The organism is Flavobacterium saliperosum, from assembly GCF_900100625.1.
Lineage (GTDB): Bacteria > Bacteroidota > Bacteroidia > Flavobacteriales > Flavobacteriaceae > Flavobacterium > Flavobacterium saliperosum.
The window spans coordinates 57,672-114,944 of the sequence record NZ_FMTY01000002.1 but is presented as its reverse complement, the minus strand read 5'-3'; the positions used below and the strand labels follow the sequence as shown (position 1 = coordinate 114,944).

62 protein-coding genes and 1 other RNA gene (2 of these 63 running past the window's edge) are annotated in these 57,273 nt (G+C 38.2%); 23 read left to right on the top strand and 40 right to left on the bottom strand.

Going from position 1 to position 57,273, the window contains the following annotated elements; genetic code table 11:
* The 4 genes from BLQ05_RS03970 to BLQ05_RS03955 all read right to left on the bottom strand — a co-directional run.
* Nucleotides 1-601: the 5' portion of an outer membrane protein assembly factor BamD gene (locus BLQ05_RS03970; protein WP_023576408.1), read on the bottom strand. 194 nt of this gene lie to the left of the window's left edge; the window shows 601 of its 795 coding nt (coding positions 1-601); its start codon is at nt 599-601; its stop codon lies off the left edge, out of view.
* A gap of 162 nt (nt 602-763) precedes the next feature.
* Nucleotides 764-1,276 (bottom strand): ferritin, encoded by a 513-nt coding sequence (locus BLQ05_RS03965; RefSeq protein WP_023576407.1) that lies wholly within the window; start codon nt 1,274-1,276, stop codon nt 764-766.
* A 25-nt stretch (nt 1,277-1,301) separates the two neighbouring features.
* Nucleotides 1,302-2,183 (bottom strand): 4-hydroxy-tetrahydrodipicolinate synthase, encoded by an 882-nt coding sequence (gene dapA, locus BLQ05_RS03960; protein ID WP_023576406.1) that lies wholly within the window; start codon nt 2,181-2,183, stop codon nt 1,302-1,304.
* A gap of 1 nt (nt 2,184) precedes the next feature.
* Entirely contained in the window at nt 2,185-2,703 is a 519-nt protein-coding gene (locus tag BLQ05_RS03955; protein ID WP_023576405.1) for a DUF6913 domain-containing protein, read from the bottom strand.
* Nucleotides 2,704-2,751: 48 nt separating this feature from the next.
* On the opposite strand from BLQ05_RS03955, the gene BLQ05_RS03950 reads away from it, so the two are divergent.
* The gene (locus BLQ05_RS03950) at nt 2,752-3,534 is read left to right on the top strand and encodes a 5'-nucleotidase C-terminal domain-containing protein (protein ID WP_023576404.1); all 783 of its coding nucleotides are present in this window, start codon (nt 2,752-2,754) and stop codon (nt 3,532-3,534) included.
* A gap of 1 nt (nt 3,535) precedes the next feature.
* Nucleotides 3,536-4,465 carry a bifunctional metallophosphatase/5'-nucleotidase gene (locus tag BLQ05_RS03945; protein WP_023576403.1) on the top strand — a complete coding sequence of 310 codons (930 nt, stop codon included), beginning with the start codon at nt 3,536-3,538 and terminating at the stop codon, nt 4,463-4,465.
* Here the strand turns inward: BLQ05_RS03945 and BLQ05_RS03940 are convergent.
* The 9 genes from BLQ05_RS03940 to rpsF form a co-directional block, all read right to left on the bottom strand.
* The gene (locus BLQ05_RS03940; RefSeq protein WP_023576402.1) at nt 4,455-5,156 is read right to left on the bottom strand and encodes a lysoplasmalogenase family protein; all 702 of its coding nucleotides are present in this window, start codon (nt 5,154-5,156) and stop codon (nt 4,455-4,457) included. The two genes, BLQ05_RS03945 and BLQ05_RS03940, sit on opposite strands and share 11 nt — an antisense overlap.
* A 16-nt stretch (nt 5,157-5,172) precedes the next feature.
* Nucleotides 5,173-5,871, bottom strand: a complete 699-nt coding sequence (locus tag BLQ05_RS03935) for a lysoplasmalogenase family protein (RefSeq protein WP_023576401.1) — start codon at nt 5,869-5,871, stop codon at nt 5,173-5,175.
* Nucleotides 5,861-6,544, bottom strand: a complete 684-nt coding sequence (locus BLQ05_RS03930) for a lysoplasmalogenase family protein (protein WP_035654488.1) — start codon at nt 6,542-6,544, stop codon at nt 5,861-5,863. The genes BLQ05_RS03935 and BLQ05_RS03930 overlap by 11 nt, the downstream gene beginning before the upstream one ends.
* Nucleotides 6,541-7,242: a hypothetical protein gene (locus tag BLQ05_RS03925; RefSeq protein ID WP_035654486.1), complete on the bottom strand. Its 702-nt coding sequence runs from the start codon at nt 7,240-7,242 to the stop codon at nt 6,541-6,543. Before BLQ05_RS03925 ends, BLQ05_RS03930 begins: the two co-directional genes overlap by 4 nt.
* A complete protein-coding gene (gene ligA, locus BLQ05_RS03920; RefSeq protein ID WP_023576400.1) occupies nt 7,235-9,235 on the bottom strand; it encodes an NAD-dependent DNA ligase LigA in 2,001 nt (666 codons plus the stop codon). The genes BLQ05_RS03925 and ligA overlap by 8 nt, the downstream gene beginning before the upstream one ends.
* 79 nt (nt 9,236-9,314) lie before the next feature.
* Nucleotides 9,315-9,788: a DUF6495 family protein gene (locus BLQ05_RS03915; protein ID WP_023576399.1), complete on the bottom strand. Its 474-nt coding sequence runs from the start codon at nt 9,786-9,788 to the stop codon at nt 9,315-9,317.
* Nucleotides 9,789-9,878: 90 nt separating this feature from the next.
* Nucleotides 9,879-10,322, bottom strand: a complete 444-nt coding sequence (rplI, locus tag BLQ05_RS03910; RefSeq protein ID WP_023576398.1) for a 50S ribosomal protein L9 — start codon at nt 10,320-10,322, stop codon at nt 9,879-9,881.
* Nucleotides 10,323-10,388: 66 nt separating this feature from the next.
* Entirely contained in the window at nt 10,389-10,685 is a 297-nt protein-coding gene (gene rpsR / locus BLQ05_RS03905) for a 30S ribosomal protein S18 (RefSeq protein ID WP_007138295.1), read from the bottom strand.
* A gap of 5 nt (nt 10,686-10,690) precedes the next feature.
* A complete protein-coding gene (gene rpsF, locus BLQ05_RS03900) occupies nt 10,691-11,032 on the bottom strand; it encodes a 30S ribosomal protein S6 (protein WP_035654485.1) in 342 nt (113 codons plus the stop codon).
* Nucleotides 11,033-11,201: 169 nt separating this feature from the next.
* Here rpsF and BLQ05_RS03895 point away from each other — a divergent pair, with 169 nt between their 5' ends.
* Entirely contained in the window at nt 11,202-11,900 is a 699-nt protein-coding gene (locus BLQ05_RS03895) for a LytR/AlgR family response regulator transcription factor (protein WP_035654484.1), read from the top strand.
* On the opposite strand, the gene priA is transcribed toward BLQ05_RS03895, so the two are convergent.
* The 4 genes from priA to nadC form a co-directional block, all read right to left on the bottom strand.
* On the bottom strand, nt 11,897-14,347 hold the full coding sequence (gene priA / locus BLQ05_RS03890; RefSeq protein WP_023576394.1) for a replication restart helicase PriA: 2,451 nt from the start codon (nt 14,345-14,347) through the stop codon (nt 11,897-11,899). The genes BLQ05_RS03895 and priA overlap by 4 nt on opposite strands.
* A gap of 429 nt (nt 14,348-14,776) precedes the next feature.
* Nucleotides 14,777-15,346, bottom strand: coding sequence for a chalcone isomerase family protein (locus BLQ05_RS03880; protein WP_023576393.1), 570 nt, complete (start codon nt 15,344-15,346; stop codon nt 14,777-14,779).
* 70 nt (nt 15,347-15,416) lie between these two features.
* Nucleotides 15,417-16,370, bottom strand: a complete 954-nt coding sequence (locus BLQ05_RS03875) for a YihY/virulence factor BrkB family protein (RefSeq protein WP_023576392.1) — start codon at nt 16,368-16,370, stop codon at nt 15,417-15,419.
* Between the two features lie 105 nt (nt 16,371-16,475).
* The gene (gene nadC, locus BLQ05_RS03870) at nt 16,476-17,333 is read right to left on the bottom strand and encodes a carboxylating nicotinate-nucleotide diphosphorylase (protein WP_023576391.1); all 858 of its coding nucleotides are present in this window, start codon (nt 17,331-17,333) and stop codon (nt 16,476-16,478) included.
* 198 nt (nt 17,334-17,531) lie between these two features.
* Between nadC and BLQ05_RS03865 the strand changes: the two genes are divergently transcribed.
* The 3 genes from BLQ05_RS03865 to BLQ05_RS03855 all read left to right on the top strand — a co-directional run bounded on the left by BLQ05_RS03865 (nt 17,532) and on the right by BLQ05_RS03855 (nt 19,063).
* The gene (locus BLQ05_RS03865) at nt 17,532-17,948 is read left to right on the top strand and encodes a DUF3788 family protein (RefSeq protein ID WP_162147781.1); all 417 of its coding nucleotides are present in this window, start codon (nt 17,532-17,534) and stop codon (nt 17,946-17,948) included.
* An 80-nt stretch (nt 17,949-18,028) separates the two neighbouring features.
* Nucleotides 18,029-18,700 carry an FAD-binding oxidoreductase gene (locus tag BLQ05_RS03860; protein ID WP_023576389.1) on the top strand — a complete coding sequence of 224 codons (672 nt, stop codon included), beginning with the start codon at nt 18,029-18,031 and terminating at the stop codon, nt 18,698-18,700.
* A gap of 81 nt (nt 18,701-18,781) precedes the next feature.
* Nucleotides 18,782-19,063, top strand: a complete 282-nt coding sequence (locus tag BLQ05_RS03855) for a hypothetical protein (protein ID WP_023576388.1) — start codon at nt 18,782-18,784, stop codon at nt 19,061-19,063.
* Nucleotides 19,064-19,158: 95 nt separating this feature from the next.
* Here the strand turns inward: BLQ05_RS03855 and BLQ05_RS03850 are convergent, their stop codons facing one another.
* The 7 genes from BLQ05_RS03850 to BLQ05_RS03820 form a co-directional block, all read right to left on the bottom strand.
* Nucleotides 19,159-22,554: an HYR domain-containing protein gene (locus BLQ05_RS03850; RefSeq protein ID WP_074460088.1), complete on the bottom strand. Its 3,396-nt coding sequence runs from the start codon at nt 22,552-22,554 to the stop codon at nt 19,159-19,161.
* 341 nt (nt 22,555-22,895) lie between these two features.
* A complete protein-coding gene (locus tag BLQ05_RS03845) occupies nt 22,896-23,942 on the bottom strand; it encodes an o-succinylbenzoate synthase (protein WP_035654501.1) in 1,047 nt (348 codons plus the stop codon).
* A 162-nt stretch (nt 23,943-24,104) separates the two neighbouring features.
* Nucleotides 24,105-24,782, bottom strand: a complete 678-nt coding sequence (locus BLQ05_RS03840; protein WP_023576385.1) for a metal-dependent hydrolase — start codon at nt 24,780-24,782, stop codon at nt 24,105-24,107.
* A gap of 17 nt (nt 24,783-24,799) precedes the next feature.
* Entirely contained in the window at nt 24,800-25,693 is an 894-nt protein-coding gene (menA, locus tag BLQ05_RS03835; protein ID WP_023576384.1) for a 1,4-dihydroxy-2-naphthoate octaprenyltransferase, read from the bottom strand.
* Between the two features lie 93 nt (nt 25,694-25,786).
* Nucleotides 25,787-27,304: a PH domain-containing protein gene (locus BLQ05_RS03830; RefSeq protein ID WP_051365746.1), complete on the bottom strand. Its 1,518-nt coding sequence runs from the start codon at nt 27,302-27,304 to the stop codon at nt 25,787-25,789.
* Entirely contained in the window at nt 27,297-27,833 is a 537-nt protein-coding gene (locus BLQ05_RS03825) for a PH domain-containing protein (protein ID WP_023576382.1), read from the bottom strand. Before BLQ05_RS03825 ends, BLQ05_RS03830 begins: the two co-directional genes overlap by 8 nt.
* A gap of 120 nt (nt 27,834-27,953) precedes the next feature.
* On the bottom strand, nt 27,954-28,793 hold the full coding sequence (locus BLQ05_RS03820) for a 1,4-dihydroxy-2-naphthoyl-CoA synthase (RefSeq protein WP_023576381.1): 840 nt from the start codon (nt 28,791-28,793) through the stop codon (nt 27,954-27,956).
* Between the two features lie 205 nt (nt 28,794-28,998).
* On the opposite strand from BLQ05_RS03820, the gene BLQ05_RS03815 reads away from it, so the two are divergent.
* From BLQ05_RS03815 to BLQ05_RS03805, 3 genes are all read left to right on the top strand, one after another.
* Nucleotides 28,999-29,196: a hypothetical protein gene (locus BLQ05_RS03815; protein ID WP_023576380.1), complete on the top strand. Its 198-nt coding sequence runs from the start codon at nt 28,999-29,001 to the stop codon at nt 29,194-29,196.
* 317 nt (nt 29,197-29,513) lie between these two features.
* On the top strand, nt 29,514-30,704 hold the full coding sequence (locus tag BLQ05_RS03810) for a serine hydrolase domain-containing protein (RefSeq protein WP_035654480.1): 1,191 nt from the start codon (nt 29,514-29,516) through the stop codon (nt 30,702-30,704).
* Nucleotides 30,705-30,714: 10 nt separating this feature from the next.
* Nucleotides 30,715-31,146, top strand: a complete 432-nt coding sequence (locus tag BLQ05_RS03805) for a PH domain-containing protein (RefSeq protein WP_035654479.1) — start codon at nt 30,715-30,717, stop codon at nt 31,144-31,146.
* A 74-nt stretch (nt 31,147-31,220) separates the two neighbouring features.
* Here the strand turns inward: BLQ05_RS03805 and ygiD are convergent, their stop codons facing one another.
* Both ygiD and BLQ05_RS03795 read right to left on the bottom strand, forming a co-directional pair.
* Nucleotides 31,221-32,054 carry a 4,5-DOPA-extradiol-dioxygenase gene (gene ygiD / locus BLQ05_RS03800; RefSeq protein ID WP_081711848.1) on the bottom strand — a complete coding sequence of 278 codons (834 nt, stop codon included), beginning with the start codon at nt 32,052-32,054 and terminating at the stop codon, nt 31,221-31,223.
* Nucleotides 32,055-32,185: 131 nt separating this feature from the next.
* Complete coding sequence (locus BLQ05_RS03795) at nt 32,186-33,031, bottom strand: CvfB family protein (RefSeq protein WP_023576376.1); 846 nt, start codon at nt 33,029-33,031, stop codon at nt 32,186-32,188.
* A gap of 139 nt (nt 33,032-33,170) precedes the next feature.
* On the opposite strand from BLQ05_RS03795, the gene BLQ05_RS03790 reads away from it, so the two are divergent.
* Nucleotides 33,171-34,673: a hypothetical protein gene (locus BLQ05_RS03790; protein WP_143000907.1), complete on the top strand. Its 1,503-nt coding sequence runs from the start codon at nt 33,171-33,173 to the stop codon at nt 34,671-34,673.
* A 39-nt stretch (nt 34,674-34,712) separates the two neighbouring features.
* On the opposite strand, the gene BLQ05_RS03785 is transcribed toward BLQ05_RS03790, so the two are convergent.
* The 4 genes from BLQ05_RS03785 to BLQ05_RS03770 form a co-directional block, all read right to left on the bottom strand.
* Nucleotides 34,713-35,054, bottom strand: a complete 342-nt coding sequence (locus BLQ05_RS03785) for a DUF2853 family protein (RefSeq protein WP_023576374.1) — start codon at nt 35,052-35,054, stop codon at nt 34,713-34,715.
* A 98-nt stretch (nt 35,055-35,152) separates the two neighbouring features.
* Complete coding sequence (gene menD / locus BLQ05_RS03780; protein ID WP_023576373.1) at nt 35,153-36,805, bottom strand: 2-succinyl-5-enolpyruvyl-6-hydroxy-3-cyclohexene-1-carboxylic-acid synthase; 1,653 nt, start codon at nt 36,803-36,805, stop codon at nt 35,153-35,155.
* A gap of 69 nt (nt 36,806-36,874) precedes the next feature.
* Nucleotides 36,875-37,555 carry a hypothetical protein gene (locus BLQ05_RS03775; RefSeq protein ID WP_035654478.1) on the bottom strand — a complete coding sequence of 227 codons (681 nt, stop codon included), beginning with the start codon at nt 37,553-37,555 and terminating at the stop codon, nt 36,875-36,877.
* A 75-nt stretch (nt 37,556-37,630) separates the two neighbouring features.
* Entirely contained in the window at nt 37,631-38,299 is a 669-nt protein-coding gene (locus BLQ05_RS03770) for a hypothetical protein (protein WP_035654477.1), read from the bottom strand.
* Between the two features lie 64 nt (nt 38,300-38,363).
* Here BLQ05_RS03770 and BLQ05_RS03765 point away from each other — a divergent pair, with 64 nt between their 5' ends.
* Nucleotides 38,364-38,861, top strand: coding sequence for a GNAT family N-acetyltransferase (locus BLQ05_RS03765; protein ID WP_023576370.1), 498 nt, complete (start codon nt 38,364-38,366; stop codon nt 38,859-38,861).
* A gap of 162 nt (nt 38,862-39,023) precedes the next feature.
* On the opposite strand, the gene BLQ05_RS03760 is transcribed toward BLQ05_RS03765, so the two are convergent.
* Complete coding sequence (locus BLQ05_RS03760) at nt 39,024-39,614, bottom strand: glutathione peroxidase (RefSeq protein ID WP_035654475.1); 591 nt, start codon at nt 39,612-39,614, stop codon at nt 39,024-39,026.
* 108 nt (nt 39,615-39,722) lie between these two features.
* On the bottom strand, nt 39,723-42,869 hold the full coding sequence (locus BLQ05_RS03755; protein ID WP_023576367.1) for a cytochrome c biogenesis protein CcsA: 3,147 nt from the start codon (nt 42,867-42,869) through the stop codon (nt 39,723-39,725).
* 488 nt (nt 42,870-43,357) lie between these two features.
* Here BLQ05_RS03755 and prmA point away from each other — a divergent pair, with 488 nt between their 5' ends.
* Both prmA and BLQ05_RS03740 read left to right on the top strand, forming a co-directional pair.
* The gene (gene prmA / locus BLQ05_RS03745) at nt 43,358-44,194 is read left to right on the top strand and encodes a 50S ribosomal protein L11 methyltransferase (protein ID WP_023576366.1); all 837 of its coding nucleotides are present in this window, start codon (nt 43,358-43,360) and stop codon (nt 44,192-44,194) included.
* A 27-nt stretch (nt 44,195-44,221) separates the two neighbouring features.
* Nucleotides 44,222-44,497 carry an ATP-dependent Clp protease adaptor ClpS gene (locus BLQ05_RS03740; RefSeq protein ID WP_023576365.1) on the top strand — a complete coding sequence of 92 codons (276 nt, stop codon included), beginning with the start codon at nt 44,222-44,224 and terminating at the stop codon, nt 44,495-44,497.
* Nucleotides 44,498-44,543: 46 nt separating this feature from the next.
* Here the strand turns inward: BLQ05_RS03740 and BLQ05_RS03735 are convergent, their stop codons facing one another.
* The 3 genes from BLQ05_RS03735 to BLQ05_RS03725 form a co-directional block, all read right to left on the bottom strand.
* The gene (locus BLQ05_RS03735; protein ID WP_023576364.1) at nt 44,544-44,972 is read right to left on the bottom strand and encodes a lipocalin family protein; all 429 of its coding nucleotides are present in this window, start codon (nt 44,970-44,972) and stop codon (nt 44,544-44,546) included.
* A gap of 118 nt (nt 44,973-45,090) precedes the next feature.
* Entirely contained in the window at nt 45,091-45,513 is a 423-nt protein-coding gene (locus BLQ05_RS03730; RefSeq protein ID WP_023576363.1) for a DUF6691 family protein, read from the bottom strand.
* Between the two features lie 9 nt (nt 45,514-45,522).
* Entirely contained in the window at nt 45,523-46,080 is a 558-nt protein-coding gene (locus tag BLQ05_RS03725) for a YeeE/YedE family protein (RefSeq protein WP_023576362.1), read from the bottom strand.
* A gap of 201 nt (nt 46,081-46,281) precedes the next feature.
* Here BLQ05_RS03725 and BLQ05_RS03720 point away from each other — a divergent pair, with 201 nt between their 5' ends.
* From BLQ05_RS03720 to creD, 6 genes are all read left to right on the top strand, one after another.
* Entirely contained in the window at nt 46,282-46,758 is a 477-nt protein-coding gene (locus tag BLQ05_RS03720; protein WP_023576361.1) for a DUF4199 domain-containing protein, read from the top strand.
* Nucleotides 46,759-46,761: 3 nt separating this feature from the next.
* Entirely contained in the window at nt 46,762-47,214 is a 453-nt protein-coding gene (locus tag BLQ05_RS03715; RefSeq protein ID WP_023576360.1) for a D-alanine--D-alanine ligase, read from the top strand.
* A gap of 104 nt (nt 47,215-47,318) precedes the next feature.
* Nucleotides 47,319-48,137: a 3-deoxy-8-phosphooctulonate synthase gene (gene kdsA, locus BLQ05_RS03710; protein WP_023576359.1), complete on the top strand. Its 819-nt coding sequence runs from the start codon at nt 47,319-47,321 to the stop codon at nt 48,135-48,137.
* A gap of 172 nt (nt 48,138-48,309) precedes the next feature.
* On the top strand, nt 48,310-48,918 hold the full coding sequence (locus BLQ05_RS03705) for a hypothetical protein (protein WP_023576358.1): 609 nt from the start codon (nt 48,310-48,312) through the stop codon (nt 48,916-48,918).
* Nucleotides 48,919-48,921: 3 nt separating this feature from the next.
* Nucleotides 48,922-49,218: a winged helix-turn-helix domain-containing protein gene (locus tag BLQ05_RS03700; protein WP_023576357.1), complete on the top strand. Its 297-nt coding sequence runs from the start codon at nt 48,922-48,924 to the stop codon at nt 49,216-49,218.
* A gap of 87 nt (nt 49,219-49,305) precedes the next feature.
* Nucleotides 49,306-50,685, top strand: coding sequence for a cell envelope integrity protein CreD (creD, locus tag BLQ05_RS03695; protein ID WP_074460096.1), 1,380 nt, complete (start codon nt 49,306-49,308; stop codon nt 50,683-50,685).
* 32 nt (nt 50,686-50,717) lie between these two features.
* Here the strand turns inward: creD and BLQ05_RS03690 are convergent, their stop codons facing one another.
* Nucleotides 50,718-50,981 carry a hypothetical protein gene (locus BLQ05_RS03690; RefSeq protein WP_023576355.1) on the bottom strand — a complete coding sequence of 88 codons (264 nt, stop codon included), beginning with the start codon at nt 50,979-50,981 and terminating at the stop codon, nt 50,718-50,720.
* A gap of 3 nt (nt 50,982-50,984) precedes the next feature.
* Complete coding sequence (locus BLQ05_RS03685) at nt 50,985-52,187, bottom strand: NAD(P)-dependent oxidoreductase (RefSeq protein WP_023576354.1); 1,203 nt, start codon at nt 52,185-52,187, stop codon at nt 50,985-50,987.
* 202 nt (nt 52,188-52,389) lie between these two features.
* On the opposite strand from BLQ05_RS03685, the gene ssrA reads away from it, so the two are divergent.
* The 4 genes from ssrA to BLQ05_RS03665 all read left to right on the top strand — a co-directional run bounded on the left by ssrA (nt 52,390) and on the right by BLQ05_RS03665 (nt 55,572).
* Nucleotides 52,390-52,786, top strand: a transfer-messenger RNA (tmRNA) gene (ssrA, locus tag BLQ05_RS03680).
* Between the two features lie 133 nt (nt 52,787-52,919).
* Nucleotides 52,920-53,465: a DUF4468 domain-containing protein gene (locus tag BLQ05_RS03675; RefSeq protein ID WP_023576353.1), complete on the top strand. Its 546-nt coding sequence runs from the start codon at nt 52,920-52,922 to the stop codon at nt 53,463-53,465.
* A 130-nt stretch (nt 53,466-53,595) separates the two neighbouring features.
* The gene (gene pepT / locus BLQ05_RS03670; protein WP_023576352.1) at nt 53,596-54,843 is read left to right on the top strand and encodes a peptidase T; all 1,248 of its coding nucleotides are present in this window, start codon (nt 53,596-53,598) and stop codon (nt 54,841-54,843) included.
* Nucleotides 54,844-54,987: 144 nt separating this feature from the next.
* Complete coding sequence (locus BLQ05_RS03665) at nt 54,988-55,572, top strand: YdeI/OmpD-associated family protein (RefSeq protein WP_023576351.1); 585 nt, start codon at nt 54,988-54,990, stop codon at nt 55,570-55,572.
* Nucleotides 55,573-55,626: 54 nt separating this feature from the next.
* Here BLQ05_RS03665 and yajC read toward each other — a convergent pair whose 3' ends face one another.
* The 3 genes in view from yajC to nusB are tightly spaced (at most 17 nt apart) and all read right to left on the bottom strand, a layout consistent with a single transcriptional unit that may run on beyond the window.
* Nucleotides 55,627-55,902 carry a preprotein translocase subunit YajC gene (yajC, locus tag BLQ05_RS03660; RefSeq protein ID WP_023576350.1) on the bottom strand — a complete coding sequence of 92 codons (276 nt, stop codon included), beginning with the start codon at nt 55,900-55,902 and terminating at the stop codon, nt 55,627-55,629.
* A gap of 12 nt (nt 55,903-55,914) precedes the next feature.
* A complete protein-coding gene (locus BLQ05_RS03655; protein WP_023576349.1) occupies nt 55,915-56,394 on the bottom strand; it encodes a DUF1573 domain-containing protein in 480 nt (159 codons plus the stop codon).
* 17 nt (nt 56,395-56,411) lie between these two features.
* Nucleotides 56,412-57,273 carry the 3' portion of a transcription antitermination factor NusB gene (nusB, locus tag BLQ05_RS03650; protein WP_023576348.1) on the bottom strand. 83 nt of this gene lie beyond the right edge of the window, so 862 of the gene's 945 nt are visible here — the last part of the coding sequence; the start codon falls outside the window, past its right edge — the gene reads right to left on this strand; the stop codon is at nt 56,412-56,414.

Here is a 57,273-nt window from a genome sequence, read left to right as displayed (position 1 = left end):
CATCCTCTTTGTATTTTGTTCCCGGATAATCAGAGATAAAATTATCTAAGGATTTCACTGCCGACTTGTAATCCGAAATAGTATTATACTGTTTCGCGATTTCAAATGCTTTTTTCTCTAATTTATCTCTTAACGCAGCAATAATCTTGTTTGCCTCATCGAAATTAGGCGAATTCGGATAGGTGTTAATATAATTCTGCAATTTATCAATCGCCTTATCGGTATCCGTCTGATCTAAAGAATACACGGGAGATAAAAAAGAATAACATTTTGCTCCTAAAAAAGAGGCCTCTTCCCTGTGCTCGCTTTTGGGATATGTCGCCGCAAACGATTCAAATTGATAGGCCGCCAAAACATATTGTTCTGTTTTATAATACGACTGTGAAAACATGTAAAACAACTTCTCTGCCTGAGGCTTTCCTCTGTTTGGGCCTGCAATCTGTTCAAACAATCGGATTGCCTTGGTATATTTTTCTTTTTCGTATTTCTGAGTTGCCACTTCATATTTAAAAGCCAAATCCTCTGATTTTAAAGCCTTTTGGTACGGACTGCATGAAACAAAGAGTACTGAAAAAAGTAAAAAATATAAAAATTTATTCATGTTTTTGTTTAAGTTATAATGCTTTTCACTCAGTTCCGGACTGATTTAAAAGCAACTGCAAAGTTAATTATTAATTATAGATTACAAAATCTTTTTTTTATGTCACAAAAAAGTAAAAGATGCCATAAAAAGACATCTTTCCTTAACTCGTTTAATTGCAATTTATTTTACGGCATTGGGCTGATTTCCCGAAAAGCTCTTCATATCATTATCAAACAGATACAAACCTCCCTTGTCATCCCCAATTAAATTAATTTTATCTAAAATTGTTCTGGCCGTCGCCTCTTCTTCAATTTGTTCCGAAACGTACCATTGTAAAAAGTTATGTGTCGCATAATCCTGTTCCTGCAATGTAATATGAACCAATTCGTTAATGCTTTGGGAAACCATCACTTCGTGCTCAAACAATTGTGTAAACAATGCTTTGAAAGAGGAGCAATCCAAAACAGGTTCAATCACATTCGGAATTTTCGCATCGCCGCCACGCTGATTGGCATATTTTACCAATTTAAGCATGTGCATACGCTCCTCATCCGATTGCTTGTACATGAAAGCAGAAATACCTTCAAAACCCTGAACCTCAGCCCAAGATGCCATTGCCAAATAAATTTGAGAAGAATCCGCTTCTACTTTAATCTGTTTATTAATTGCTTGCTGAATAGTGTTAGACAACATAACTTTTCGGTTTTTTAATGATTTGCTAATTTACAATTTTCTTTACAAAAGCATTCAGGCGATTTGCTAAATCTTCGTTAACATTTACCAACGGTAAACGAACCGTATTTTCAGACAATCCCAATGATTTGAAGACTTCTTTTATTCCGCCCGGATTTCCCTGTTCGAAAATCATATCAATACTGTCGGCCAATAAATAGTGTAATTTGTAAGCCTCATCCACTTTTCGCTGTAAGCCCAAACGCACCATTTCGGAGAATTCTTTTGGAAAACCTTCACCGATTACCGAGATTACCCCTGCTCCACCGGCCAAAACCATGGGAAGCGTAATCATGTCGTCGCCGGAAATCACAAGGAAATCTTTTGGTTTGTACTGAAGTAATTTCATGGCCTGAACGATATCACCGGCCGCTTCTTTTATAGCGATTACATTTTTGAAGTCATTCGCTAATCTTAAAACCGTAGACGGCAACATGTTACTTGCGGTTCTTCCGGGAACATTGTAAAGAATTACAGGTAGCGGAGAATTTTCGGCAACCATTTTAAAATGCTGGTAAATTCCTTCCTGAGTCGGTTTGTTATAATAAGGGGAAACCGAAAGGATTGCTGAAAAACCGGAAAAATCTCTTGTTTTCAATTCTTCTACCACTTTCATCGTGTTGTTTCCGCCCACACCCAAAACCAAAGGCAATCGTCCGTTATTCGCTTCTTTTACAGTAGCGATAACCAATTCTTTCTCCTCTGCCGTAAGTGTTGCGGATTCTGCCGTGGTTCCTAATACAACCAGGTACTCCACGCCACCGTCAATCACATAATTCACAATGCGTTTCAGTGCTTCCACATCAACGGAAAAATCTTTTTTAAAAGGTGTTACCAACGCCACTCCGGTTCCAATAAATGCCTGCATTTTATATTTTGTTTAAAATTTTTAAATATTTGAATAATTCGGATACAAATTCCTGATGCTTTTCGGCCACAGTTGTAATCATGAAACTGTTCAAGCGCTTGTCAATGGTGGAAAAGCCAACTTTAAATCTGGCTTTCGACTGTAAAGTAACCAAAGTCAACGGCGGCTTCTCAACATCGTAATAACTGATTAACATGTCAAACGGCTTTTCAATAAAGTCCTTCACTTCCGGCTTCTTAAAATCCGGGTTGAGAGTAATGTCTGCTCTGCTGAAAAAATGGTGTTGAAAAGTGTCTTTCTTTTTTATCTTATCCCTGTAAATCAAAACTTCGATATCCTTTTGCTGAATTCCGGCGGAAACGATTTCCGAAACCAATTCGCTTTCCTTTGAAAAATAACTTTCATCAATCAGCAGGCCTACCGTTTGTATCTTGTCTTCAATAATTGCCGGCTTATAATTTGACAAGGATTTTTTAACTAATTTTTTAATTAGAAAATCCTTTATTAGTTTTAAAAACATAGTAATTTTACTTGAAATACAAATTTAACGAAATAAGGCTTATTACGAATGGTAAAGTTAAGAAAGTATAACCGTTTTTTCATACAAATTATTGCAGCATTTTCGGTTTTTTTATTGGTTTCCTGTGTTGGAAACAAATATTACAATTCGAAAATTGAAGGAAAGCAGATCGGGATTACCGGGCAATCGGGCGAAGTAAAATCGATTGATGCTTTTGTGGCGCCTTACCGGGAACACATTAATAAAGACCTTGACAACATATTAGCCTATTCCCCGGAAACACTTGATAAAAGTAAGGGCGAATGGCAAACCTCCATCGGCAATCTAATGGCCGACATGACCGTGGAAATGGGAAATCCGGTATTCTTGTCCCGTGAAAAGAAAAACATCGACATCTGCATTTTGAATCATGGTGGCATCCGTTCCATTTTACCCAAAGGAAATGTGACTACCCGAACTGCTTTTGAAATCATGCCTTTTGAAAACAGTCTGATTGTGGTGGAACTGAAAGGAACCGAAATCCGGGAAATGGCTAATTATATTCTGAAAGAAAAAAAACCTCATCCGTTAAACGGTTTGCAGATAATCATCGATAAAAACACATTGACTGTAAAATCCTTATCCGTTAACGGAAAACCGTTGGAAGATTCTAAAAGTTATTACGTAGCCACCTCGGATTATTTATCCAACGGAGGCGACAATATGGTTTTCTTCCGAAAAGCCGTTGCGTCCTATGATATGAATTACAAACTTCGAAACCTGATGATTGATTACTTCAAAAAAGTAGATACCATCCCTGTAATTATAAACCAAAGAATAATTCTGGAATAAGATGAAAAGAAGAGATTTTTTAAAAAACACGGCAGCAAGTTCCGCTTTATTGACTTTGGGTGGGTTGTCATTAAGCAGTTTCGATAACCTGGAAGACACTACAGAAGTTAAGAAAATAACCATTCTCCATACTAACGACGTACACAGTCATATTGATCCGTTTCCGGCAGATCATCCCAAGAATCCAAACATGGGCGGAGTTGCCCGAAGAGCGGCTTTAGTGGAACAAATCAGAAAAGAGGAAAAAAACGTTTTACTTTTGGATGCCGGTGATATATTTCAGGGAACGCCTTATTTTAATTACTACGGCGGTGAATTGGAATTCAAATTGATGAGTATGTTGCAATACGATTTGGCTACGATGGGAAATCACGATTTCGACAACGGAATTGAAGGTTTTTACGCACAATTGCCGCATGCTGAATTCGATTTCGTTTCGGCAAACTACGACTTTAAAAACACTATCCTTGACGGGATTGTGAAACCTTATAAAATCATACGTAAAGACGGAATTAAAATCGGAATTTTTGGTCTAGGCGTAGAACTTCAGGGATTGGTGAGTCCGCAACTTTATAAAGAGACCGTTTACAATAATCCGGTGGAAGTAGCTCAGGAAATGACCCGAATCCTGAAACAGGAAAATAAATGTGATTTGGTTATCTGCCTTTCGCATTTAGGGTTTAAATATTCGAATGATCCGGAAAAAATATGCGATGTCAATTTGGCGAAAAAGACAAAAGATATCGATTTAATTATTGGCGGTCACACTCATACTTTTCTGGACAAACCAGTAATTGAGAAAAACAGTGACGGTAAAGAGGTACTTATTAATCAGGTGGGCTGTTATGGCATAAACTTAGGTCGGATTGATTTTTATTTTGACAAAAAAAACAAGGCTGCTTCAGGCAACGGAAGAAGTATTATGGTTTGATTTTTTCTGTTTGCGCCTGATTCATTGCTATCACAGCCATGTAAAGAATGTATTGTGCCGCAGAAAATATCACAATCGCTATGGGTCTGAATATTTGAACGGAAAGATAATAATGATCGATTGCGACGATAAATCGCATAAAAACAAACATAATGATACTGATTAAAATGTAGGTGTTAATCTTGCTTGGCGACATAATATAATTTGCCAGTGAGATTCCCCCCAATAAAATTACAAGGACACCATTAAGCACCACAAAATAAAAAGCATCTCCCAAGCTATTGTTCAGCAGCTCCAAAACAGTAATGAAGATTATTGCAAATGGAAAAGTTCCTATTAAAAAAGGGAGTGGCTTAGGACATTTACAGCATTTTAAAATCAAAATCAATACAAATAGTCTACTGATAAAAGTAGTTAAGATACCCAAAAGAAATATTTCTTTCTCTGTACTGATAAAACAAATGTTGGCTATCCACATAAAAAAAAGGGCGATCACAAAATACAGATTCATTCCTTTCCTATCCGTACTCACAAAATACAAAAAGAATAAAGTAGGCATTAAAAGTGGTTTCACAACGTAGAGAAAATCCGCATCCTTTAAATATTCCGCATAAATTAGAATCAAACTTAAAAACAGATAGAATAGTTTGAGAGGTCTTAAAAAAAATGCCTTTTCGATTTTAAAATCCATCTGTCTCTTTTTTGAATTAATTCTGAATTTTGTTTCTGTCAAAGTTCATTTTATCAAACGAAAGAAATGTTTTCAGCAAAAAAAACTGCGCAGTAACAAAGAGCAGCATAGCCATTGGTCTGAAAAGTTTCATGGAAACATAATACAAATCGATCGACACTAAAAACTGGATAAATGTAAACATCAAAACACTAATTAAAAGATACGTGTTGGGTTTGTTGGAGTCAATAAAATAATTTGCCAGAGAATATCCTCCCAAAAAAATCATGAGTGTGCCGTTCAGAAAAAACAAATAGACGCCCTGTTCGATGTTTTCATAAACCAATTGAAAAACACAACAATACACAAACGAAAAAGGGACAATCGCTATTAGAAAAGAAAAACGGTTTGGAAACGGCGTATTCACTAAAACAAGAAAGGTGATGAATATCCAAAACACCAAATAACTGGCCGCTCCCCTGAATATAAATTCCTGGGTTTGCGTGATAAATAAAATATTGGCAACCCAAACAAAAACCAGAGCAAGAACATACATCCAATTGATTTTCTTGGTCAAGGTAAGATACAACACCACCAATGCCGGAATTAAAAAAGGCTTGGTGAGACTTATTAATCGGATATCTTTTTCGTATTCTCCAAAAATCACAAACAGTGAAAGCATGATGTAGGCTATCCCCGAAAGTGTCGTTATATTTTTTCTGAATTCAGATTTCATTTTTCGAATCTTTAAGGAGATAATACTTCGTTAGGTAATAATATGAAACTATTTGTGTGAAATTATTCAGATAGTTTAATATTTCAATTTCTAAAAAATCTTTCTTAAGTATGTAAAAGACATCCGAAATCACAAATGACAAACTTGCAAAAATCATAAAAGTGGTATATCGGGATGGCTTTATGATATAATTCATGGATGCAATCGTTCCAATGGCTACCAAAATTATCCCGTAAAGCACCATCAGGCACATATTCTCCGTTTTAGCCTCTATTAAGACATCCATTATACTTATCAGTAAATAAATCAAAAAGAAAACACATAGCAACAGTGCAAACAAATGCGTTCTGTTGATACCGCCCAAACGAATGGCTACCAAATCATCGACAAGTCCTTTCAAAAAGAAAAGATATGCTATCAGGAAAACCGAAACGATTAACACAAAAAAATCGGGTAAATCAATCAGCACAGTCATATCGCCAATGAAAAACAGCATGATAATTACAACATAACTCCAATTGATTCTTCTCTTTTCCTGTAAATAGTAAAAGAAAATTGCCGGAACAATAATAGGTTTTGTAACCAACATAAGTTCACTGTTGTTTAACATGACAGCCAACATGAAAACAGTACAGGCTACAAAATATAATAATAACGCCGGTTTGTTTTTCATGAGTTTTCAAGAGTATTTTGGTGTGATCTGTATAAAAAATATTTTATGACAAAATAAAGCGAAAGAACCTGACAAAAAACATTAATGTTTACAAACACATTAAATTGAGCATAGTGATTATAAAGTACGTAAAACAAATCACTAATCACAAGGCTGAAAATGGTTAATAAAATGAAAAAGCTTGCCTCATCATTTTTTAAAATGTAATAGGTCACGGCTTCAATACCCAACAATACCAAAGTCACCCCGTAAACAATCAGCAAACCATAATTTGAATCGGTAGATCGGAATACAATCGACAAACCGAGATATAATAAACTTAACAAAAAGACAATAATCAAACAGATTATCAGAAAAGTATAACTTGAAATTTTAGGATTGTTTATTTTCAGTAAATCCTTGGTTAAATAAGACCCTAAGAACATGTAAGCGATGAGATTTAAGATCATTAAGGAAACCAACAGGTTTTCATATTCAATAAGAATCATCATATCGCCAATATAAAAAAGCAGCAAAACCAATGAAGGTATCAGGAGTATTTTCCCTTTACTTTCCTGCCAATAATAAAAAAAAATAGCCGGAGCAATCATCGGCTTAAACAAAAAAGTGATTACTGTATCTAATTCTAAAACAATAGACAGCACATACACCAATGATGCAGCAAAATATAAAATTAAAGCCGGGGTGCTTTTATCCATTTATCATCTCTATAAAATCATTTTCACTGATAATCGGAATATTCAACTGTTTCGCTTTTTCCAGTTTGGCGGGCCCCATATTGTCACCGGCAACCACAAAATGGGTTTTTGCCGAAATGGAACTGCCAACTTTTCCCCCATTATCTTCAATCGCTTTTTTCAAATCATCGCGGGAAAATTTTTCAAAAACACCGGAAACCACAAAAGTTTTCCCGGAAAGTGTATCAGAAACCGCTGTATCGTTTGAAGCGGAAACTTCAAGCTGAACTCCGTGTTGTTTTAATCTTTCAATGATAAGCCTATTTTCCTGATTATCAAAAAATTCAATGACACTTTGGGCGATTTTTTCACCTATTTCGTCGACTAAAATCAAATCCATCAACGAAGCGGAAGCAATAGCATCTATCGATTTATAGTGTTTCGCCAGTTTCTTTGCTACGGTTTCGCCCACATAACGGATACCTAACGCATACAAAACCCTTTCAAACGGAATTTCTTTTGACTTCTGAATCCCTTTTATCATGTTATCTGCCGATTTTTCCGCCATGCGTTCCAACGGAATAATCTGTTCTTTTTTCAGTTCATACAAATCGGCAAAATTGGTAACCAATCCGTTATTGAAAAGCAAAGCTACCGTTTCTCCTCCCAATCCTTCAATATCCATCGCTTTACGCGTAATAAAATGCTGAATTCTTCCGATAATCTGCGGCGGACAACCATAGAAATTCGGACAATAATGATTCGCTTCACCTTCTTTCCGTTCCAGTTCTGTCTGACATTCCGGACAATGCGTAATGTATTTTGTTGGTTCTGAATGCGACGGACGTTTGCTGAAATCAACCCCGATAATCTTCGGAATGATTTCGCCTCCTTTTTCCACAAAGACCTCATCGCCAATGCGAATGTCTAACTTTTCAATCTGATCGGCATTGTGTAACGAAGCTCTTTTTACCACCGTTCCTGCTAATTGTACCGGCATCAGATTGGCAACCGGAGTAATGGCTCCCGTTCTTCCCACCTGATAGGATATCGAATTCAGTTTGGTGGAAACCTGTTCGGCTTTAAATTTATAAGCAATGGCCCAACGCGGTGATTTAGCGGTATAACCTAATTCATCCTGCAGATGCAAATTATTAATTTTTACAACCACACCATCTGTTTCATAGGGCATTTCATGACGGTGCTTGTCCCAATAGTCGATAAAATCCAAAACCTCATTCATGTTTTTGGCCAAATGCGACTGTTTCGGAACTTTAAATCCCCATTGACGAGCTTTTTCCAAACCTTCAAAATGAGATGTAATGTGTAAATTGTTTCCGATAAGAGAATACAGCAAACAATCTAACGGACGTTTGGCCACTTCGGCGCTGTCCTGTAATTTCAAACTGCCGGAAGCGGTATTTCTAGGATTCGCATATGGTGTTTCTCCTATTTCAATCAGTTCCTGGTTCATTTTTTCAAAACCGGCAAAAGGCAAGATGATTTCGCCACGAATATCAAACTTCTCGGGAAAATCGCCTTTTAACTTAATCGGAACCGCTTTGATGGTTTTGATATTATTGGTCACATCATCCCCCTGAAACCCATCGCCCCTTGTTACGGCTCTTTTCAGTTTCCCGTTTTCATAGGAAATGCTGATGGAAGCGCCGTCGTATTTTAATTCGCAGGTATATTCCAACGGCACATCGCCTAAAATTTTCTGGGCCCGTCTTTCCCAATCCAGTAAATCTTCTTTGGAATAGGAATTGTCCAACGAGTACATTCTGTATTCGTGCTTAACCGTTTCAAAGTTCTTGGTTATGGTGCCTCCTACCCGCTGGGTTGGCGAGTTTTCATCGAAATACTCGGGATGTTGGGCTTCAAGATCCTGAAGTTCTTTGAGTTTTAAGTCAAATTCGTAATCGGAAATCGTGGGATTATCCAATACGTAATAATTATAATTGTGTAGATTGAGTTCGTCTCTTAGGGCTTGTATCTTTGGCAAAACATCCATAAAAAAGAAAAATTGGCTAGATTAGTTTGATGCAACTAATTTAACCAATTTTTAATAATATCCTTTTAAATCAATAAAACTATTGCTCTAAAATACCGCTCATTTGCTGGAATAAATCACCATCGGTAAAAATGGCGCCCTGCTGGATCAATTTGAATATTTCCATGTTTCTGTCATCCGCGAAAACCTTTTGACCGCGTTGCACTTCTACGTTATCGGTAAAGAGATTATCGCTAAGCCACTGCAAGCCCTCTTTGTGCAGTAAATCCACTTCGGTAACCAATGCGCGAATAATGATAGTCATCATGTGCACTTCGGTACAATGAAAAAGGAAAATGAAATTTTTCGAATAGTGTTCCAGGTATTTGGCATTTCCTAAAACACCTTCCCAGATCAAATCGGAAAAAATATCGATTTCCTGCTCGGCTGCCTCTGGGTTTTGCGCTTTAATAGTATCCCATTCGTTTTTATCAATAGACTGAGAAGCCAAAAAATTAATAAACTCCGGGTGCAGTTCTTCGAGCTGTTCTTTTGTAAGTCGTGTGTATTTCATGTCATTGTGAGGAACGAACCAATCTCATTCCAATTTAGTTAAAAAAAAAGCCTCCTCATACGAGAAGGCTTTTCTATAATGAATTAGAAATTAAGCTTGTTCAGCGATAATCTCGTATGCTAATTCAACGATTACATCACGGTGTAAACGCACTGAAGCAGTGTATTTACCGGTACGTTTAACGATACCTGAAGTGATGAATTTTTTGTCAATTGTTTGACCGTTTTTCTCTAAAATCTGAGCGATGTCAGCGTTTGTAACTGAACCGAATAATTTCTCACCACCCGCTTTAGCAGAGATTTTAATATCCAAAGCTTTTAAAGTTTCTCCTAATGCTTTTGCATCAGCAACGATTTTAGCTTCTTTGTGTGCTTTTTGTTTCAAGTTTTCAGCTAAAACTTTTTTAGCAGAAGGCGTTGCTAAAGTAGCAAAACCCTGAGGAATTAAGAAGTTACGACCGTAACCCGGTTTTACAGATACTACGTCATCTTTAAATCCTAAATTCTGAACGTCTTGTTTTAAAATAAGTTCCATGTTGTTGTCCTTATATTTGAGAAGTTAGGTTCCATCTGACCGGAAACCAACAACTGTAATTTTTAATTATTTTAATAAATCAGCCACATATGGCATTAAAGCTAAATGTCTTGCTCTTTTAACAGCTACAGACACTTTTCTTTGGTATTTCAATGAAGTTCCAGTTAAACGACGAGGAAGAATTTTCCCTTGCTCGTTAACGAATTTCAATAAGAAATCAGCATCTTTATAATCGATATATTTGATACCGGATTTTTTGAAACGACAATACTTTTTAGTTTTGTTAGTTTCTATGTTTAAAGGCGTTAGATATCTGATATCTCCGTCTTTTTTTCCTGAAGCGGATTGTTGTAAAGTTGCCATAATAATTATGCTTTAGCTGCTTTTAATTTTGCTCTTCTTCTTTCTGCCCAAGCTACCGCGTGTTTGTCTAAACTTACCGTTAAGAAACGCATAACTCTTTCGTCACGTCTGAATTCAGTTTCGAAAGCGATTAAAGCTTCTCCTGATACTTTGAATTCAAATAAATGGTAAAAACCACTTTTCTTGTGTTGGATTTCGTAAGCCATTTTTTTTAAGCCCCAATCCTCTTTGGATACCATCTCTGCTCCTTTAGAAGTAAGAAAATCTTCAAACTTGCTAACTGTTTCCTTTACCTGTTGCTCAGATAAAACGGGATTCAAGATGAAAACAGTTTCATAATGATTCATAATAAAAAATTTATTTGTTATAAAATTGGGTGCAAAAATAGTGATTTATATTTAACCTGCAATACCATTTTCGGTATTTTAGATGAAATGCAATATTTTCACATAAATCCTTTGGATATTAAAACTATTTAGTTATTTTTATTTCGATATTAACTCTCACCAGAAGCTTATGAAAATAAATTGTATAGTTGTAGATGATAGTAGCATCCAAAGATTGACCATTACTAAACTAGTAAATGATAACCCAAATCTGGAGCTCGTAGGCGAATTTTCTAATGCTGTGGAAGCAAAAAACTGTATCACGAACAAAAACGTTGATTTGGTTTTTCTGGACATTGAAATGCCCGTAATTAATGGTTTCGACCTTTTGGACGGCTTAAAAGTAAAACCGCAGGTAATTTTCATTACCTCTAAGGCGGAGTATGCTGTAAAGGCTTTTGACTATGCCGCAACAGACTACCTTCATAAACCCATTACCCGCGAACGATTCAACCAGGCTGTTAAAAAAGCCATAAGCATGATCTCGCTCAGTAAAGAAAACGGTGGTGAAGAAGAGAGTCCGCACATTTTTATCAAGAGTAACCTTAAAAAACTTAAAATTTACATTTCCCGAATCAAATGGATTGAAGCCTATGGCGATTACGTAAAAGTGATTACTGAAGAAGACAATCATTTGGTACTGTCGACAATGAAAGCTTTTGAAAACGAATTGCCAAAAGAAAAATTCATTCGTGTTCACAAATCATTTATCGTGAATATCGATAAAATCGAAAAATTCAACAGCAAATTCGCTGAAATCGGTCCGCACAAAATTCCGCTAAGCCGAAACAAAAAAGAAGATTTGGTAAAAGCGATTGAAAGCGCTTAATAATTATCGACGTTTATCGTAACCTTTATAGCCCTGTATTGGGCTACTGCCTCAAAACTATTCAGTACTCTCTGGATAGTTTTTTTGGTTTGACCCAAATGATTCTGATTCGGAATCTTGATTAAAATCGTTCGGATAAACTCATTACGAATCCGACTGATGGCAGGTTCTTCCGGACCTAAAACCGGAATTTGCAATTGCTGTACCAAAACGTTGTACATCCATAACGACCCTTCTTTCAACTTGTCAAAATCCCTGTGTTTTAACGTGAGTTTCACCAAACGGTAATATGGCGGATATTTGAAATTATGGCGTTCATACACCTGCTCGTTATACATTCCGTTATAATCGTTGTTCGTAACCTGTTGGATAATATTGTGGTACGGATTGTAGGTCTGAATCATCACTTTTCCGCGTTTTTCACTCCTGCCCGCTCGTCCCGAAACCTGCATGATCATCTGATAGGCGCGCTCGTGCGAACGAAAATCGGGTTGGTTTAACATGTTATCGGCATTCATGACTCCAACCAACGTTACATTATCAAAATGCAATCCTTTGGCGAGCATTTGCGTGCCCACCAAAACATCAATTTCCTGATTCTTGAAGGCGTCGATAATTTTTTCGTATCCGAATTTCCCTCTGGTGGTATCCTGATCCATTCTTCCGATGGTTTTCTCCGGAAAAAGCGCTTTCAGTTCGATTTCAATCTGCTCCGTACCGAAACCTTTCGTGGATAAATCTACCGACTGACAGGCGTGACAATGCGTAGGATTCGCAATCGAATGCCCGCAGTAATGACAACGCAACTGGTTTTTGAATTTGTAATACGTCAGACTCACATCGCAACTTGGGCATTGCGGCACGTGTCCGCACGTCATACATTCCACGAATGGCGAATACCCGCGGCGGTTCTGAAACAAAATTACCTGTTCGCCTTTGGATAAGGTTTCCGTTATTGCTTCGAGCAAATCGTCACTGAAATGCCCGTTCATCTTCTTTCGTTTGTACTTGTCTTTCAAATCGACCAGATAGATCTCCGGTAACACCACATTCCCGTAACGTTCGAAAAGTTCCACCAAACCGTATTTGTTCGCTTTTACGTTATGATACGTTTCCAGACTTGGCGTAGCCGAACCCAACAACACTTTTGCCTTATGCTGCGATGCCAAAACAATAGCGGCATCCCGGGCATGATAGCGCGGTGCCGGATCGAATTGTTTGAAGGTTTGCTCGTGTTCTTCGTCGATTACGATTAAACCTAAATTTGAAAACGGAAGAAATAAGGCCGAACGTGCACCGATGACAATCTTCGCTTTATCCGAATTTTGCAATACCTGATTCCACACTTCGATTCGTTCGTTATTGGAATACTTGGAATGGAAAACCGCCACCTGATTACCAAAATAAGCAGTTAATCGCGTAACTAATTGTGTAGTTAAAGCAATTTCAGGCAAAAGATACAAAACCTGTTCGCCTTTATGAATATACTCTTCAATGAGTTTGATATAGATTTCAGTTTTTCCCGAAGCCGTTACGCCATGTAATAAAGTAACCGATTGCTTTTCAAAACAAGTTTTAATTTCGTCGAAAGCAGTTTGTTGTGGCTGACTTAACTGAAAACCCGATTCGTCTTCTTTTTCGAAGGTGACACGGTCTTGAGCGATGTAATATTCTTCGAAAATTCCCTTATCAACTAATGATTTTACCACAGCCGAAGTACTTCCGGAAGTTTCCAGTAATTGCTTTACGGAAATAGGCTTCTTCTCTTTCGCATTCAGCTGAAAATAATGCAGCACCAGTTCGCGCTGTTTTTGGGCACGGGAAAGGACATTCATTAATTCCGACAACTGTTCCTGCTGCAGAAATTCCTCTTGCAAACGGATGTATCGGGTTAGTTTCGGTTTGTATTTTTCGGCGACTTCTTCCTGTAGCACCAATACGTTTTTAGACAGCATCGCATTTAAAATCGGAAATACGTTTTTCTTTCCGAGGATGGAAACAATATCTTCCACTTTTAACGACGATTGTTGCTGCAACGCCTGATAAATCAGAAATTCACTGTCCGAAAGCTCTTTTGCATCGATATCCAACTCCTTCTGAGCAGAGATAATCGTTTCGCTTTCGAGCAAAAAACCGGATGGTAAAGCGCTTTTAAACACTTCGCCTATCGAACACATGTAATAGTTGGCGATCCATTGCCAATGTTCGATCTGGAATTCGTTTACTACCGGCGACTCGTCTAAGATCTGATGGATTTCTTTCGCCTGATAGAGCGTTGGTGCATTCTGATGCAAATCGATTACCAAAGCCGTGTAGATTTTACTTTTTCCGAAAGGTACCGCCACACGCATTCCTTTTCGGATGTACTGAAACTCGGCTTCAGAAACCAGATAAGTGAATGTTTTGGGTAAGGCTAACGGTAAAACGACTTCTACGAAATGCGGCATAAATGACTTTTGAATTACAAATATAAGTTACCGCGATTTATTTTGAATGCTAATTTGAGAAATTGATTGGGATTGATTTAACTGCTGGGCATTGTGGATTTAACCGCAAAGAACGCAAAAGGGTTTCGCAAGGGGCGCAAAGGCATTATGGTCAGATGGGTTTAACTGCAAAGAATGCAAAGGGTTTTCGCAAAGGACACAAAGGTAGTGTGGTCAGGTTGGAAGATTTTTCACGACCCTTCCAAAAGGTTTTAAAGTTCCTCCTTCAGCCCTGATGGGAGCGGCATCCTTTTGTGTAGTGCAAGCGGAACAAAAGATAGAGCGGACAGCAGGAACACGGATACCAAACAAGCCCAAACCACTCGCTCTTCAAAAAAAAAAAACACTTCGGTGAGGAAGTGTTTTCTGTGTATTTATTTGTGTTGAATATTATTTACCCAACATAGCTGCTTTTAGGTTTTTGTCGGCCGGTTTGTTAGACAACCAGATTCCGAACATCGCTTTTTTGAAATCGGCGCCATCAATAGTTCCTTTTTCTTTACCGTTTTTAGAAACCACAACCCCTTTTCCGGGTACAAATACCATATCAAACACGTCTCCTTTTTTGATTTCATCTTTAAAACACGCTTTGAATTGTGCGATTTTCGCTTTAATAGGTGCTGTATTTTTATTGGTTGCATTCTCAAAACCCTCGTTAACGGCACTGATCATTTTATCACTGGTAATCATTCCGGATACAATTGTCAGTTTAATTGCCGCCGCATCATTCCCTGCCATGATTTCTGCCGAATTTGAACTTTTCTTAGGCAAATATAAAGCTCCCACATACATGTCCATAAACAATTTTTCACGAACTCCGACGCCGTTAAGTACTAAACTTTGTCCTTCCATAGTTACTTTTTGTGCTACTTTAACACCGGCAACTTCTGTGGTTTGTGCAGTCATTGAAAATAACCCTGCAAATGCTACGAATAATAATGTTAAGAATTGTTTTTTCATAATTGTTGTTTTTTGTTTGTTAAATATATAAAATTTTTCTTCCGAAATTTTTTATTTGTTTTTTTGGTCTTCAGGAACCCCAATTTTTATTTTCAAAATCAAATTTTTGGCTGGGGTTTCTTTTGTGTTTGTTGATAATGGCATTTAGTTCGAAACCCAAAAGCAATATCATACAATTTATCCATATGTAGAACATTAAGACAAGAAGCGTGCCAATCGATCCGTAGAGTTCATTATATCGTGCAAATTTCAAAACGTAAATACCAAACAAATAAGAAGTTACGATTACCAAAACTGTAGTTAACATGGCGCCCGCATTGAAAAAAGGAATGAGTTTGGTTTCTCTGGTACCGTATTTAAAAAGAAAGGAAGTGGAAACAAAAAGCATCACCAAAATAAAAATATAGCGTGCCCATTCTATCAGTAATACATCATCCAATTGGAATCGGCTGGAGAATTTCTGAATAAAAACCTCTGACACAACGATAGACGAAACCGTTACAATTAGCATAAACGAGAAAATTAACGACAATCCTATTGCTACCGCATATTGACGGAAATAACCTCTTTTAATGGTAACATGGTAGGACGATTCAAACCCTCCCAAAATGGCAGATAATCCATTGGACATTAAGAATATGGACAAAAAGAAACCAAAGGAAAGCAAGCTCTTATAGGAATTGTTCATGATATCTTTCAGGATAGCTTCTATAGCACCATAGGTATTAGGCGGCACACTATCCGAAACGAATTGCAGAAAATCCTCCTGAAAACCGGCTAACGGTATGTACGGAATCAGATTCAGGATAAACAGCGCAAACGGAAACAACGCCATAAAGAAACTGAACGCAATCGCACCGGCACGATAGGAAAACGCACCCTGAGCAATCCCTATTCCGTAGAGCTCGAGTATTTCGTAAAGCGTCACTCCTTCCAATCCCGGTACAATAATGGTTTTACAAAAAGCCATCAGCTTGTTGAGCACCGGAATTTTTTCGATTTGTTCTTCTATTTCTTTGGACATTGTTTTTTTATTATTAGGGATAAGTTATGAGTTATAAGGGATAAGTTATAATTGTATTCCACAAATAATATATCAATTCCCTTTTTCCCTTTTCCCTTTCTCTTATTAAATCGCTTTTAAACTCAAATCCATGTTGTAAATGGAATGGGTTAATGCTCCGGAGGATACAAAATCCACGCCACATTCGGCAAACCGTCGTACTGTTTTTTCATCAATACCGCCGGAAGATTCGGTTAAGCACTTATCCCCAATCATTTCCACGGCTTTTCGGGTATCGTCGAAATTGAAATTGTCCAACAGTATTCTGTAAACTCCTTCATTTCTTAAAATTTCAGCCACCTCATCAAGGTTTCTGGCTTCCACGATGATTTTCAAATCGAGATTATGCTCTTTTAAATAAGCATTCGTTTTTTCGATGGCTTGCGTAATTCCGCCTGCAAAATCATTGTGATTGTCTTTCAGCATAATCATGTCATACAACGCAAAACGATGGTTTTCGCCACCGGCAATTTTCACGGCCCATTTTTCTATCGCACGGATCCCCGGTGTGGTTTTTCGGGTATCGAGGATTTTTGTTTTGGTTCCTTCCAGTAAATCCACGAAAACTTTGGTTTTGGTTGCTATGGCACTCATTCGCTGCATGGCATTCAACACCAAACGCTCCGCTTTCAGAATCGATTGGGAACTTCCGGAAACATGGAATACCACATCGCCGTATTTGACTGTAGTACCATCCGGAATGAACACTTCCACTTCCAGATTCGGGTCTACATGTTTAAAAACCATTTTGGCAAATTCAACACCTGCAATAATTCCCTCATCTTTAACCAGAAGTTTTGCTTTTCCGGTTGCCGATGCGGGAATACATGCTAATGAACTGTGATCGCCATCGCCTACGTCTTCTCGAATGGCATTGGTAATAATTATTTCGAGTTCCTTCTGAAACTGTGCTTCTGAAATCATAATCGTACAATTTACAGGCTAAAATAAGACATATTTTGGAATCGCGCGCAATTGTTAAAATGTTAGTGGCTTTTTTTTCTGATTTACAGCAGATCCTATTAAATGCGGTTAGAATTTTTAAAGGAAATACGATTAAAACAGAAATACGATATTCTAAAATTAAAGCTTAAATTTACTCACATCAAGTTAGTTAAAAAAGTGAAAAGCATTTTTACAGACAAAGCGACAGAACCATCTGAAAAGGACCTTCAGCAGGCTCTTGGTACAACTTTTATCATTTGGGAAGCCTTAGCCGAATTTACGAAGGAATCTTACCCTAACTATATCGAATCCTGGCACTTTTCGGGCGATAAATACGGTTGGAGTTTCCGTATCAGCGACAAAAAGAGAGTGCTGATTTATCTTTTGCCACGCGATGGTTTTTTTAAAGCCGCATTTAACTTCGGACAAAAAGCAACGGATGAAATTTTAAAAAGTGAAATCTCCGAAGACATCAAAAGCGAACTTAAAGCTGCGAAAGTTTACGCAGAAGGACGTGGCATAAGAATCGACGTAAAAGACAAGGCTGATTATGATGATCTCAAAAGGCTGATTACGATTAAAATTTCGAATTGATTTTTTTTTCAGTAACTTTAATAACCCTATCTGAAAAACGCTCCTTCCGGGGAAATATCAGAAGCTAAAAAATTACATTTATGGAAAATAGTCATATCGTTAAGGTATTAAAATCACGGTTTATCACACATGATGTTAAATCGTTTGTAGTGGAAAAACCAGAAGGATACAATTTTGTTCCCGGGCAGGCAACAGAAGTGGCAATAAATCATCCCGATTGGAAAAATCAATTGCGCCCTTTCACTTTTACGAATCCCAAAGAATCGAATTATCTTGAATTCATGATTAAGATTTACAAGGACCGTAAAGGAGTGACCAACGAATTAGGACGTATTAATGCCGGTGATGAATTAATCCTTCATGACGTTTTCGGGACAATCAATTATAAAGGTCCTGGGGTTTTCATTGCCGCCGGTTCGGGAATCACTCCGTTTATTGCCATTTTTAGGGAACTGTATAAGAATAACCAATTGTATGGCAACCGACTCATTTATGTCAACAAGACTTCGGAAGATGTGATTATGGGTGAAGAGTTACACAGAATGCTGAAGAACAATTTCATAAATGTATACACACGGGAAAATGTTGTTGGGTTTGCCGGAAAACGGATTGACCGCAATTTCCTGATTGAAAACATCGTGGATTTCAGTCAGCATTTTTACGTATGCGGTCCGAGTGATTTTGTAAAAACCGTTACCAGTAATTTACTCGACTTGGGTGCCACAGCTGAATCCGTGGTTTTTGAAGAATAAAGAATCCTTCGTGGAGCAGAAATCAGTTTATACATTTTTCACTTATTTTTAAAATGCTTTTATAATTTAAACACAATCATTATGAAAAAATTAATTTTAGTTTTCGGAATACTTTCATTTACTGTTTTACTCTCGTGTAGAAAAAGTGAAGAAAAAACAACCACAAAAATAATTACTCCGGCTGAAAATTCGCAACCGGCTACCGAGAGTACAACAACAGTAGAAGTTACGGATTCGGTTCCAAAGGACGGCACCTCTATCAGTGTAAGTGGTGATGGTGTGAATATCTCGAGTAAAGACGGGGAGAAAAAAGTAGAAGTCAACGCAACTAAAGAAGGTGCGGCGGTTGAAATCAAAAAATAGTTTACTGTTTCTGACCTATTTTTAAGTCACACTTTCAGATTATTGCATAAAAAACTCCGGAGCTGACTCCGGAGTTTTTTGTTTCCTTTTATCAATTACTCCTTGATTATTCTGATTGTTTTTCGGTTGCTACCCTGTTCTATTACCGCAAGATAAACCCCTCTCGGAAGTTCCTCTCCGAATGTTACGGTAGTATCTTGATGATTTTCTATTACTTTCACCAATCTGCCGGCAATATCGAATACACTGATATTGATAGTATCACTGCTTTTACTCTCGATTTCAAAAGTAAACTGATTGCTGCTTGGATTTGGATAGGCGATTACGTGAAACAAATCCGCATTTTCAACTTCGGGTTTAACATTAGATTGTGGTGGAGTGCAATCAGTCGTACATCTGCCCAAAAAGTCCCCGTGTGCCAAATGCTCTGCGACAGCATTTTCGTCTACGCAGATATTTACACATGGATTTTTAGTGTTGCCCGTTTTATGACAAAGCATTACTTTAGCTCTGCCGCTTGCTCCCGCAAAACAGCGAACGTCTTCTGCTATGACAGTGATGGTACAAGTGACGGTACATCCATTTGCATCCGTTACAATTGCTGTGAAAGTGGCGTCCTCCATAAGTGTCACATTTACCGAATACACACCGCTCACAAAAGCATTAGATGTTGAAATCGGAAGTAACGAAGAAGTGCCGGATGTCGGACAAGAAACTCCAATATTACTGTTCGAATTTGTATTCGCCCCGGGAATCCAACTTTCATCCCCGGAATTGGTAATCACATTGCACAAGAGCGCTCTGTTCATTGATATTGAGACAGTATAAGGTCCCTCACCCCCAGCCGGAATGACGTTGATGGTTGAAGTCTGATCTCCGGTATAACCAAAATAAAGCTGACTGTTTGTGGTGGCACAAGTTGCGGTTAATTCGGCAGCTCTTGCCACTGTAAAGGAACACGTTGCCGTATTTCCACCAACATCGGTAGCCCTGTATGAAATGGTGGTTGTGGTTCCATTTTCAAATAGTGAACCAGATTCAGGCCCCGAGATTTGCTCCAAAGAAACGCCGGAACAATTATCTTGCATTTCCGGTAAAGCCCATGTTGCGGTATCCTGACAGGCCGTCAAATTAATATCTGAAGGACAAGTAATGGTTGGAAGAGTTACATCATCAATGATTACATTCTGATTCGCTTGTGAGATATTTCCGTTACCGTCATCAAAACTCCAATGAATCACATAACTTCCCTGTTCATTATATTCTAACGGATCATTTGTAGTTCCAATTACAATCTCAGAACAGTTATCGGTAGTTGCCGGTGCAGAAACCACAACGGAACATTCTTCGGTTATATCACTTAATTCCGGCACTAGTGGCGCTTCATTATCACTTACCGTTACCGTAAAACTACACGAGGATTTGTTTCCTGCCGCATCCGTAACCTCAAAAGTATTGGTGGTAACCCCCACAGGGAAAACAGCCCCTGAAGCTAAGCCCGCAATCTGAACAGTAGACTGACCTGAGCAATTATCATTACCCACAGGAGCTACATAATTTACTACTGCTGAACACAAGCCGGTATCGTTAGGCTGACTGATATTTGATGGACAGTTTATTGTCGGTGGTGTTTCGTCTTTCGCGGTTAGCGTTACTTCTTCAATATCGGTAAGACCTGCCGCATCGGTAGCGGTTACTGTTACAACTACTTCTCCATTGTGACTACTGCTTACAAATTCACCGGCTGCCGGAACCTGGACGATGGTAACACCTGAGCAATTGTCTATCGCTGAACCTAATACATTCGGAATTTCTATTTTACAATCCGAACCCAAAACAACACCCTGATCTGTTCCCGGAGTCAATACCGGTGGCGTTTCATCTTTCGCGGTTAGCGTTACTTCTTCAATATCGGTAAGACCTGCCGCATCTGTAGCGGTTACCGTTACAACTACATTTCCATTGTGACTGCTGCTTACCAACTCTCCTGAGGCAGGAACCTGAACGATACTAACTCCCGAACAATTATCCGTTGCCGAACCCAATACGTTTGGAATTTCTATTTTACAATCCGAACCCAAAACCACATCCTGATCTGTTCCCGGAGTCAATACCGGTGGCGTTTCATCTTTCGCGGTTAGCGTTACTTCTTCAATATCGGTAAGACCTGCCGCATCGGTAGCAGTTACTGTTACAACTACTTCTCCATTATGACTGCTGCTTACCAATTCTCCTGCTGCCGGAACCTGGACAATGCTAACGCCCGAACAATTATCGACAGCCGAGCCTTTTACATCCGGAATTAAAATTTTACAATCGGAACCCAGAGTTACATCCCGATTCGCTCCCGGAGTCAATACCGGTGGCGTTTCATCTTTCGCGGTTAAGGTCACTTCCTCAATATCGGTAAGACCTGCCGCATCTGTAGCGGTTACTGTTACAATTACATTTCCGTTATGACTGCTGCTTACAAACTCACCAGCTGCCGGAACCTGGACAATGCTAACGCCCGAACAATTATCGACAGCCGAGCCTTTTACATCCGGAATTTCTATTTTACAATCCGAACCCAAAACAACATCCTGATTCGCTCCCGGAGTCAATACTGGTGGAATCGTATCTGCAGAGGAGCTGAATTTCGGTCGAATTGTATTCATCAATACTCCGCTACTTCCAGTTGGATTAAGGCACGTAGCATTATTACTAGCTCTACCCATAATTTCTGTAGAAACAACATTAGCAACAGAAATCACGTTACAAGTAAAAACAATCTTTTGATTGGATCCCAAAGCATCGGAAGAGGAACTTGCACTTAAGCAAAGGGCATTAGCCGCATATTGAGAAACGTTCCATGATCTACTTATCGAATTGTTTGCCGCATTAAAAAAAGCTAATGATGAAGGAAGTGAAATTGAAAAACCTGCAGGTAAAGCAAAAGTATAGCTTTGATTAGGGTTTGAATTATTTTGTTGGGTGATTCTAAAAGTAATTTGCTTAGTTTCACACGAGTTGAAAGCAACAGTGGGTCCCGCACCATTAATCAAATACGAAGAACCCCCATTCGTGCTGACTTCTAATCCCCATGTTGCATCTGTAAAAAATGTTTGGGCATTATACCCCGAAGATTGTCCGGTCGCCGTTAAAACAAAAGCAACTCCCAAATGTCGGTCGTTTATCAAAAACTGATTATAATAAATATTTCCGTTTGCATCGGCTACGGTAAACCTGTCGTGATCATTGGTACAAACCTGAGGCGTTTCATCAAAATGCAATTGAACCGTTTCACCAGGTAACCAACCTGAGCCGCTAACAATCACGTATTCGCCCGGCTGGTAATCGTCCTTATCCGTTACAACGGTTGCTGCATCCGATTGATGTACCGAATTCCTATTAGGAATTATTTCATGAGCATAAGATATGCCGGCCGCTAGCAGCACAATAATCAATAGTAAATTATTCCAAAATCGTTTTTTTAGTAATGATGTTTCCATAGTAATGAAGGTATTATTTAAACAATAAACTCTATATCGAACCATAACCGGAGGCTACAGTTAACGCACAAATAATTCAATTGCTTGAGGAATGCAAACAGGAAATCAAACAGAACATAACCTTCCGTTCCATTCTTAAAAATCGATAAATGGGAATTTATTTTGGAGGTTTAAATGCTTTCATGTGGTATTTAAGCAATCTTAAACCAATAGTAGTATTGCGTAATTATAAAACTGAAGTCTAATTTAGGATTATGTTTTGTAGGAATCTCAAAAAAGGATTGTCTTTTCGATAAAAGGAATAAAAAAACCGCGTAAAGCAGTTTTCATAAATTGTAGTTTTATATAAAATTCAGTTTTGAAGCATCCCACTTTTTGTCTTTTTCATACCATAGCTGACCGTTTTTAACTTCCAGCGGACAATCGAAATTATTGGTGTACAATGCTCCGGTTCCTAATCCTTGCGGCATCGGATTTTGAAGCGTGAAAGTCCATTGTGCAATGGCATTTAATCCGATGTTACTCTCCAAAGCCGAAGTAATCCACCAGCCGATGTTGTATTTCTCAGCCAAGGCAATCCATTCTTTTGTACCACGGAAGCCACCAACCAAACTTGGTTTTAAAATGATGTATTGGGGTTTGATTTTTTCAAGTAATGCTTCTTTTTCTTCTGAGGAAAACACGCCGATTAACTCCTCATCCAAAGCGATTGGAAAAGGCGTTTCTCTGCACAATTCTGCCATCCTGTCAGTGTTGTTTTTAGCGATTGGCTGTTCTATGCTATGTAATTCAAAACCAGCTAATTGATTTAATTTACCTAAAGCTTCATTTAAACCAAAAGCGCCGTTGGCATCCACTCTAATTTCTATGGTTTCGGCGTCAAAATTGGTTCGGATGAAACGTAATAAATCCAGTTCTTTTTGGAAATCGATGGCGCCGATTTTGAGTTTGATACACTTGAATCCGTTGGCTAATTTATCGTCGATTTGTTGTTTCATGTACACCTCATCGCCCATCCAAACCAAGCCGTTTATGAAAATACTTTTCTCGCTTTTTGTAAACGCAGAAGGAAATAACAGAAACGGATTTTCACTTTCCAGCGACAAAAAAGCCTGCTCGATTCCGAATTGGATGGAGGGGAAATCCATCATGGTTTCCCAGAGTTTGTCTTTTCCCAAATGGATGTTTTGGCAAACCCATTGTAGTTTTTCTTCATAATCCGGTCGGTCATCGATACTCAGCGTTCGTAAAATACCACACTCGCCTATTCCTTTTTTGCCGTCTTTCTCAAGAAGGATGAACCAGGTTTCTTTTTCGGTTAAAACGCCGCGTGACGTTCCCGAAGGCCGTTTGAAATTGAGTACGTATTTTTGGTAACTAGCTTTAATCATTGCAAAACTTTACTGATATGAAAATGGTTTCTCCCCTAGCCCCGATTGGAGTGTAAATCCTGGCTTTGTGAGATTGCTTCGCAAGCTCGCAATGACAGATTGAAGCGGAAAGCGGGAACATGGCCGGCAAAAAAGACCGAACCCTTCGCTCCAAAAAAATTATAATTCTATGGAGGCTCCGATTTCCAGTAACATTAAGTCTTTTCCTTTGTCGAAGAATTTCTTGATGGCTTCCTCGTGGTTGATTACGATAAATCCGAAGGTGTCGTAGTGGTAGCCCAAAATCTTGTCGCATTCCAGAAAATCGGAAGCGATGATGGCGTCGTCCACATTCATGGTGAAATTGTTTCCGATGGGTAAAATCGCCAAATCCAGTTTGGTGCGCATCGGGATAAGTTTCATGTCCATCGTTAAAGCCGTATCGCCTGCGATGTAAATGTTTTTGTGTTCACCCTCGATTACAAATCCGCCCGGTTGGCCGCCGTAACTACCATCAGCAAAAGAACTGGTGTGAATGGCGTTCACGTATTTTACGGTTCCGAAGTCGAATTTCCAGCTTCCGCCGTGGTTCATTGGGTGGTAACTTAAGCCTTTATGCCCGAAATGCATGGCGATTTCATAATTGGAAACCACGATGGCATTGGTTCTTTTGGCTATGGCTTCGACATCCAGAACGTGGTCCTGATGGGCGTGAGTAACCAAAATATAATCCGCTTTTAAAGTATTGATATCGATATGGGAAGCGTTTGGATTTCCGGTAATGAACGGATCGACTAAAATGTGTTTGCCGCTGACTTCAATTCCGACGCAGGCATGACCGTAAAATGTGATTTTCATGGATCGTATTTTTTAGATTAGTAGAAGATTGTCAAAGTTAACGAAAGAATAATTGCCAAAGCAAAGGTACCCAAGGCTACTTTTTTTAATTCCGGATCGAAATCGGTGTACGTTTTGGCTTTCTGAACCGTTTTTAAGTGGCGGAACATTAGAATGGCTAAGAACAATACTCCGAAATAGCTTATTTCAGCTAAAAAAGAAAAGACAACAATTGCCAATATTGCAAGAATAACGATGCTGTAATGATAGTATTTCGCAGTTTGCAAACCCATTTTTACGACTATGGTGTTTTTCCCTGAGTTTCGGTCGTTCTCGATATCGCGCATGTTGTTCAGGTTTAAAACGGCGACACTCAGCAATCCGATGGCGATGGCAGGTAAAACCAGCACCGTATCAAATTGTTTTGTAAAAAGGAAATTCGAACCCAAAACACTAACCAAACCAAAGAAGATAAACACGAAAACATCACCGAAACCGCTGTAACCGTAAGCACCTTTACCAACGGTATATTTTATCGCAGCCACAATTGAAGCGACTCCTAAAACGAAAAACAGCATCGAATAGCCGAAATTTTCTTTTCCGAAGGAAATGTAAATCAGCGTTACAGCAGAAACCAACGATAACACCGCTGTAATGATAATGGCGGTTTTCATTTGAGGTGCGGTAATGGCTCCGCTTTGAATGGCGCGTTGCGGTCCGACCCTGTGTTCGTTATCCGTACCTTTTACCCCATCACCGTAGTCGTTGGCGAAATTGGAAAGCACCTGAAATCCTAAAGTGGTAAGCAGTGCAAAAATTACGATTGCCCAATTTTCAAAACCCTGAAAATACGCGTAAGCACTTCCGACTATTATTCCCGAAACCGATAGCGGTAACGTTCTGAGCCTTGCGGCTTCTATCCATTTTTTCATTTATAATAAGTTAAAATACAAAATTCCAAATTCCAAAAAAGAAATCCGTAAAATCTGCGTTGTTTGCATCTGTGTTATCCGCATTACATTAAATCACATCCAATTTTTTTCAGTAGTTTCCACCTGATATAACCACAAATTCACCAGTTCCTTAACCTTGGAGAAATTCCCAAAATGAAACGAGATAGTACCGCCCGCTGTTGAAATGCTAACACTGCCGATATTCGCCCGTTTGTGCCAGAAAAACTGACTCACTTTTATAGCCTGAATCTTATGTGGTTCTATGATTTCGTTATCGATGTCCCACGCACCACTTTGCTTGATAATGTACTTTTCGCTCACGAACAATCGGTAATTCCTGAAACTGAAAAACAGCAATACACCAACGAAAATCAGGTATGCCGGCAAGAAAAAGATATAATCAAAAATCATGTTATTGACTGAAAAACCGTAAAGCAACAAAAAGAAAACAGGAAGTACAATCAGAAAGAGTGTCGGAAACAGTAGTTTTCTAAAATTAGGTTTTAGCATGGCCCCTTTTTCGGGAATTTGGGCAAACAATAATTTCAGGATTTGTTCTTTTTCGGTTTCATTACAACCCGGAATTTCTATCGCTGATTTTTTGGTTTCCTTATCCGATTCGTTTCCGGAGGCCTGCTTTATTTTGAAATTCAGCACATCCATTTTCTTTTGCAGCCAGTTCTGACTCAGCGCGACAATCTGCACTTTTTCGGGTTTGATGATGGTGCTTTTGGTATTCAGTAATCCGTAAGAAAGTAATAACGAACGGTTTTGTTTTGCAATTTTAAAATCGAAATACTTGATGAGGGTACGCACCAGATTGATGATTATTATCACCAGAAAAATAACACTAATAAACAACACCGCCGAATACATTGCCATATTTTCATTAATGTAGGTGTCGATTTTTTCATCCACCGAATCCAAGGCATCCGAATTGCGCATCAGGTTCTGTACGTTTTCATAAATCGTAAAGAAAAAAGCCAATAACAAACCAAAACTGCGGACATAATTGGAAGTGATTCCGATTTTAACCAGGCTTAAAAATCCGATAGCGATAAAAGGCGCTTCATTTTCGGACGGAACAGATTCGGAAGTTTCGTCAGTTATCGAAGTTGACTTTGCTTCACTGAGCAATTTCGTTTTTAAAGCAAGGGCCAAATCGTGTGAAATGGCACGAATGGAAACCTCTTTTTTGTTACTTCCGGCGGTATCGACATCGAGTGCGTGTACGCCGATTAGTTTTTGAACAAACGACTGATTGATATTCACCTGTTGGATTTTATGCAGTTGAATCGCAATTTTGGATTTATTCAGAATGCCTTTGTTGATGATGAATTCGTCGTTTTCCTCATCGATATAAAACGTAAAATTCCAATACTGAAGATAGGCAATGATTCCAACCAGCAATACGATTCCAACAAACCCTAAAACTACGTGAAGTTTGTTCAGTTCGTTGAATTTGAAAATCCACACCACCAGAATCGGCCATAAGGCACGGGCAATTTTCTGTACGGTATCGGTAAACATAACCAAAACGCCAATTAACGATTGTCTTTGGGGCTGGTTAAAATTGGATTTTTCAATCATTTTCCGAAGAAGGATTAGTGCTTTCCGTTGAAAGTTTTGTCATCAGTAATTGTTTGATCTTTTGCGCCTGTTCTTTTTCAATTCCGGGGATTTCAATATCGCTGTCGCCACCGCCTGCAGTGAAAATCTCAACAGAGGCCAAACCAAACATTCGCGAAAGAAACCCTTCATGCAAAGCCACATGCTGAATTCTGTTGTACGGAATGATTGTCGTGGTTTCCGAAATAATACCGCTTTTATACAACACATCGTGCTGACGAAAAGCATAGCCTCTTTTCTTAAAACTAAGTTTTCCGACTATTACAGAAAGTGAAATCAGAACAACGATTACTAACAAAAGGAAATGCCAATACCCGCGCGACTCTTCCGAAAAAAACAAAAAGAACCCCAAGCCTACACCCATGACCAAAAGAAAGATGAAATTGGTAATAAGAATGATTTTCCAGTAATCCTGATGCAACGGAAGAAACGAAACCTCCTCAAATTTGGGAAGTTCCGTTATATTTATGGTCTCGTTGGTGAAATTCACGGTTGTATTTTTTTAGTTACAAGGGGTAAGAAATAAGAGATAAACAAGATAGTATGTAAAGTTTCCTTTTTCTGCTTTCTGCTTTCTGCTTTCTGCTTTCTGCTTTCTGCTTTCTGCTATTTAAGGAATATACTTCTTCTCAAAATTAGGTTTTCTTTTTTCCAGGAACGCATTACGACCTTCGATCGCTTCGTCCGACATATAGGCCAAACGTGTGGCTTCACCGGCAAAAACCTGTTGTCCCACCATACCGTCATCGGTTAAATTCATCGCGAATTTCAGCATTTTGATGGAAATTGGTGATTTCTCCAGGATTTCCTGCGCCCATTGGTAAGCCGTATCTTCAAGCTCTGCATGTGGAATTACGGCATTCACCATTCCCATATCAAAAGCATCCTGAGCCGAATAATTTCTTCCTAAAAAGAAAATCTCGCGGGCTTTTTTCTGTCCGACCATTTTCGCCAGATAGGCTGAACCGTATCCGCCGTCGAAACTCGTAACATCAGCATCCGTTTGTTTGAAAATGGCGTGTTCTTTACTGGCCAAGGTCAGATCACAAACCACGTGCAAACTGTGTCCGCCGCCAACAGCCCATCCCGGCACCACCGCAATTACGGCTTTTGGCATGAAACGGATTAATCGTTGCACTTCTAAAATATTCAATCGGTGGTAACCGTCGTCGCCTACGTAACCTTGTTTTCCTCTTGCTTTCTGATCACCACCACTGCAGAATGACCAGATCCCGTCTTTAGTCGAAGGTCCTTCCGCAGAAAGCAAAACCACGCCAATGGAAGTATCTTCGTGTGCATCGTGAAACGCTTCCAATAATTCTTTTGTGGTTTTTGGACGGAATGCGTTGCGCACATCCGGACGGTTAAAAGCGATTCGTGCTACACCATCGCATTTTTTATAGGTTATATCTTCAAACTCTTTTACGGTCTGCCAATTGATTGTACTCATGTTTTTCAAATTTAAAATGTAAAAATAAAACAATTTGAGCGGTTGTCAGTAATCATTTGCAAACAAAAAAACCAAAAACAGGGAATCGCAATTTTAACAAAAATGTTTTACAATAAACTCGGTTTTGAATTGTATTTTTTGTAAATTTAACTACTTCTTTCACAAGAAGTTAGTTCACTAATTTATTAATTAAAAAAGTTATTCTTTGAAAAAATCTGTAATTTTTGTCGCTCTTTTGTCTGTAGTATTTTTTGCCAGTTGTAAAAATAATTCTGAAGTAAAACCTGAAGAAACAACCGAGGCAGCTATGACGGAGCAAGTGGATACTGTTGCGACTGACAGCATTATGACTGATGAAGTAGCACCTGTGGAAGTAGAGAAAGATACATTGACAAAAAAATAAGTCAATTTCTTTTAAGTTATTTAAGTACCATAGGTTATGAAGTGAATGTCGGATTAATGAGATGAAGTTTTGACTCTCTGCTTAAAGACAAAGAAATTTTAAGGCAGTTGGTGTTCAGTGCTATTTTTCAGCTGATGCAACTGTCAGAATTTATTTTTTTTAAAAAAATAAGTAAGGCTAACCCAAAAGGTTAGCCTTTTTTTTATTATCCAATGCATTCCAACGTACGCTTTTATGAATTTTAACAGAAATTATTTGGGTTTGGCATTTTGAAAATAGTATTGGTTAATTATATTTGCTTTTTACCAAGATTTACAATGAGAATTTCAAGATATATCCCCATACTTTCATTTTTCCTATTTTTAAGCTGTAATAAAGACAAATCCGGAAAAAACGGAAACGACACAAACGACACTGTTCTTTTAGCCGATAAATACGAAGTCAGCTTCCCTAAGTTAAGTTCAAAATTCACTTCTGAGAACAGGGCTTATGTGGAAAACTTTTACAATAAACACTATAATCCGAAAGATTTCAGCGGTGGTTTTCTGGTGGCCAAAAACGGTCAGATCATTTATGAAAACTACAGCGGTTATGCCTATAAGGAAAAAGACGATAAAATCACAGCCGATAAGCCCATTCACATTGCTTCGGTAAGTAAAATGCTCACGGCGGTCTGCATTTTGAAATTAGCGGAAGAAGGCGACATCGAACTGGACAAATCCGTAAAAACCTATTTGCCTACTTTCCCTCATGAGGAAACCTCGGTTCGCATGTTATTGAACCATCGAAGCGGGTTACGCAATTATGCCTATTTCACCGATGACAAAGGCGTTTGGGACAAGAAAAAAACACTGACCAATCAGGACGTACTTGATCTTCTGGCTACAAAACCAATCGGATTGGAATCGAAACCCGGCACCCGTTTTGGTTACTGCAACACCAATTATGCCTTACTGGCTTTGATTATCGAAAAAGTTACCGGTAAAAAATATGCCGCGGCAATGAACGAAATGATTTTTGAACCATTGGGAATGAAAAACACCTTTGTTTTCGACAATCTGGAAAAGAAAGACGAAGTGAGTCAGTCCTACAAGAACAACTATTTACGATTGGCGTTTGAATTTTTGGATGAAGTATACGGAGATAAGAACATCTACTCCACTCCGAGAGACTTACTGAAATTTGAAACCGCAACCTATTCCGATGCATTCTTAAGCAAAAAAATGAAAGCGGAAATGTTCAAAGGCTACAGTTATGAAACCAAAGGGCAACGTAATTATGGTTTGGGCATTCGAATGATGGAGTTTGAAACCGGTCAGAAATATTTCTTCCACAACGGTTGGTGGCATGGTAACACCTCCTCTTTGGTGACTTTACGAAAAGAAAACGTAACCATTATTTCGCTTTCCAACAAGTATACCCACAAAACCTATCAGACTAAAAAACTGGCACCGCATTTTGGTGATTATCCGTTTAAATTCAAGGATGCTGTAATTGGTGCAGAGTAAAATTCTTAATATGAGAACCTATCGCTCCACAATAAACTATATCTCTACTATGATTTTGGTTCTGGTCGTTTTCGGAACCATTGCTTCTTTTTTTATCATTGAAAGTGAAACTATTGAAGAAATGCCAATTCCGATAAGGATATTTTTAGGGTTGATTGCTTTCTTAATTTTGTGGATATTGGTCGATACCTATTATAAAATCAGAGAACACAAATTGCATTATTGCTCCGGACCGATACGGGGACAAATTGATATTTTAAAAATCAATAAAATTCAGAATGTAAAAACCTGGTATGTAACTTCGCTTTTAAAACCTGCATTGGGTAGTTATGGTTTAACAATAACCTATAACAAATTCGATGATATTTACATTTCTCCGAAAAACAAAGAAGATTTTATTGCCGAATTATTGAAAATCAACCCGAATATTCAGATAATTTAACCGCAAACTCGCAAAAATATACGAGAAATCAGCTAAAATCCGCGTTGCTTGCATTTGTGTTATCCGCGTTCCATTTAACCGATTTTCACTGAAGTCATCGTTAAAGAACCGCCTACCGCTTTATCATTAAAGAAACTGATATCGTCTTTAGCATCCTGTAACGCAAGATTGTAAAGCATCGGGTAATAATGATCCGGTGTCGGAATGGCTAATTTGGCGGCTTTGTCCAGAGTTTCATAATCGATTAACGCTTTGTGATTCCCATCGGAAATTTTACGCTTAAAAATCGTATTCATTTCGTTGGCCCAGTCGAAACCGTATTCCGGTTCGCTCAGCTTGTCCCATGCTACCATACCTAAATTATGCACCATGTTTCCGCTTCCTATAATCAACACCCCTTTTTTACGTAATGCGGCCAATTGTTTCGCCAAATCATAATGATATTGCGGGGGTTTACTGTAATCAATACTCAACTGCAAAACGGGAATGTCCGCATCGGGATACATGTGGCGAACTACTGTCCAGGTACCGTGGTCCAAGCCCCAATCGTGATCTAAACCAACATCCGTCGTTGTGATTAATTGTTTTGTGGCTTGCGCCAATTCCGGATTTCCGGGGGCTGGATATTGCACATTAAACAGTTCTTGCGGAAAACCACCAAAATCGTGAATTGTTTTCGGATTGTTCATTGCGGTGATGTGAGTTCCTCTGGTTAACCAATGCGCAGAAATTACCAAAACGGCTTTAGGTTTTTGTATTTCCATTCCCATTTTTCGCCAGGTTTGTGAAAACTGATTGTCCTCAATTCCGTTCATGGGTGAACCGTGTCCGATAAATAAAACCGGAAGCTTTATATCTTCTTCGTTTAAGTCTTTTGTCCAATTATAAAATGGGTATAACGATGCCATAGCTGCTCCTCCTAATATAGTTTTGATAAAATCCGATCTTTCCATTTCTATACAATTATTGTATATACAAATGTATGAATAAAAACGAACCGAAATTCTATTTTAATAAATTTTAACAATAAGTAGCTGATTTACAACAGATGGATTCCGTCGTCTTTGATATCGATGAGTTTTTGCTTGTACAGCAATCCGATGGCTTTCTTGAAGGTTTTTTTACTCATTTTCAATACCGTTTTGATGTCTTCCGGATGCGAATCGTCATTCAAACGAAGAAAACCTCTGCTGGCTTTCAGTTCATCCAAAATAACCTGAGAACTCGGTTCGATGCTTTCAAAACCTAATTTACGAACGGAAACATCAATTTTACCGTCGGGACGGATGTTTTTAATGAACCCTACAATTCGGTCGCCGGTACGCAAATCGTCATAAACCTCATTCTTATAAAGTAATCCTTTGTGCTTTTCGTTGATGATAACGTTGATACCCAAATCGGTAATGTGTGAAACGATTAAATCCACTTCCTCGCCTACTTCAACAGTAATGTCTTCGTTAGTCAGAAACTGATTTAACTTACTGGATGCCACCAAACGATTGGTTTTCTCATCCATATACATGTACACCAAATAGCGTTTTCCCTGCTCCATTGGACGCGCCTGTTCTTTGAACGGGACAAACAAATCCTTCTCCATTCCCCAATTCATAAACGCTCCGAACTCGTTAATGTAGTTCACGCGAAGCAATGCAAATTCATTCAGGAAAATATACGGCTCTAGTGTAGTAGCTACAGGACGCTCTTCGTGATCGAGATAAATGAAAACCGTAATTTCATCACCAATTTCGAAATCGTTAGGCACGTATTTGTTTGGCAAAAGTACATCGTGAATGCCTTCCGGGTCTTCCGTCGGATTTCCCAGATACAAACCAACCTTGGTATCTCTTAATATTGTAAGCGTATTGTATTTTCCTATTTCGATCATTTCTGCAAAGTATTATTAACGGCAAAGATACGAAGTAGTTTTAACATCTGTTTTGAACAGGCAATAATCGTTAAAATATTTCGTTTTAGCAGAAAATTAGTACTTTTAATTCATGAGAAAAACGATTACACTTATAATTTTGACTACAATATATGGTTGTTCCGATAAAATCAGCCCGTATTTTGAATCGAACACTTATATTAACGAAAACAGTTCGGTCATCAACGACAGTCTGAAATTTTCTCATAAATCCTATGGCGATGTTACCTTCATCAAAACCAAATCGACTTTAAAAAACCATTTGAAAACCAACAAAGTACCCTTTGACAATGTTTTGCTTTACGGAAAAACATACATTGATCCCATTTATGAATATTACATCCTGACGGATTCAAAAAAGGCTTTCAAATATAAAAATCATTTTCAGAAAGACACTTTAATCGGTAATCATACATTTACTTTCATCGGCATTCCCTTGGACAAATCAAATCCTTCGGTAGATTTTAAAGTACTGTCGTCAAACCTTGTTTTAGGAGACAATTATGCCAAAAAATTGCCTTCCATTTATGATATAATCGAATCTAACAAATCGTCACATCAGTTTCTGAAAGGTTTAACCGAATTCAATAACTTCCCTTCTTATACGAATCAGGAAAAATGGAACAAACTGCAAATGCAACTCACCTATGCTTCCTTTTTGGGGCAAAATAACATTTATGAGGAGCTCATTCAACGCTGGAGTCCCAATAAAACAAACGACACGATTATTTCCGTAATCAAACAAAAAGGGACAAACGGATTGGAAAATGTGAAACGGGAAATTCTGGAAAAGGCAAAAAATGAAAAACTGGTCATGTTCAACGAAAATCATTTTTATCCTAACCACCGCATTTTGTTAACCAAATTATTACCGGAACTGAAAAAATCAGGTTTCCGCTATTTCGCTCTGGAAACACTGGACGAAAAAAAAGACAGCATTTTAAACAAAGGCGGAAAACTGGATATGGAAACCGGTTTTTATACCCGGGAACAGTATTTTGCCGAACTCATTAGAACCGCACAATCGTTGGGCTTTCAGTTTGTGGCTTATGAAAATCAAGACAAATGCAAAGACCGGGAAATGGGTCAGGCCGACAATCTTTACAACAACACTTTTGCGATAGACAACAATGCTAAAGTAATCGTATTGGCAGGAATTTCACACATCACGGAACAACCGGATGCGAATGGTAAAAAATGGATGGCGCAGATTTTTAAGGAAAAATACCGAATCGATCCGCTGACCTTTTCACAAACGCATTTGAACTCGTATCGGAAAGTAACCGAGTCCGTTGCGCTCTTAAAGAATGGTTTTTTAGACCGTAAATACGAATCGACGGATTATAACATCATCAACAACTTAAATTTCAAAGACGAAAAAGGAACTTTCAGTTATAAGAACTCGGAGCATAAGAATATCCAGCTAACTCTCTATTATGAATCTGAATTTAAAAAACCGAACGATTATCCGAAAAAGGTTCCGTTCCGATGCTTTTTATTGGAAAAGAACGACACTTTTTCGATAACCTTACCCGACGAAAAAATACGCATGATTCTTTTTGATGAAGAAGGCAAAGTACTGGAAAACAAAACCATAAATTAAACAAAAAGCGCCCGATTTGGACGCTTTTTTATTTTAAGATTACTTGTAACTATTCTCTTTTTTAAAATGAACGGTCAATAAATAGTAAACTACCGCACGGTATTTGTTTTTATTGGAACGGCCGTATTTATCTATTACAGTATTAATCCCTTTGTCTAAATCCGGACCGTCTTTCAACCCCAATTTCTTAATCAGGAAATTGTTTTTAACTGTTGCCAACTCTGACTCGGATGTACCCGAAACCGTTGCCGCATCAGCATTGTAAATTGACGGACCGCAACCAATAGTTACTTTCGTTAACAAATCCATGTTGGGTGTTACACCGCATTTGTCTTTCAAATCGGCGGCATATTTTACAATCAATTCATCTCTTTTACTCATAATTTTCGTTTTTTATGTTTATAACCGGAATCACTGTTCTCAAATTTAAAACATTAAAACGTAGAAAAGAGCCTTTTTCGTACTTACGGAAATTACTATTATGTTAAATTTTTGAAATACGCCAACAGCACTTTATTATTGACTTCCGTAGGAGTGAAAACTTCTAGTATCGAAGGTTTGTCGGAATTTAAAACCAATTGCATTTCCGATGGTAGGTCCGATTCATTTTCACTGCTGAAATAGTCAAAACCATACATTTTTGCCAGATGTTCTGCCGTTAAGGTATGTGTCGTTTCAAAAAACGTATTGAAAACCGGGGTTTCCTGATGTCCGGGAAGAATTCTGAAAATCCCACCTCCTCTGTTGTTAATCAGAATGATTTTGAAATTTTTCGGAATGTAATTGTTCCAAAGTGCATTACTGTCGTAAAAGAAACTCACGTCTCCGGTAATCATAATGGTGTGTTTACCCGATGACAAAGCGGCTCCGATCGCGGTTGTAGTACTTCCGTCGATGCCACTCGTTCCGCGGTTACAGAATACTTCGATACTCGGATGAATGTCGAACAACTGCGCATAACGAATGGGCGAACTGTTACTGATTTGCAGCTGACTGTTCACGGGTAGCATCGGAAGTATCGTTTCGAAAACTTTCATATCCGAAAACGGTATGCTTTTGAGATATTCGGCATGTTTATCTTTTCGAAGCAATTTTAAATCCAATGCCTTTTGCAGATAATCGCTTTCTGTTGAAGTTGTTTCGGTCAAAAATGTATTGAAAAACGCATTCGGAGTCGCTTCAAAATGGTGTGTCAAGCAACCGAAAGTATTGTAAGCACGAAGTGCATCGATATGCCAATGTTCGTTCGGTTTGTATTTTCGCAAGAATGCCTTGACACGTTTGGAAACCACCATCCCGCCCAAAGTTATCAGGATTTCGGGTTGAAAAGCCTTAAAATCTTCGTCGGTAAATGGTGTGATTATGGTGTCGATATTGGTTATGAAATTCGGATGGTGCAGGTTTGACGTTACTTCGGTCATTACCACAACAGAAGGATCATTCGCCAAATGATTCACTAAAGCGGTATCAATCGCATCCGGATAATTTCCTCCGATTAAAATCAGCTTCTTTTTGGCCGAATTCCATTGCTTCACAAACACATCAAGCTTCGGGAGATCTTTTTGTTGATGATTAGATGTAACAATTAAAGGTTGTACCGAAAGTTCGCTGACGGTTTCATACAATGGTTCTTCGAAAGGCACGTTGATGTGTACCGGCCCTTTTTGGTTTACCGCAACTGTAATGGCTTCATTGATCTTCACATCGTTTTCTTCCGAAGGATCTTCATGTAAGTTTGCATTGAACAGGATATGATTGGCAAATACGTTTTCCTGACGAATGGTTTGTCCGTCGCCGATATCGATTTTACTTTTCGGACGGTCTGCCGAAATCACAACTAATGGAATCTGACTGTAAAACGCTTCGGCAACAGCCGGATAATAATTCAGCAATGCCGAACCTGAGGTACAAACCAACGCCACTGGTTTCTGCGTTTGTTGCGCGATGCCTAATGCAAAGAAAGCAGCACAACGTTCGTCGGCTATACTGTAACACTGAAACGCCGGATTGCTGACAAAACCAATGGTTAATGGAGCATTTCTGGAACCGGGTGAAATTACAACAGTATGAATGTCTTTAGCTTTACAGATTTCAATCAGACTTTGGGCTAAAGGTATTTTTGGGTAAATCATTTTTTAATCGCTAAGACACAAAGATACAAATATTAAGAAGTTGGAAAGACACAAAGTGTAACGGATTGATCATTCATTTCCTTCTTCTTCCTTAATGATCATAAATTTATAAAACGTAAAGTGGGATATCCCGTAAAACAGGATAATGAGTTGCAGGAATATCTGTTGCTTCAAGTAGAATTTGTTCATGAAAAACAAACCAATCTGTACTACAAAAAGCAAGGCACTTATCACCAGCCAAAAGCTTTTTCTGTCATCTTTAAAAACATAATTCGTAACGGCCAATCCGCCCAGAAAAGCGGTTAGAAAACCATTGACAATCCAAGGGATGTAGCCATCTCCCAAAGAATCCTTTACCAAATCAATCAGGTACAGGTAAATGATTAAAAAAGGCAGTGAAGTCATGATGGTGTTTTGCCATTTTATATCGTCAATGGCTTTGTAAACCAAAACAACCATTAAAAAACGAAACACAACCGATGCCAGAACGGCACACAGCAAGGCGATATCCGTATTCACATTAAAAAGAACAGACGCTATCTGATAAAAAAGTAACGCCAAAAAGTAAATGTAGTTCCGTTCTTTCGACGCATAAAAATAAAGCACCATCAGAATAGGAATCCGGACAAATCCCAAACCAAATTTAAACGACTGATAATCAAAGTAAACACAAATACTGTACAGTATAATTATAGCAAAGTATAAAACACTTAAACCATTAATCACAGTATTTCTTCCTTGAGAATCCATACTTAAAGTTATGGTTTTTTTCGAAATTATTCCCGATTTAAAATCACAATCCGTTTAAAATCAATTAAATAAGGATTATTCTTTTTCTTGTTCTTTTAAAATCATAAATTTATAGAACGTATAATGCGAAATTCCGTAAGCCAGAATTACCATCTGATAAATGCCTTCGTTTTTGATATAAAACTTATTGATGAAAAAGGCGCCAATCTGAACTATGAAAAGAATGGAACTTATTAACAGCCAATAATTTCTCTCCTTTGGGTCGTTAACATAATTGATAATGGCGACACCGCCAATAAACGAAGTGAATAATGCATTTACTATCCAGATGTAATAACTGTCGCCCAAAGAATTGACAACAAATTCAATGATATAAAGATAGATAACGAAGAAAGGAATAAACGCAACACATATCGCTTTGTAGTTGGATTTAGAAACTAAATCCAGAATCAATAACACGAGACAAAACTTAAAAAGCATCGAAGAGACAGTGGCATATAAAAACGCATCCGCAGTTCCGACATAATAGAAAACCGAAGCGAGTTGGTATAATAACAGTCCGCTGAGATACACGATTTTTCTCTTTTTTGAACTGATGAAATATAAAATAAATAAAATCGGGATTCGTACAAACCAAAAAATCTCTGTAATTTCTTCTTTATTGATGAAAGAGAAAAAACTATATAAGAAAAGATTTATAAAGTAGAGAATTATTAATAATTTTGGTATATCCTTATGTTTCATCAAGCACTTACAATTTTGCGTTGATTTTAAATATAGTAATTTTTAAACCAAAACACACAACATTATGTCCATAAACATTCGTCAGGCAACCATTGAAGACATGCCATCCGTTTTGGAAATTGTCAATCATGAAATCGTGCATTCCACGTCTATTTACGATTATGAACCGCGGACATTATCATTACAAAACGCATTATTCCATGAAAAAACAGAGCGTAATTTTCCGTTTATCGTAGCCGAAAAAAACGGCATTATTGTTGGATTCGGAACTTACGGTCCGTTTCGATTCAAGGAAGCCTATAAATTTACGGTGGAACATTCGGTGTACGTCCACAAAGATTATACGGGAAACGGGATTGGTTCCACGTTGCTGAAAGAGTTGATTGAATTGGCGAAATTAAATAAACTCCACACGATGATTGGTGTTATCGATTCGGAAAACAGAGGCAGTATTTCGTTCCACGAACGAATGGGGTTTAAAGTGGGCGGACACCTCAAGGAAACCGGTTTTAAATTTGGAAAATGGTTGGATTCTGTATTCGTGCAATTGCTATTGGAGTGATCTGATGGCAGGAGTTAGCAGTACTTCATCAACCGAATCAAACACAAAATTCAATAAAAAAATCCCAAAACTGAAAACTCAATTTTGGGATTTTTCATTCCGATTTACTTTTATAGATTAACGGAACAACATTTACTGTTCACTGAACGCTGAATACTGCTTCTATCCTTTTATCCAGTCGGTAATTTCCTTGTCATTTGGTAAGACTCTGGGACTGATAACATTTTCCAATTCGCCTTTCTCGTTAATCAGATATTTCTGGAAGTTCCATTCCACATGGCTGTCTTCCAAACCGTTTTTGGCTTTTTCGGTAAGGAAATGATATAACGGATGCATGTCATCTCCTTTCACGGATATTTTTTCCATCATTGGAAAAGTCACGCCGTAATTTTTAGTACAGAATGCTTTTATTTCTTTGTTATTTCCCGGTTCCTGTTCCCCAAAGTTATTGGCTGGAAAACCAATGATTACAAAGTTTTTATCTTTAAACTCCGAATATATTTTTTGCAATTGTTCGTATTGAGGGGTTAATCCGCATTCGGAAGCCGTATTCACCACCATAATTTTCTTTCCTTTTAAAGTGGCGAAATCGAATTCGTTTCCTTCAATATCTTTCACTTTAAACTGATAGATGTTTTGTGTTTTCATGACCTTATTTTTTTCGGCTGTTTCCATATTTTTATTCTTTTGTATTTGCCCTTGACAAGCTGTAAAAAAAAGTAAGCCGAGAGCTAAAATTAAATTTTTCATCATTTGCTATTTTTTATAAAATTAATCAAATTGTAAGTTTTGAAATACTTTTTGATTGTAAAGTTTTGTTAACAAAAAACCCACAATCGTTTTGATTATGGGCTTTTATTATTACTTTTTATAATGCTTTCTGTACTTGAAATAGGAAGCGATTCCCAGCAATGTCACTAAGGCCACCGAAACGTAAACGAAATTCGGCGTTACTACCTTATCCCCTTTGGCATACGAATGCAAGCCGGACAAGTAGAAATTCACTCCGAAATACGTCATCAGAATCGAGTAGAATGCGAAAACACTCACCAGATTGTAAATCCACTTTCCGCGCAATGCCGGTACAAAACGCATATGAATCACAAAGGCATAGACCATAATACTGATTAACGCCCAGGTTTCTTTCGGGTCCCAACCCCAATAACGTCCCCAGCTTTCGTTAGCCCATTGTCCGCCAAGGAAGTTTCCTATGGTTAACATCACTAAACCAACCGTTAGTGCCATTTCGTTAATAATGGTAATCTCTTTGATATTGAGTTCCATTTTCTTTTTATTCTTCTCGTTGGTTAACAAAATCAATAACAAGGAAACGATTCCAAGGATCATTCCCAGGGTAAACGGTCCGTAACTCGCCACAATAACCGCTACGTGTATCATCAACCAATAGGAATTCAATACCGGTTGCAGGTTCGCAATGGCAGGATCCATCCAGCTCCAGTGGGCAATCATCAGAATCATGGCAGCTACGAATGCAGTTGAGGCTACCGTCAGTTCCGATTTTCTTCCGAAAGCCAATCCGAAAAACATCGTTGCCCATCCCACATAAATCATGGATTCGTAGGCATCACTCCAAGGCGCGTGACCGGAAATGTACCAACGGGCAATTAATCCGATGGTGTGTAAAATGAAAAACAAACCGATGAAACCATGGCTTACCTTAACCAAAGTATTAATCACTTTTCCGGAATTGAAAATCTTAACGATTACGAACAAAAACATCAAAACACCGGCAATCATATACCACGAATACAACTTTTTGAAAATATCGTACTTGTTGTATAAAATCTCCGAGTCAATTTTTTCCTCACTTGGATAGACTTCTTTTCCGTATTTTTTCTGGAATTTAATTAATCCGTCCAGGAAGGTATCCGCAGCCTTGTAATCTTTCTTCGTTGGCACTTCGTCTAATGACGACAGGTACAAAGGCAACACGTTTTTGGTAAACAGCGAATCGATTCCGGTTAATCCGGTTTCGTTCAATTCCAAGTGTGATACCCATTTGTTGTTTTTGTCAAACGGAATCGGGAACACTTTCAATATTTGTCCGCTCAACGCCGAATACAATAAGTTCACTTTCTTATCGGTCTCGATGAAATCTTTCTGAAACTGGTTCGGAACTGGCGCTTTGTAGGCTTCATCCAAATATGGTGACAGTTTATAATTTCCTCTGTCATCAAAAAAACTCATCAGGGAAACATATTTGGCGTCTTTTTCGGCACCAATCATTTTTCGGATGCTGTCGTTTCCTTTTTTAACAAAAATAATCGGCACATTGTACCAAACCTGAGGAAACTGCGTCATTGATAGGAAAACCTGATCGGAATTCATGTCTTTATAGGTGTCGCTTTTGCTTACCTTACGCAGTAATTCCGATGAAAATGTATTCACGGGTTTCATACGTCCGCCCTGATCCTGAACAATCATTCGACCGAATTTAGCCGCATGCTCTTCCGAAACCTTATGTTTTAAAATAAGGGAATCGATTTGTTTCGCAGTTGGCATTTGTGGCTGATGCTCTGTATGTTGCGCCATCATCCCGAAACTGAAAAACAAAGCAATGATGCTTAAAGCCGCTTTCTTCTCTTTTATTTTCTCCAATTTTCGTTTCAGTTCCCCAAAACGAGATCCTCTGATAAACAGAATTCCCATCAGACCGATATACAGTAACGTGTACCCGATATAGGTTATCAAAGTACCCCAAGAGTCGTGATTTACAGACAGTACGGTACCTTTTTCATCCGGATCGAAAGATGCCTGGAAGAAACGGTAGCCACGGTAATCCAAAATATTGTTCATAAAAATTCGGGCATCAAATTTAGTTTTCTGTTCGGTATCTTCAACGGTTACTTTACTTTCAAAAGACGAATAACTTTTCTCGGTTCCCGGGTATTTGGCAGCGACGAAATCGTTGAGTTTAATTTTAAACGGTGTTTCATAAACTTTACTGCCATATATCAATGTATATTCAAGATTCCCCAATTTAAACGATTGCGGAACGCCCATTTTCCCTTTGGATCCAACCAGCGTCACTTCTTTTTCTTTGCCTTCATTTCTGACAGTCAGCACCAAAGCGTCATCGGTATCTTTGTCTTTGTAATCGCCATTCGATTCCTGCACTATTTTTCCTTTGATGGCCGGTTCCGGAATTACGAATTGTGCGCCTCCGAGATTGTACAGCGATCGAAGCATTAAGGCCTGAACTTTGTCTTTTTCAACTTTGGCCTGGAATTTATCTGCCATACGCATAAAGTTTCCTTCAAAAGGAGCCTGAATGGTATAAGCTTCACTTATTTTAGTAATGTTTACAGCGCCCGGCGTAAATTTATTGAATGCGAAAAGGATGTTGTGAATATTCTGAACTTCGCCTTCTTTGAGGTAATGTTCGTGACGGGTTCCGTCTCCGGATTCGACTAATTTCAGGAATAAAATTCCGTTAGGATCTTCCTTAATGACTTCTTTGGCGCCCATGATGAAATCCTTATACTCAATTTCGAATGGAATCTCATCAAAGGTCTCACTGATTGAAAAATGGTTGTTCGTGATTGGTGACATCATCAACGGTTCTTCGAAAGTGCGTCGTTTCATTTCGCCCTGATACTCTCCATCAACAAAAACATTCAAATATACTTTATCGGAAAAAATCTGATTGGTAACTTCTCCTTCTCGGATAGGCATCATCCCTTCAAAACTGATATAACGCGTTATGAAGGCACCGGCAATAATTAAGATGAAAGACAAATGCAGTAATAACGAAGCCCATTTACTTTTTTGAAGCAACTGGTATCTTTTAATGTTTCCGAGGAAGTTAATTACGAAAAAGACCATAATGACTTCAAACCATCGGGCGTTATACACTAAAATTCGGGCAGTATCCGTATTATAATCATTCTCAATAAAAGTTCCGGCTGCCATTGCTGCTGCAAAAACGATAAACAGAACAGCCATTAAACGGGTAGAAAACAGGAAGGAAAATATTTTTTTATCCATGACGGAAAGTGGTTTTTACAAATTACCGCGAAGATACTTAAAAACAAAGTTTTGTTAACTCTTTTTAACGTATTTTAAGAAATATAATGTAGGGGCTAAAGGTTATTTTCTGATTGCAATTCCAAAACGGATATACCAACGCGGATTGGCGCAGATTTTAAGACACCAACATACACTCCCTTTTCCCTTTTCCCTTTTCCCTTTTCCCTTTTCCCTTTTCCCTTTTCCTTCTCCCAACCTCACCCCAAACACAAAAGACCGTAACCTCTTAGCCCCGACAGGAGCGGCATCCTTTTGTGGAGCCTCAGCGGAACAAAAGATTACTTCGTCAGTTCGCTTCGCTCGGGTCAGCGGATGGCGGGAAAACGGATTGCCGGAAAGCCCGAACCTTTCGCTCCCAAGAAAAACAATCGTAAAAATCATCCGGAAACTAATGCCGCTTCCTATTGCAGGCAAAATGGAATTACTACCTTTGCAAAAAAAACAGCATGGAAAACATATATATCGGATATCATTTTAAAGTGGAACCCAAAGAATTAGGTTCGGAAATTCTGGTGGCCGAGTTGGGAGAAACCGCTTTTGAAAGCTTTATTGAAACGGAAAACGGAGTTTCTGCCTTTGTTCAGAAAGAGTTGTGGAACGAAAATATATTGGATGATATTCAGATTTTACATTCGGATGACTTTAAAATCGAATATACGTTTGAAGAGATTGAACCGGTGAACTGGAATGAGGAATGGGAAAAGAATTTCGATCCGATTGATGTGGACGGTGTTTGTCATGTTCGCGCACCGTTTCATGAAAAAACCGATGCGAAATACGATATTGTGATTGAACCGAAAATGAGTTTTGGTACCGGTCATCATGAAACCACACACATGATGATTCAGCATCTTTTGGAAATGGATGTTACTGATATGAAAACCCTTGATATGGGTTGCGGAACGGCGATTTTAGCTATTTTAGCCGAAATGAAAGGTGCCAAACCGATTGACGCGATTGATATTGATAACTGGTGTTACCTGAATTCGATTGAAAATGCGGAAAGAAACCATTGCCAACACATTACGGTTTATGAGGGCGATGCTTCGTTGTTGAACCAAGGTCAGGAATACGATTTGATTATTGCCAACATCAACAGAAACATATTGCTGAATGACATGCAGGTGTATGTCAACTGTCTGAAAAAAGACGGCGTTTTGTTATTAAGCGGTTTTTATAATGAAGACATTCCGGTTATTGATGCTTCCTGCACTGAGAAAGGGCTAACCTATGTTAAAAAGTTCCAAAAGAACAATTGGGTTGCTTTAAAATACGTAAATTAGCATTTTATTCAATTCAATCGTTTGATTATGAGCGTAAAAGAAAAAATAAAAGAACAGGTCGCCGTTGAAGAATTACTTTCTTCCAACTATGAAATCATTTTATTTAATGACGATGTAAATACCTTTGACCATGTAATCGACACGTTAATGGCTGTTTGCAAGCATGAACCGTTACAGGCGGAACAGTGTGCGCTTTTGGTTCATTATACCGGAAAATGTGCGGTTAAAACCGGTTCCTATAAAGAATTGGAACCGTTGTGCAGTAAATTACTCGAAGCGGATTTAAGTGCTGAGATACAATAAAAAAAGCCCCGAAATACTTCGGGGCTTTTTATTAAAACTTGATTGATTATCCTCTTGTGAAAACGGTAATTTCTCCGTCAGCATCTTTAACTTTAAGTTCAGATGATGTTAAGGCTAAAATTTCTGAAGTAAATGTTTCCCCTCCCAGTGTTACTACAAGACTATTACCACTACGTAGCCAAGTTCCATTATCTGTAAAAACTTCACAAGGATTTTCAAAAGAATCATAATCTACACTACTGATTGTTCCGTTTGTATTAATCATGATATAATCTTTAGAACAACCACTTTCATTACCGGAATAATTCACCAATACTTCATTACCATCAACAATAATATCTTCCTTGGAAAAGTTCCATTTGCCTTCTAATGACGCGGAAGAAGATGCACTTGATGAATCGTCATCTTTATTACAAGAAGCGAATGAAAGACCTAATACTAATGCCGAAGCAAACAAAATTGTAATTTTTTTCATTTTTTAATTGATAAAGTTAACATTACAGCAATATTAACAATAAAAAAGTAAAATAAAAATCTTATAACAAATATTTAACAAAAGAAAAACCTTACGTATTAAATATAACAAATTGTGATTAATGTGGTAACTTATCCTTAAAAACCCCATACAGGTAAGTTCCCAATAATGCTCCCGCCAAAACAATTACGATACCGTAAAAACCGGCGCCAAGCAATATAAAAATAGGACCCGGACAAGAACCAACCAATCCCCAGCCCAATCCGAATAAAGTTCCACCAATAATATACCGGGCAAAGCCCCTTTCCTTATCTTCGATTTCAATTGGGAACCCTTTGACGTTTTTAAGGTTCTTTCTTTTTATCAATTGTACTCCAATTACGCCCGTAAATACAGCCACACCGATAATCCCGTACATGTGAAACGATTGAAACTGGAACATTTCGTAAATTCTGTACCACGAAACGGCTTCCGATTTTGTCAGTACGATTCCGAAAATAAAACCAACAAGAACAAATTTTAATAAGTTTAAAAATTTCATAAGCTGCTTTTAAAAAATTAAGGGTAAAAGAAAATGAGCCATAATCAGTCCGCCGATAAAGAAACCGATAACTGCGATTAATGAAGGTCGCTGCAAATTACTCAACCCGGAAATGGCATGCCCGGACGTACATCCGCCGGCATAACGCGTTCCGAAACCGATTAGCAATCCACCGAAGAATAAAATCATCAGTGTTTTAGGTGTTTTGATGGCCTCCCAACCGAAAAGGCTTTCCGGTCCCAGTTTCCCGTTTGGCGCCTCAATATTCATGGCTGCCAATTGCTCGATGGTTTTCGGATTAATAGCCACTCCGCTTCCGTCACTTAAAAAATGAACCGCGACAAATCCGCCGAGAATGGCTCCAAAAACAACCGCTAGATTCCATTTTTGTTCGCGCCAGTCAAATTTAAAAAAAGGAACATTCTTACCCGCTCCGGCAATGGTACAAAGCGTTCTTAAATTGGAGGACATCCCGAAAGATTTTCCGAAAAAAATAAGTGTGAGCATCACTGCTCCAATTAAAAACCCTGAAATGTACCAGGGCCACGTTCCGTAAAATGAATACATAGCTATTACTTTTTCCACAAAAGTAATTATTGAATGAGTATTTTACATAACAATGAGTACATATTTTTGTTACTTCCGAAGAAATATTTAAATTTTGTTTATCAGCCCCCTCCTTTTCATTTTATCGCAAAAAATGTTTTTTGATGTGGGTTTCCATAAAATAATCTGTTACTTTTGAATAACCGAAAACAGTATTGAAATATGAAAAATTTTACGATAGAAATCAAATGGTCTGTACTATTTGCTGTTGCAGCTTTGCTGTGGATGTTTGTCGAAAAGGCCTCCGGACTACACGATGAACACATAGGCAAACATGCTATTTACACTAACATTTTCGCAATCGTTGCCATCGCCATTTACACTTTTGCATTGCTTGACAAAAAGAAAAACTTTTTTAACGGTAAAATGGATTGGAAACAAGGCTTTGTAACCGGACTAATCATCACCATTTTTATCACCGTATTAAGTCCGCTAACCCAATACATTACAAGTACTTTCATTACCCCGGATTACTTCAGCAATGTCATTGCCTATACCGTAAGCAATAAAGTTATGACCCAGGAAGCAGCGGAAACGTATTTCAACCTGAAAAGTTATATCGTACAGGGAATCTTTGGCGCGCTTTCCATGGGTGTCGTTACCTCTGCGATTGTGGCATTCTTTACCAAATCAAAATAAATTATGTTAAGAAATCTTCTGATTACCGGTTTGGCTCTGATGTGTTTTACCTCATGTGTAAGCACTAAATCAACTATTAAAAATATTGACAATTCAGCTATTAAGCCTGTCATAAAGGATGGTGCATATGTTATTAAAGAATATGCCGACTCCAAAAAATACGGCTATGATCAGGATTATCCCATAAACATTGGTGTTATTCAGGATAAAAATGAAAACATCTATGTGGACTATTTTTTCAATGGCATTACCGGCCCGAACGGTGAAAAGTTAACTTATAAAAAAACGGATACCTGTTGCCCGTTTCCAACAAAATACAATAAAATCGGAGGAGGCTTATTGTCTATTTACGAAGTAACCTGGAAAGGGCAGCAAAAACCGATACACCTTTACTTTAATATTTATGAAAGAGGTAAAATTGTTTGCCCCGTGGGCTTAACCATTAAAAAACCATAAGCAAAACATTCTGAATTTTAAGAATTTTATAAGACTTCAAACCTTCTGACAACTTCATTGGAAGGTTTTTTTGTTATATCTTTGTTCCTCTTTTAGATACAACTATGAATTTACAAAACATACCACAAATTAAACATACCGATAGCGGAAACTTCTTTCTTTTAGCCGGACCATGTGCCATTGAAGGAGAAGAAATGGCGATGCGTATTGCTGAAAAAACGGTTGCCGTAACCGATAGGCTTAAAATTCCTTACGTTTTTAAAGGATCTTTTAAAAAAGCAAACCGTTCGCGTATTGACAGTTTCACGGGAATTGGTGACGAGAAGGCGCTTCGTATTCTTGAAAAAGTTTCCAAAGAGTTTGGTGTACCAACCGTTACCGATATTCATACGGAAGAAGATGCTGCAATGGCTGCCGGTTTTGTTGATATTTTACAGATTCCGGCATTTTTAGTACGCCAAACCGATTTGGTTGTTGCTGCGGCGAACACCGGAAAAACAGTAAATCTGAAAAAAGGACAATTCATGAGTCCGGAAAGCATGAAGCATGCGGTACAGAAAGTAATTGACTGCAACAATAACAACGTAATGGTGACCGACAGAGGTACCATGTTTGGCTATCAGGACATGATTGTGGACTACCGGGGGATTCCAACTATGCAACAATTTGCCACCACCGTTTTAGACGTTACCCATTCGTTGCAACAACCGAATCAAATGGTTGGTGTAACCGGAGGGCGTCCTGAAATGATTGAAACCATTGCCAAAGCTGGTATCGCCGTAGGTGTTGACGGTATTTTCATCGAAACCCATTTTGATCCCGCAAATGCGAAAAGTGACGGAGCCAACATGCTGCATTTAGACCTTTTTGAAGGATTGATGTCTAAATTAGTCGCTATCAGACAAACGATAAATAAATTTTAAAAAAAGTCCCGATATAGTCGGGACTTTTTTATTTATAACACCATTTACAGTTTTCATTTGTTACGTCTTAATTTTAAATACCACTGTGTGACCCTATTTTATTATTAAAATGTCTGTAAAAATTTGTTCAGATTAAAAATTATACCTTACTTTGTTTTTCAAAGTACTTAATATGGATACGCAAAATTATTTACAGGACCTGAAAGAAATAAAAGACCTGATGAACAAATCATCACAGTTTATTTCTTTAAGTGGCTTATCGGGAATTCTGGCCGGAATTTATGCTTTAATAGGTGCTGTTGTGGCTTATTACTTAATAGAAAACCATGACGAATATTATATTACTTTAGAAAGCAGTACCTTCAAACTGATATTGCTGACAGCAGCTCTTGTTCTTGTAGCTTCTCTGCTGACGGCTTATCTTTGTACCATAAACAAAGCGAAGAAAGTAGGTGAAAAAGTGTGGAATGCTTCCTCAAGAAGACTACTCATTAACTTTTTTATTCCCTTGGTTACCGGAGGAATTTTTGCGATTCTCCTTTTAAAAAACGGATATTACGGATTGGTTGCCCCTATCACTTTATTGTTTTACGGATTGGCTTGTGTGAATGCCAGTAAATATACTTTGCGCGACGTGCGCTATTTAGGCATAACTGAAATTATTTTAGGATTGTTAGCGGTGGAATTTTCAGGTTACGGATTGTATTTCTGGGTTTTAGGATTTGGGATTTGTCATATTGTTTACGGAACAGTAATGCATTTTAAATACGACAGAAAATAACGCGTGAAAACCATCATCCAAAATATAAACAAAGCCTTCGATCATCGTATCCGACTGGGAATCATGTCGGTACTGATGGTGAATGAAAGTGCCGACTTCTCCACTCTTAAGGAACTTTTAGGAGTAACAGACGGGAATTTGGCCAGCCATGCCAAAGCACTTGAGAATGAGAACTATATTGTCGTGGAAAAACAATTCATCGGCAAAAAACCCAACACCAGTTACAAAGCCACGGAAGCAGGTCGCAAAGCGTTCCGTGAACACATTGATGCCCTGGAAAAATTAATTCAGAAATCGTAGTCTATTTTTTTATACTTATACTTTGAAATACAAAGTACTTTAAATCAACTAAATTAAACTCAAATGGAAAATCAAAATCAAAACCCAATGGAAAACCAGAATCAAAACCAGCCTGCGTTGAACACTGCAAACAAAGGTTCCTTTCTTCAATCCACCACCGCTAAAATGATAATGGTGGGTGTACTGACACTCGTTTTACTGATTCCGCTGCAATATGTGAAAGAGTTGATTTATGAACGTTCCGAACGGAAGAAAGAAGTCGTTAGCGAAGTGACACAATTGTGGGGTGAAGATGTCTTTTTCTATGGCCCGATACTTAAGGTTCCGTATAAATCCTACACCGAAACTGCCGTATTGGATTCCAAAACAAAGCAAACCGTAATCCAACGCAACACCAGTATATCGTATGCCTTTTTCTTTCCGGAGACACTGAACAATACTTCTGATATCAAGAAGAATTCGTCCTTAAAACGAGGGATTTACAACAATGTGGTTTTTACTGCAGAAATGAAATTTAACGGGAATTTCGGAAAACCGAATTTTGAAAAACTGGGCATTAAAGAGGCCGATCTGCTTTGGGATAAAGCGGCTCTGGTTGTGAAAACGACCAATCTGAAAAGCATCAAAAGCGATTTAAACATCAAACTTAACAATCAGACGTTCACTTTTGAATCCAAAGAAGAAGAAGACAATTTTTACGGCACGCTGGAAACTGGTGCGTTTGATTACAAAACATTGGCTGCGAACAACAAACTGGATTTCAATTTTACGATGAAATACAACGGAAGCAACAGCGTAAAATTCATTCCGATTGGAAAAACGACACAAATCAGTTTGAATTCAGATTGGGAGTCACCAAGTTTTGAAGGCATGTTTGCTGCAAATGATACCACAAAAACTATCAGCAACAAAGGATTTCATGCCGATTGGAAAATACTGCACATCAACCGTTCGTTCTCGCAACAATACGATTCGAAAATCCCGAACTTAAACGGTTATTCATTCGGCGTAAAATTGATTGAAACCGTAGACGAATACCAACAGAACGAACGCGCGTCGAAATACGGATTTCTGGTAATCGGACTTACTTTTCTGATTTTCTTTTTAATTCAGTCGGTGAACAAAATCAACATTCATATTTTCCAATATACGATGTTAGGCTTGGCGCTGATAATGTTCTACACGTTGCTGATTTCCATTACGGAACATTCCAGTTTCTCACTGGCGTATTTAATCGCTTCCGTTGCCGTAATCGGGATGATTGTTTTGTATTCGGTGTCCATTTTGAAAACGAAAAAGTTTCCGCTCTTCATCGGATTGTCATTGGCCGGACTGTATTCTTTCATCTACGTAATTATCCAATTGGAAAACTATGCCTTATTGGTGGGAAGCATCGGGTTGTTTATCATCTTAGGATTGGTAATGTACTTCTCCCGAAAAATTGACTGGAACAACACCGCTAACTAAAAACAAAAAGTCCCGATAAACTCGGGACTTTTTTATATGTTGTCTTTTCCTATGTCGTCAACTTCATTGCTCACTTTTTTGGAAGCAATCAGTTTTCCGGAAAATTTATACATTTTATGGCACAACCATGAAAATAAAGCTGTAATCAAAAAGGCACCAAAATAATAGCCCACTTTAAATGCCGTTTCCTCCTTCTCTACTTCATCGATAAAAAGCACTTTGAATACCTGAACAATCAGAATCATGAAAAAGAAAACACTAAAAATTCTGAGAAAATAACCTACTGCCTTTTTCATACCTTATTTACCGTCAACGTAATCCTGCAGGTATTTAAATCTCTCGGTTAACTGCCCTTTTTCGGTGATTTTTGCTCTGTCCAGAATACCGTCTTTATCACTGTTGAAAAATGCCGGAATCACGTGCTCGAGGAACATTTCCCCAAAACCTTCGCTGGCGTCTTTTGGTAATTCACACGGTAAATTATCCACCGCCATAACCACAACAGCTCCCGGATGACTCACTGGCACTTCGATTCCTTCACTCGGGTAATACCCATACAAAGGCTCGGCAATGGTAGAAGAACGCAAAGTACAGGCAATCGGTCCATCAACATCACATGATATATCAGCTACCACTTTAATCTTATTATCCGGAGCATTCAGCATTTCTCTTGTCAGAATGACAGGCGCACCGTTTCCGTAGAAATGTCCTGCCATGAACATATCGGATACTTTTGTAAAACGTTCAAAGTCAGACACATATTCCTGAGGATTCTGATAGAAATCTTCTTTGGTGGCAACGGTGCCGTCTTTACGCTTGTTATAATCCAAAACGTCTATTTGGGTATAAACCGGCTTGTCAAAAGTTTTTGTCAGATACTCTTCGATGGAAACCTGTTTGATTTTCATATCATCCAAAATTTCCTTGGCTCCCATTCCTACTTTTCCGTGTCCGGTCAAAACGATTTTAATGGGCGGCAGCATCGGACGGCGTAAACGTTCCACCAAGGCTGCCTTATCCGCCAATGTTTCCGCTTTGGGTAAATTGAACAACTCAAATTTGATTCCGAACGCCCTGAAACCGTTATAGGCGCCTACAATTCCGGCATAACGTCCAAATCCAATCAAACGGTGATTGGTTTCGTTTACAATGGTTTCGTGATCGATTAAACGAATGTTTTTTTCAAGGCAAGCGACAAGTAGTTTTCTGTTATAAGGCTGTTTTTTAATGGTGTGTGAAAAGAAAAAATATTTTTTATTCGGGATTAGGGCATCAACCGGCACTTCTTTTACTCCGATCAATACATCACAATCTGAAAGATCATTACTTACTTCAAAACCTAATTTTGAATATTCATCATCCGCGAACACACGAATATCGGACGCTTCCACTTTTATTTCTGCCTGAGGGAACTGTTCTTTTAATTTAACCAATTCTGAAGGGGTAAAAACCACACGTCTATCTGGTGGGTTTTTTCTTTCTTTAATAATTCCGAATTTCATTTTTATGCAATCATTGAAAAGTTATCAGTGTTAAAGGGGAAATTCCGATAATAACGCAACTTTTAGGGGTTAGTTTTGTTTGTTTTTGTTTATTCTTGTCCAAATGTACTATTTAAAGAATAGAGGTGCAATAATTTTTAATTGAAAATTAAATACTTTAACTTTGTGGACTGATTTTTGCTATTCTAATAGCATAACCACTGGGGTCGACTGGTTTTGACAGCGAGTGGAATTGGGAAGTAAGCACGTCGAGAACTGGGACAATTCTCGTTAATAAAAGGTTTCACAACTTTACACGGCGAAAATAATTACGCTTTAGCTGCTTAATCTGAATTACAGTAAGATTTGCCTAGTTCCTACCAGGTAGGAAAGCTAGATTCTCCTCGAAAGCCTTGGTTTATGGCGTTCGGATTAGGGGAACCGTAAAAGTAAACCTAGGAACGGTAATGCTTTAAATCTGTTCTGACAACTATAAAGCTAAGCGAAAAGTGGCTGTTTCTGGCCTTGCTTTTTGTCGAAAATTCAATCAGGAAATAAGCGTGTAGAAAGCTCTTCGATTGCTTGTTTGGACGAGAGTTCGATTCTCTCCGACTCCACAGAAAGCCTTTAAAATTTTTATTTTAAAGGCTTTCTTTTTTTATAAATAATTTAAAAAAAACACTAATATTGTAATACTATAAAAACCAAACCCAAATTATTGAATTAAATTTATTAACGTAAGTCTGAAAGAACATGAAAAAAATATTCTTATTATTCGTATTATTTGCTTTAAACAGTTATGCTCAGGAGAAATTCGAATTTCCTTTAAATGAAAACGGACAAATTATTTTTACGGAAGTGGTTTCATCTGAAGGAAAGACCAAAGATGACCTGTTTACCAATTCAAAAATGTTCTTCGTGAATACCTATAAAGTTACCCAGGAAAAACTGAAGCAAAATAAGGAAGCCTATTCGGTTTCAGACAATCAGTATTCCATCATGACCGTAAAAGTTAACGGAAGCGATGTAAAGGTGAAATTGTTTTACACGATTTCAATTTTGTCAAAAGACAACAAATACAAATACGAAATAAAAAACATCTTCACTAAAACAGAAGTTTCGGAAACGCCGCTTGAAAAAATGTTTGACAAAACCGCTTCGGAAAAAGCAGCCCAAAAACCAAAACTTGGTGAAACACTTAAAGCCTACTATGCCGCTATCAATGCTGAAATAGGAACCATCAAATCAAACATTAAAAGCGAAATGAGTAAATCCTCAGCAACCAAAAGCGACTGGTAATCCGCACCAAATGTTTTTACATACAATTTAATCAGCTCCTTTACAGGAGCTTTTTTTATTTTCTTACATTTAATTCCGCCTGTATTTTCATGCATAAACCCTATATTTGTGTTCTCAAAAATTAAACTATATGCAACATATAATCGATCGTTTCATCAGTTACGTAACTGTAGATACGGAATCCGACCCGAATTCAACCACAACTCCAAGTACCGCTAAACAATGGGATTTGGCCAATAAATTGGTTGAAGAATTAAAAGCCATAGGTTTGCAGGATGTGACCATTGACGACAAATCATACATTCAGGCTACATTACCAAGCAATTTGGATTATGAAGTGCCTACCATCGGTTTTGTGGCGCATTTTGACACTACACCCGATTTTACCGGAGCGAATGTAAAACCGCAAATCGTTAAAAATTATGATGGTGGTGATATCGTTTTAAACAAAGAACAAAACATTGTATTGTCTCCGAGTTATTTCGAAGATTTATTGCTATACAAAGGACAAACCTTAATTACTACCGACGGAACTACGCTTTTGGGTGCCGATGACAAAGCCGGTGTTACCGAAATCGTAACTGCGATGGAATACCTGATTCAGAATCCGCACATCAAACACGGAACACTTAAAGTTGGTTTCACACCGGATGAGGAAATTGGTCGTGGTGCTGATTTCTTTGATGTGGAGAAATTCGGATGCGAATGGGCGTATACTATGGACGGAAGTCAGATTGGCGAGTTGGAGTATGAAAACTTCAACGCGGCCGGTGTAAAGCTGAAATTCAAAGGAAAAAGCGTGCACCCGGGTTATGCCAAAGGAAAAATGATTAACTCGATGCTTTTGGCAACCAAATACATTTCAAAATTACCAAAAGACGAAGTGCCGGAAAGAACCAAAGGTTACGAAGGTTTCTTCCACGTGGTTCATTTGGACGGAAGCATAGAGGAAACGAATGTGCAGTTAATCATCCGTGATCATAACCGTAAAAAATTCGAAAAACGTAAAAAACAAGTAGTTAAAATAGCTGATAAATTCAACAAGAAATACGCGAAACAATTTGGTGCCGACATCGTTGAAATTGAAGTGAAAGACCAATATTACAACATGCGTGAGAAGGTGGAACCGGTTAAGCATATTGTAGATTTAGCGGAACAGGCCATGAAAGCGTTGGACATCAAACCGTTAATTAAACCGATTCGTGGTGGTACCGACGGTTCGCGTTTATCGTTCATGGGATTACCGTGTCCGAATATCTTTGCCGGTGGACACAATTTCCACGGAAAATACGAATATGTTCCGGTGGAGAGCATGCAAAAAGCCATTGACGTAATTATCAAAATTGCCGAATTGACTGCTGAAAAGTATAAGAAGTAAACAGATTGCAGAAGGCAGATTACAAAAATCCGTCAACTGAAAACAACAAATTTTACCGCAGATTCACAGATTATTTAAATGTACTATCTGTAAATCTGCGGTTTTCTTTTTATATTGGTTGCATAAATTTCCATTTCAAATCACATGAAAGAAGAAAAAAATCCATGGAATAAAACCAATCAATGGCCGGAAGAATTAGATTTTTTAAAATCATTGATTGCCAAAACCGAACTGGAAGAAATGACCAAATGGGGCGGTACGGTTTATACTATCAATAAAAAAAATGTACTGGGACTTGGCGGATTCAAATCGTATGTTGCCATCTGGTTTTTTAACGGTGTCTTCCTGAAAGATGAGAAAAAGGTTTTAGTCAATGCTAATGAAGGCGTTACTAAAGCTTTGCGTCAATGGCGTTTCTCATCAAAAGAAGAACTTATGAAAAATGAGAAATCCATCCTGGATTACATTAACGAAGCGATAGCCAATGAGAAAGCAGGTTTAGCTTTCAAACCCGAAAAGAAAGAAGAAATCGTTTCGGAATTACTGAATGCCGAATTCAAATCGGACAGTATTCTAAAAAAAGCATTTGAAGCTTTTACTCCTTACAAGCAACGTGAATTTCTTGAATATGTGGAAACAGCCAAACAGGAGAAAACCAAACTTACGCGAATCGAAAAAATAAAACCGATGATACTCGAAGGCATTGGCTTGAATGATAAATACAGATAATAAAAAAGTCCCGAAAACTAATCGGGACTTTTTTATTTGGTATGCTTTTGAAAATTATTTCGCAGCGTTAGCTTTCATGCTCAATTCCATAGAAATGGCAGAACGCTCCATTTTAATTTTACCCGCCATCGTTTCGATAACCACGGAGTCTTCATACAACTCGGCAATTTTACCGTGGATTCCGGATTTGGTAATGATTTTGTCGCCTACTTTCACAGCTGCTTCAAATTCTTTTTCTTTTTTTGCTTTTTGTTGTTGCGGTCGGATCATTAAGAAATAAACGACTACAAACATTAAGATAATCGGTAAAAACTGGCCCATTTGTCCCATTGTAAATTATTTTTAGTGTGCTGCAGGAGTTGTTCCTCCGGCTTTTGGTGTTACATTCGCTTTAATTGTCACTTTTTCCGAACCTTCTTTCGAATTGGTTGTCAAAGTAACTGTTTTTTGTTGTTGCCCCGGTTTACCGTTAGAATCAAAAGACACTTTCAATGGTGCCGACTGACCCGGTTTAATTGGTTCTTTTGGCCAAACAGGAACGGTACAACCGCAACTTCCCTGTGCGTTAATGATGATTAAATCGGCTTCTCCTTCATTGGTAATGGTAAATTCCGTTTCCGGCTTATCCCCTTCACCAATCGTTCCGAAATCATGCTCCATTTTGTCAAATTTCACAACAGGTAATTTACCCGTTGCGGCATTTTCTGCCATAGTTTTTTCAACATTTGCCGGATCAATCTTGTCCGAAGCATTTTCATTTTTACATGAAGTTGACAGTACCAATGCGGCAACAGCCAACACTCCAAGAGTTCTTCTAATCATGGTTTCAAAAAAGTTAATTACATTAAACCTCTTCCGGTTTTGATTAATTTGTTTTCTTTCTGGTATTCTTTCACTAAGTTGTCCAGAATTCCGTTGATAAAAATACTACTTTTTGGTGTAGAATACTCTTTTGCCAATTCTAAATATTCGTTAATAGTTACTTTTACCGGAATGGATGGGAATTTCAAAAACTCACAAATCGCCATCTTCAAGATGATGGTGTCGATTTCGGCAATACGTTCCGCATCCCAGTTTGGTGTTTTATCAATGAATTCTTTCGCTAACTCGTTGTTGTTCAGCACCGTCTTACGGAAAAGATTTTTCACAAACTCCTTATCATCGGAATCCTTATACAATCTCGGCACGAAAAACGAAGTGTCTTCCGCCGACTTGATTTGCTTCAACTGTTTCACAATCATGGTGTTCACCAACGGAATATCGTCGATCCACGTCAGTTTTGTATCTTCCAGATAATCATACAGCTTTTCGTTTGGTGCGATAATTTCAGAAAAAATATCGACCACAAACTGTTTGTCTGCTTCGAAATCGTTTCCGGGAACGCTCATGTATTGTTCATACAATTCGCTGCTTTTAATCGCTTCCAGAAGTAACAGAATGTAATCGTCATTGTTTTTCCAATTGGTGATGTTTCTGTCGGCCAAAGCGATTCCCAAAGAATTATTATCGGTTAATAATTCAAGAACCTTATTTTTAATAAACTTGGTGTTTGGATTGCGTTCTTCTTTTGTGGCAAGATGTTTTTTACTGGATTTATCGATAAAATCTTCCTCCGCTTTTTTGATTTCCACCAATGCGGAAAGCATGATAAGATATAAATCCTGAATATTTTCGATACTCTGAAACAGGAATTTCTCTTCC

Bases quoted from the DNA above. Each gene is read 5' to 3' on its own strand.
- BLQ05_RS03830 (WP_051365746.1), bottom strand. From the start codon at position 27,304: ATGATTGAAAAATCCAATTTTAACCAGCCCCAAAGACAATCGTTAATT.
- BLQ05_RS03690 (WP_023576355.1), bottom strand. From the start codon at position 50,981: ATGAAAAAGGCAGTAGGTTATTTTCTCAGAATTTTTAGTGTTTTCTTT.
- BLQ05_RS03945 (WP_023576403.1), top strand. From the start codon at position 3,536: ATGAAAAGAAGAGATTTTTTAAAAAACACGGCAGCAAGTTCCGCTTTA.
- BLQ05_RS03895 (WP_035654484.1), top strand. From the start codon at position 11,202: ATGAAAATAAATTGTATAGTTGTAGATGATAGTAGCATCCAAAGATTG.
- BLQ05_RS03810 (WP_035654480.1), top strand. From the start codon at position 29,514: ATGAGAATTTCAAGATATATCCCCATACTTTCATTTTTCCTATTTTTA.
- BLQ05_RS03930 (WP_035654488.1), bottom strand. From the start codon at position 6,544: ATGAAAAACAAACCGGCGTTATTATTATATTTTGTAGCCTGTACTGTT.
- rpsR (WP_007138295.1), bottom strand. From the start codon at position 10,685: ATGGCAACTTTACAACAATCCGCTTCAGGAAAAAAAGACGGAGATATC.
- BLQ05_RS03880 (WP_023576393.1), bottom strand. From the start codon at position 15,346: ATGAAAAAACAATTCTTAACATTATTATTCGTAGCATTTGCAGGGTTA.
- rplI (WP_023576398.1), bottom strand. From the start codon at position 10,322: ATGGAACTTATTTTAAAACAAGACGTTCAGAATTTAGGATTTAAAGAT.
- menA (WP_023576384.1), bottom strand. From the start codon at position 25,693: ATGAAAAAATGGATAGAAGCCGCAAGGCTCAGAACGTTACCGCTATCG.
- BLQ05_RS03940 (WP_023576402.1), bottom strand. From the start codon at position 5,156: ATGGATTTTAAAATCGAAAAGGCATTTTTTTTAAGACCTCTCAAACTA.
- BLQ05_RS03765 (WP_023576370.1), top strand. From the start codon at position 38,364: ATGTCCATAAACATTCGTCAGGCAACCATTGAAGACATGCCATCCGTT.
- BLQ05_RS03955 (WP_023576405.1), bottom strand. From the start codon at position 2,703: ATGTTTTTAAAACTAATAAAGGATTTTCTAATTAAAAAATTAGTTAAA.
- BLQ05_RS03820 (WP_023576381.1), bottom strand. From the start codon at position 28,793: ATGAGTACAATCAATTGGCAGACCGTAAAAGAGTTTGAAGATATAACC.
- BLQ05_RS03725 (WP_023576362.1), bottom strand. From the start codon at position 46,080: ATGTATTCATTTTACGGAACGTGGCCCTGGTACATTTCAGGGTTTTTA.
- BLQ05_RS03665 (WP_023576351.1), top strand. From the start codon at position 54,988: ATGAAAGAAGAAAAAAATCCATGGAATAAAACCAATCAATGGCCGGAA.
- BLQ05_RS03715 (WP_023576360.1), top strand. From the start codon at position 46,762: ATGTTAAGAAATCTTCTGATTACCGGTTTGGCTCTGATGTGTTTTACC.
- BLQ05_RS03875 (WP_023576392.1), bottom strand. From the start codon at position 16,370: ATGTCCAAAGAAATAGAAGAACAAATCGAAAAAATTCCGGTGCTCAAC.
- menD (WP_023576373.1), bottom strand. From the start codon at position 36,805: ATGATTTACCCAAAAATACCTTTAGCCCAAAGTCTGATTGAAATCTGT.
- BLQ05_RS03795 (WP_023576376.1), bottom strand. From the start codon at position 33,031: ATGATCGAAATAGGAAAATACAATACGCTTACAATATTAAGAGATACC.
- dapA (WP_023576406.1), bottom strand. From the start codon at position 2,183: ATGCAGGCATTTATTGGAACCGGAGTGGCGTTGGTAACACCTTTTAAA.
- BLQ05_RS03720 (WP_023576361.1), top strand. From the start codon at position 46,282: ATGAAAAATTTTACGATAGAAATCAAATGGTCTGTACTATTTGCTGTT.
- BLQ05_RS03950 (WP_023576404.1), top strand. From the start codon at position 2,752: ATGGTAAAGTTAAGAAAGTATAACCGTTTTTTCATACAAATTATTGCA.
- BLQ05_RS03915 (WP_023576399.1), bottom strand. From the start codon at position 9,788: ATGAAATACACACGACTTACAAAAGAACAGCTCGAAGAACTGCACCCG.
- kdsA (WP_023576359.1), top strand. From the start codon at position 47,319: ATGAATTTACAAAACATACCACAAATTAAACATACCGATAGCGGAAAC.
- ligA (WP_023576400.1), bottom strand. From the start codon at position 9,235: ATGGATGTTTTGCCAAAGATACAAGCCCTAAGAGACGAACTCAATCTA.
- creD (WP_074460096.1), top strand. From the start codon at position 49,306: ATGGAAAACCAGAATCAAAACCAGCCTGCGTTGAACACTGCAAACAAA.
- BLQ05_RS03935 (WP_023576401.1), bottom strand. From the start codon at position 5,871: ATGAAATCTGAATTCAGAAAAAATATAACGACACTTTCGGGGATAGCC.
- BLQ05_RS03805 (WP_035654479.1), top strand. From the start codon at position 30,715: ATGAGAACCTATCGCTCCACAATAAACTATATCTCTACTATGATTTTG.
- BLQ05_RS03925 (WP_035654486.1), bottom strand. From the start codon at position 7,242: ATGGATAAAAGCACCCCGGCTTTAATTTTATATTTTGCTGCATCATTG.
- priA (WP_023576394.1), bottom strand. From the start codon at position 14,347: ATGCCGCATTTCGTAGAAGTCGTTTTACCGTTAGCCTTACCCAAAACA.
- BLQ05_RS03785 (WP_023576374.1), bottom strand. From the start codon at position 35,054: ATGAGTAAAAGAGATGAATTGATTGTAAAATATGCCGCCGATTTGAAA.
- BLQ05_RS03965 (WP_023576407.1), bottom strand. From the start codon at position 1,276: ATGTTGTCTAACACTATTCAGCAAGCAATTAATAAACAGATTAAAGTA.
- BLQ05_RS03735 (WP_023576364.1), bottom strand. From the start codon at position 44,972: ATGAAAAAAATTACAATTTTGTTTGCTTCGGCATTAGTATTAGGTCTT.
- BLQ05_RS03755 (WP_023576367.1), bottom strand. From the start codon at position 42,869: ATGGATAAAAAAATATTTTCCTTCCTGTTTTCTACCCGTTTAATGGCT.
- BLQ05_RS03730 (WP_023576363.1), bottom strand. From the start codon at position 45,513: ATGAAATTTTTAAACTTATTAAAATTTGTTCTTGTTGGTTTTATTTTC.
- BLQ05_RS03740 (WP_023576365.1), top strand. From the start codon at position 44,222: ATGAGCGTAAAAGAAAAAATAAAAGAACAGGTCGCCGTTGAAGAATTA.
- BLQ05_RS03855 (WP_023576388.1), top strand. From the start codon at position 18,782: ATGAAAAAATTAATTTTAGTTTTCGGAATACTTTCATTTACTGTTTTA.
- BLQ05_RS03760 (WP_035654475.1), bottom strand. From the start codon at position 39,614: ATGATGAAAAATTTAATTTTAGCTCTCGGCTTACTTTTTTTTACAGCT.
- BLQ05_RS03770 (WP_035654477.1), bottom strand. From the start codon at position 38,299: ATGAAACATAAGGATATACCAAAATTATTAATAATTCTCTACTTTATA.
- BLQ05_RS03675 (WP_023576353.1), top strand. From the start codon at position 52,920: ATGAAAAAAATATTCTTATTATTCGTATTATTTGCTTTAAACAGTTAT.
- rpsF (WP_035654485.1), bottom strand. From the start codon at position 11,032: ATGAATCATTATGAAACTGTTTTCATCTTGAATCCCGTTTTATCTGAG.
- BLQ05_RS03655 (WP_023576349.1), bottom strand. From the start codon at position 56,394: ATGATTAGAAGAACTCTTGGAGTGTTGGCTGTTGCCGCATTGGTACTG.
- BLQ05_RS03840 (WP_023576385.1), bottom strand. From the start codon at position 24,782: ATGAAAATCACATTTTACGGTCATGCCTGCGTCGGAATTGAAGTCAGC.
- yajC (WP_023576350.1), bottom strand. From the start codon at position 55,902: ATGGGACAAATGGGCCAGTTTTTACCGATTATCTTAATGTTTGTAGTC.
- prmA (WP_023576366.1), top strand. From the start codon at position 43,358: ATGGAAAACATATATATCGGATATCATTTTAAAGTGGAACCCAAAGAA.
- BLQ05_RS03705 (WP_023576358.1), top strand. From the start codon at position 48,310: ATGGATACGCAAAATTATTTACAGGACCTGAAAGAAATAAAAGACCTG.
- BLQ05_RS03685 (WP_023576354.1), bottom strand. From the start codon at position 52,187: ATGAAATTCGGAATTATTAAAGAAAGAAAAAACCCACCAGATAGACGT.
- nadC (WP_023576391.1), bottom strand. From the start codon at position 17,333: ATGATTTCAGAAGCACAGTTTCAGAAGGAACTCGAAATAATTATTACC.
- pepT (WP_023576352.1), top strand. From the start codon at position 53,596: ATGCAACATATAATCGATCGTTTCATCAGTTACGTAACTGTAGATACG.
- ygiD (WP_081711848.1), bottom strand. From the start codon at position 32,054: ATGGCATCGTTATACCCATTTTATAATTGGACAAAAGACTTAAACGAA.
- BLQ05_RS03775 (WP_035654478.1), bottom strand. From the start codon at position 37,555: ATGGATTCTCAAGGAAGAAATACTGTGATTAATGGTTTAAGTGTTTTA.
- BLQ05_RS03860 (WP_023576389.1), top strand. From the start codon at position 18,029: ATGGAAAATAGTCATATCGTTAAGGTATTAAAATCACGGTTTATCACA.
- BLQ05_RS03850 (WP_074460088.1), bottom strand. From the start codon at position 22,554: ATGGAAACATCATTACTAAAAAAACGATTTTGGAATAATTTACTATTG.